57 protein-coding genes and 4 pseudogenes (1 of these 61 cut by a window edge) are annotated in these 54,481 nt (G+C 71.4%); 27 read left to right on the top strand and 34 right to left on the bottom strand.

Going from position 1 to position 54,481, the window contains the following annotated elements:
- The 4 genes in view from IE252_RS36825 to IE252_RS36810 are tightly spaced (each overlapping or abutting the next) and all read right to left on the bottom strand, a layout consistent with a single transcriptional unit that may run on beyond the window.
- Positions 1-238 carry the 5' end (the start) of an ABC transporter ATP-binding protein gene (locus IE252_RS36825; RefSeq protein ID WP_190093836.1) on the bottom strand. It extends 716 nt beyond the left edge of the window, so the window shows 238 of its 954 coding nt (coding positions 1-238); it begins with the start codon at positions 236-238; its stop codon lies off the left edge, out of view.
- Positions 235-1,299 (bottom strand): nucleotidyltransferase family protein, encoded by a 1,065-nt coding sequence (locus IE252_RS36820; RefSeq protein WP_190093835.1) that lies wholly within the window; start codon positions 1,297-1,299, stop codon positions 235-237. The genes IE252_RS36825 and IE252_RS36820 overlap by 4 nt, the downstream gene beginning before the upstream one ends.
- On the bottom strand, positions 1,296-2,117 hold the full coding sequence (locus IE252_RS36815; RefSeq protein WP_190093834.1) for a hypothetical protein: 822 nt from the start codon (positions 2,115-2,117) through the stop codon (positions 1,296-1,298). The genes IE252_RS36820 and IE252_RS36815 overlap by 4 nt, the downstream gene beginning before the upstream one ends.
- Positions 2,114-3,319: a M16 family metallopeptidase gene (locus IE252_RS36810; protein ID WP_190093833.1), complete on the bottom strand. Its 1,206-nt coding sequence runs from the start codon at positions 3,317-3,319 to the stop codon at positions 2,114-2,116. Before IE252_RS36810 ends, IE252_RS36815 begins: the two co-directional genes overlap by 4 nt.
- Positions 3,320-3,698: 379 nt before the next feature.
- Here IE252_RS36810 and IE252_RS36805 point away from each other — a divergent pair, with 379 nt between their 5' ends.
- The 6 genes from IE252_RS36805 to IE252_RS36780 all read left to right on the top strand — a co-directional run bounded on the left by IE252_RS36805 (position 3,699) and on the right by IE252_RS36780 (position 11,890).
- Complete coding sequence (locus tag IE252_RS36805; protein WP_190093832.1) at positions 3,699-4,508, top strand: glucose 1-dehydrogenase; 810 nt, start codon at positions 3,699-3,701, stop codon at positions 4,506-4,508.
- Positions 4,505-6,418 (top strand): hypothetical protein, encoded by a 1,914-nt coding sequence (locus tag IE252_RS36800; RefSeq protein WP_190093831.1) that lies wholly within the window; start codon positions 4,505-4,507, stop codon positions 6,416-6,418. The genes IE252_RS36805 and IE252_RS36800 overlap by 4 nt, the downstream gene beginning before the upstream one ends.
- A 40-nt stretch (positions 6,419-6,458) precedes the next feature.
- Positions 6,459-7,223, top strand: coding sequence for a dTMP kinase (locus IE252_RS36795; protein WP_190093830.1), 765 nt, complete (start codon positions 6,459-6,461; stop codon positions 7,221-7,223).
- A complete protein-coding gene (locus IE252_RS36790) occupies positions 7,220-8,443 on the top strand; it encodes a hypothetical protein (protein WP_190093829.1) in 1,224 nt (407 codons plus the stop codon). Before IE252_RS36795 ends, IE252_RS36790 begins: the two co-directional genes overlap by 4 nt.
- Complete coding sequence (locus tag IE252_RS36785) at positions 8,440-8,835, top strand: NUDIX domain-containing protein (RefSeq protein WP_190093828.1); 396 nt, start codon at positions 8,440-8,442, stop codon at positions 8,833-8,835. The genes IE252_RS36790 and IE252_RS36785 overlap by 4 nt, the downstream gene beginning before the upstream one ends.
- A gap of 94 nt (positions 8,836-8,929) precedes the next feature.
- A complete protein-coding gene (locus IE252_RS36780; RefSeq protein ID WP_229849033.1) occupies positions 8,930-11,890 on the top strand; it encodes an AfsR/SARP family transcriptional regulator in 2,961 nt (986 codons plus the stop codon).
- Positions 11,891-11,939: 49 nt separating this feature from the next.
- Here IE252_RS36780 and IE252_RS36775 read toward each other — a convergent pair whose 3' ends face one another.
- Positions 11,940-12,131: a hypothetical protein gene (locus IE252_RS36775; protein WP_190093827.1), complete on the bottom strand. Its 192-nt coding sequence runs from the start codon at positions 12,129-12,131 to the stop codon at positions 11,940-11,942.
- A 177-nt stretch (positions 12,132-12,308) separates the two neighbouring features.
- Here IE252_RS36775 and IE252_RS36770 point away from each other — a divergent pair, with 177 nt between their 5' ends.
- The 4 genes from IE252_RS36770 (at position 12,309) to IE252_RS36755 (ending at position 16,350) form a co-directional block, all read left to right on the top strand.
- Positions 12,309-12,932 (top strand): TetR/AcrR family transcriptional regulator, encoded by a 624-nt coding sequence (locus IE252_RS36770; protein WP_190093826.1) that lies wholly within the window; start codon positions 12,309-12,311, stop codon positions 12,930-12,932.
- Positions 12,933-13,041: 109 nt separating this feature from the next.
- Positions 13,042-13,956 (top strand): alpha/beta hydrolase, encoded by a 915-nt coding sequence (locus IE252_RS36765; RefSeq protein WP_190093825.1) that lies wholly within the window; start codon positions 13,042-13,044, stop codon positions 13,954-13,956.
- 62 nt (positions 13,957-14,018) lie between these two features.
- Positions 14,019-14,594 (top strand): PadR family transcriptional regulator, encoded by a 576-nt coding sequence (locus IE252_RS36760; protein WP_190093824.1) that lies wholly within the window; start codon positions 14,019-14,021, stop codon positions 14,592-14,594.
- 37 nt (positions 14,595-14,631) lie between these two features.
- On the top strand, positions 14,632-16,350 hold the full coding sequence (locus tag IE252_RS36755; RefSeq protein ID WP_190093823.1) for an acyl-CoA dehydrogenase family protein: 1,719 nt from the start codon (positions 14,632-14,634) through the stop codon (positions 16,348-16,350).
- A 78-nt stretch (positions 16,351-16,428) separates the two neighbouring features.
- Here the strand turns inward: IE252_RS36755 and IE252_RS36750 are convergent, their stop codons facing one another.
- Positions 16,429-16,872, bottom strand: coding sequence for a MarR family winged helix-turn-helix transcriptional regulator (locus IE252_RS36750; protein WP_190093822.1), 444 nt, complete (start codon positions 16,870-16,872; stop codon positions 16,429-16,431).
- A 94-nt stretch (positions 16,873-16,966) separates the two neighbouring features.
- On the opposite strand from IE252_RS36750, the gene IE252_RS36745 reads away from it, so the two are divergent.
- Positions 16,967-17,359, top strand: a complete 393-nt coding sequence (locus IE252_RS36745; protein WP_190093821.1) for a nuclear transport factor 2 family protein — start codon at positions 16,967-16,969, stop codon at positions 17,357-17,359.
- A 62-nt stretch (positions 17,360-17,421) separates the two neighbouring features.
- A complete protein-coding gene (gene phzG / locus IE252_RS36740) occupies positions 17,422-18,123 on the top strand; it encodes a phenazine biosynthesis FMN-dependent oxidase PhzG (protein ID WP_190093820.1) in 702 nt (233 codons plus the stop codon).
- Between the two features lie 76 nt (positions 18,124-18,199).
- On the opposite strand, the gene IE252_RS36735 is transcribed toward phzG, so the two are convergent.
- The 4 genes from IE252_RS36735 to IE252_RS36720 all read right to left on the bottom strand — a co-directional run bounded on the left by IE252_RS36735 (position 18,200) and on the right by IE252_RS36720 (position 23,791).
- Positions 18,200-19,297, bottom strand: coding sequence for a methyltransferase (locus tag IE252_RS36735; protein WP_190093819.1), 1,098 nt, complete (start codon positions 19,295-19,297; stop codon positions 18,200-18,202).
- A 136-nt stretch (positions 19,298-19,433) separates the two neighbouring features.
- Positions 19,434-20,399 (bottom strand): phosphotransferase family protein, encoded by a 966-nt coding sequence (locus IE252_RS36730; protein WP_190093818.1) that lies wholly within the window; start codon positions 20,397-20,399, stop codon positions 19,434-19,436.
- A gap of 115 nt (positions 20,400-20,514) precedes the next feature.
- Positions 20,515-22,695 (bottom strand): RNA polymerase recycling motor ATPase HelR, encoded by a 2,181-nt coding sequence (gene helR / locus IE252_RS36725; protein WP_190093817.1) that lies wholly within the window; start codon positions 22,693-22,695, stop codon positions 20,515-20,517.
- A gap of 211 nt (positions 22,696-22,906) precedes the next feature.
- Positions 22,907-23,791 carry a hypothetical protein gene (locus IE252_RS36720; RefSeq protein ID WP_190093816.1) on the bottom strand — a complete coding sequence of 295 codons (885 nt, stop codon included), beginning with the start codon at positions 23,789-23,791 and terminating at the stop codon, positions 22,907-22,909.
- Between the two features lie 333 nt (positions 23,792-24,124).
- Between IE252_RS36720 and IE252_RS36715 the strand changes: the two genes are divergently transcribed.
- Entirely contained in the window at positions 24,125-24,568 is a 444-nt protein-coding gene (locus IE252_RS36715) for a GNAT family N-acetyltransferase (protein ID WP_190093815.1), read from the top strand.
- A gap of 19 nt (positions 24,569-24,587) precedes the next feature.
- Here IE252_RS36715 and IE252_RS36710 read toward each other — a convergent pair whose 3' ends face one another.
- Positions 24,588-25,391, bottom strand: a complete 804-nt coding sequence (locus tag IE252_RS36710; protein WP_190093814.1) for a class I SAM-dependent methyltransferase — start codon at positions 25,389-25,391, stop codon at positions 24,588-24,590.
- A 111-nt stretch (positions 25,392-25,502) separates the two neighbouring features.
- Here IE252_RS36710 and IE252_RS36705 point away from each other — a divergent pair, with 111 nt between their 5' ends.
- The gene (locus IE252_RS36705; RefSeq protein ID WP_190093813.1) at positions 25,503-25,997 is read left to right on the top strand and encodes a MarR family winged helix-turn-helix transcriptional regulator; all 495 of its coding nucleotides are present in this window, start codon (positions 25,503-25,505) and stop codon (positions 25,995-25,997) included.
- On the top strand, positions 25,994-26,449 hold the full coding sequence (locus IE252_RS36700; RefSeq protein WP_190093812.1) for a winged helix DNA-binding protein: 456 nt from the start codon (positions 25,994-25,996) through the stop codon (positions 26,447-26,449). The genes IE252_RS36705 and IE252_RS36700 overlap by 4 nt, the downstream gene beginning before the upstream one ends.
- A gap of 47 nt (positions 26,450-26,496) precedes the next feature.
- Here IE252_RS36700 and IE252_RS36695 read toward each other — a convergent pair whose 3' ends face one another.
- Positions 26,497-27,414: a LysR family transcriptional regulator gene (locus IE252_RS36695; protein ID WP_190093811.1), complete on the bottom strand. Its 918-nt coding sequence runs from the start codon at positions 27,412-27,414 to the stop codon at positions 26,497-26,499.
- 106 nt (positions 27,415-27,520) lie between these two features.
- Between IE252_RS36695 and IE252_RS36690 the strand changes: the two genes are divergently transcribed.
- Positions 27,521-28,366, top strand: coding sequence for an oxidoreductase (locus IE252_RS36690; protein WP_190093810.1), 846 nt, complete (start codon positions 27,521-27,523; stop codon positions 28,364-28,366).
- Positions 28,367-28,423: 57 nt separating this feature from the next.
- Here the strand turns inward: IE252_RS36690 and IE252_RS36685 are convergent, their stop codons facing one another.
- The 4 genes and pseudogenes from IE252_RS36685 to IE252_RS44410 all read right to left on the bottom strand — a co-directional run.
- On the bottom strand, positions 28,424-29,593 hold the full coding sequence (locus IE252_RS36685; protein WP_308434596.1) for a serine hydrolase domain-containing protein: 1,170 nt from the start codon (positions 29,591-29,593) through the stop codon (positions 28,424-28,426).
- A gap of 154 nt (positions 29,594-29,747) precedes the next feature.
- Positions 29,748-30,221: a flavin reductase family protein gene (locus tag IE252_RS36680; protein WP_190093809.1), complete on the bottom strand. Its 474-nt coding sequence runs from the start codon at positions 30,219-30,221 to the stop codon at positions 29,748-29,750.
- A gap of 115 nt (positions 30,222-30,336) precedes the next feature.
- Positions 30,337-30,669 (bottom strand): aromatic-ring hydroxylase C-terminal domain-containing protein, encoded by a 333-nt coding sequence (locus tag IE252_RS44415; RefSeq protein ID WP_373298676.1) that lies wholly within the window; start codon positions 30,667-30,669, stop codon positions 30,337-30,339.
- A 219-nt stretch (positions 30,670-30,888) separates the two neighbouring features.
- Positions 30,889-31,832 (bottom strand): annotated as a pseudogene (locus IE252_RS44410) (FAD-dependent monooxygenase); the annotation flags it as partial.
- Here IE252_RS44410 and IE252_RS43585 point away from each other — a divergent pair.
- Together IE252_RS43585 and IE252_RS36665 are read left to right on the top strand one after the other, a co-directional pair.
- A complete protein-coding gene (locus IE252_RS43585) occupies positions 31,741-31,938 on the top strand; it encodes a hypothetical protein (protein ID WP_229849037.1) in 198 nt (65 codons plus the stop codon). The pseudogene IE252_RS44410 and the gene IE252_RS43585 sit on opposite strands and share 92 nt — an antisense overlap.
- A 182-nt stretch (positions 31,939-32,120) precedes the next feature.
- Entirely contained in the window at positions 32,121-32,354 is a 234-nt protein-coding gene (locus IE252_RS36665) for a hypothetical protein (protein ID WP_190093807.1), read from the top strand.
- Positions 32,355-32,385: 31 nt separating this feature from the next.
- On the opposite strand, the gene IE252_RS36660 is transcribed toward IE252_RS36665, so the two are convergent.
- The 4 genes from IE252_RS36660 to IE252_RS36645 form a co-directional block, all read right to left on the bottom strand.
- The gene (locus IE252_RS36660) at positions 32,386-32,979 is read right to left on the bottom strand and encodes a GNAT family N-acetyltransferase (RefSeq protein ID WP_190093806.1); all 594 of its coding nucleotides are present in this window, start codon (positions 32,977-32,979) and stop codon (positions 32,386-32,388) included.
- A 129-nt stretch (positions 32,980-33,108) separates the two neighbouring features.
- A complete protein-coding gene (locus IE252_RS36655; protein ID WP_190093805.1) occupies positions 33,109-33,528 on the bottom strand; it encodes a TOBE domain-containing protein in 420 nt (139 codons plus the stop codon).
- Positions 33,529-33,700: 172 nt separating this feature from the next.
- Positions 33,701-34,276 (bottom strand): hypothetical protein, encoded by a 576-nt coding sequence (locus IE252_RS36650; RefSeq protein WP_190093804.1) that lies wholly within the window; start codon positions 34,274-34,276, stop codon positions 33,701-33,703.
- A 185-nt stretch (positions 34,277-34,461) separates the two neighbouring features.
- Entirely contained in the window at positions 34,462-35,043 is a 582-nt protein-coding gene (locus tag IE252_RS36645) for a TetR/AcrR family transcriptional regulator (protein WP_190093803.1), read from the bottom strand.
- A gap of 115 nt (positions 35,044-35,158) precedes the next feature.
- Between IE252_RS36645 and IE252_RS36640 the strand changes: the two genes are divergently transcribed.
- Entirely contained in the window at positions 35,159-35,389 is a 231-nt protein-coding gene (locus IE252_RS36640) for a putative antibiotic biosynthesis monooxygenase (RefSeq protein WP_190093802.1), read from the top strand.
- A 21-nt stretch (positions 35,390-35,410) separates the two neighbouring features.
- On the opposite strand, the gene IE252_RS36635 is transcribed toward IE252_RS36640, so the two are convergent.
- The 3 genes from IE252_RS36635 to IE252_RS36625 all read right to left on the bottom strand — a co-directional run bounded on the left by IE252_RS36635 (position 35,411) and on the right by IE252_RS36625 (position 37,370).
- Positions 35,411-36,412 (bottom strand): acyl-CoA desaturase, encoded by a 1,002-nt coding sequence (locus IE252_RS36635; protein ID WP_190093801.1) that lies wholly within the window; start codon positions 36,410-36,412, stop codon positions 35,411-35,413.
- Positions 36,413-36,498: 86 nt separating this feature from the next.
- Positions 36,499-36,771, bottom strand: coding sequence for a hypothetical protein (locus tag IE252_RS36630; RefSeq protein ID WP_190093800.1), 273 nt, complete (start codon positions 36,769-36,771; stop codon positions 36,499-36,501).
- A 5-nt stretch (positions 36,772-36,776) separates the two neighbouring features.
- On the bottom strand, positions 36,777-37,370 hold the full coding sequence (locus IE252_RS36625; RefSeq protein WP_190093799.1) for a DUF5994 family protein: 594 nt from the start codon (positions 37,368-37,370) through the stop codon (positions 36,777-36,779).
- Between the two features lie 368 nt (positions 37,371-37,738).
- On the opposite strand from IE252_RS36625, the gene IE252_RS36620 reads away from it, so the two are divergent.
- Together IE252_RS36620 and IE252_RS36615 are read left to right on the top strand one after the other, a co-directional pair.
- Positions 37,739-38,206, top strand: coding sequence for a DUF5994 family protein (locus tag IE252_RS36620; RefSeq protein ID WP_190093798.1), 468 nt, complete (start codon positions 37,739-37,741; stop codon positions 38,204-38,206).
- Positions 38,207-38,393: 187 nt separating this feature from the next.
- On the top strand, positions 38,394-38,888 hold the full coding sequence (locus IE252_RS36615; protein WP_190093797.1) for an STAS domain-containing protein: 495 nt from the start codon (positions 38,394-38,396) through the stop codon (positions 38,886-38,888).
- A 72-nt stretch (positions 38,889-38,960) separates the two neighbouring features.
- Here the strand turns inward: IE252_RS36615 and IE252_RS36610 are convergent, their stop codons facing one another.
- A complete protein-coding gene (locus IE252_RS36610) occupies positions 38,961-39,362 on the bottom strand; it encodes an STAS domain-containing protein (RefSeq protein WP_190093796.1) in 402 nt (133 codons plus the stop codon).
- A 353-nt stretch (positions 39,363-39,715) separates the two neighbouring features.
- Complete coding sequence (locus tag IE252_RS36605) at positions 39,716-40,207, bottom strand: RrF2 family transcriptional regulator (RefSeq protein WP_190093795.1); 492 nt, start codon at positions 40,205-40,207, stop codon at positions 39,716-39,718.
- Positions 40,208-40,347: 140 nt separating this feature from the next.
- Between IE252_RS36605 and IE252_RS36600 the strand changes: the two genes are divergently transcribed.
- A complete protein-coding gene (locus tag IE252_RS36600; RefSeq protein WP_190093794.1) occupies positions 40,348-41,088 on the top strand; it encodes an SDR family oxidoreductase in 741 nt (246 codons plus the stop codon).
- Positions 41,089-41,121: 33 nt separating this feature from the next.
- On the opposite strand, the pseudogene IE252_RS36595 reads toward IE252_RS36600, so the two are convergent.
- Positions 41,122-42,211, bottom strand: a pseudogene (locus tag IE252_RS36595) (MFS transporter).
- A gap of 124 nt (positions 42,212-42,335) precedes the next feature.
- Here IE252_RS36595 and IE252_RS36590 point away from each other — a divergent pair.
- Positions 42,336-43,025 carry an alpha/beta fold hydrolase gene (locus IE252_RS36590; protein WP_190093793.1) on the top strand — a complete coding sequence of 230 codons (690 nt, stop codon included), beginning with the start codon at positions 42,336-42,338 and terminating at the stop codon, positions 43,023-43,025.
- On the opposite strand, the gene IE252_RS36585 is transcribed toward IE252_RS36590, so the two are convergent.
- Entirely contained in the window at positions 42,928-43,842 is a 915-nt protein-coding gene (locus IE252_RS36585; RefSeq protein ID WP_190093792.1) for a helix-turn-helix transcriptional regulator, read from the bottom strand. The genes IE252_RS36590 and IE252_RS36585 overlap by 98 nt on opposite strands.
- Positions 43,843-43,987: 145 nt before the next feature.
- On the opposite strand from IE252_RS36585, the gene IE252_RS36580 reads away from it, so the two are divergent.
- The 4 genes and pseudogenes from IE252_RS36580 (at position 43,988) to IE252_RS36570 (ending at position 50,797) form a co-directional block, all read left to right on the top strand.
- The gene (locus tag IE252_RS36580) at positions 43,988-44,722 is read left to right on the top strand and encodes an SDR family oxidoreductase (protein ID WP_190093791.1); all 735 of its coding nucleotides are present in this window, start codon (positions 43,988-43,990) and stop codon (positions 44,720-44,722) included.
- A 314-nt stretch (positions 44,723-45,036) separates the two neighbouring features.
- Positions 45,037-47,142: pseudogene (locus IE252_RS44405) on the top strand (WD40 repeat domain-containing protein); the annotation flags it as partial.
- Positions 47,143-47,528: 386 nt separating this feature from the next.
- Positions 47,529-48,857, top strand: a complete 1,329-nt coding sequence (locus tag IE252_RS36575; protein ID WP_506417302.1) for a WD40 repeat domain-containing protein — start codon at positions 47,529-47,531, stop codon at positions 48,855-48,857.
- A 113-nt stretch (positions 48,858-48,970) separates the two neighbouring features.
- On the top strand, positions 48,971-50,797 hold the full coding sequence (locus IE252_RS36570; protein WP_190093790.1) for an ABC transporter ATP-binding protein: 1,827 nt from the start codon (positions 48,971-48,973) through the stop codon (positions 50,795-50,797).
- Between the two features lie 6 nt (positions 50,798-50,803).
- On the opposite strand, the gene IE252_RS36565 is transcribed toward IE252_RS36570, so the two are convergent.
- From IE252_RS36565 to IE252_RS36535, 7 genes and pseudogenes are all read right to left on the bottom strand, one after another.
- Positions 50,804-50,959 carry a hypothetical protein gene (locus IE252_RS36565; RefSeq protein ID WP_190093789.1) on the bottom strand — a complete coding sequence of 52 codons (156 nt, stop codon included), beginning with the start codon at positions 50,957-50,959 and terminating at the stop codon, positions 50,804-50,806.
- Positions 50,956-51,663, bottom strand: coding sequence for a hemerythrin domain-containing protein (locus IE252_RS36560; protein ID WP_229849029.1), 708 nt, complete (start codon positions 51,661-51,663; stop codon positions 50,956-50,958). Before IE252_RS36560 ends, IE252_RS36565 begins: the two co-directional genes overlap by 4 nt.
- A 197-nt stretch (positions 51,664-51,860) precedes the next feature.
- The gene (locus IE252_RS36555) at positions 51,861-52,235 is read right to left on the bottom strand and encodes a hypothetical protein (protein WP_190093787.1); all 375 of its coding nucleotides are present in this window, start codon (positions 52,233-52,235) and stop codon (positions 51,861-51,863) included.
- Between the two features lie 74 nt (positions 52,236-52,309).
- Positions 52,310-52,699: a roadblock/LC7 domain-containing protein gene (locus IE252_RS36550; RefSeq protein ID WP_190093786.1), complete on the bottom strand. Its 390-nt coding sequence runs from the start codon at positions 52,697-52,699 to the stop codon at positions 52,310-52,312.
- 38 nt (positions 52,700-52,737) lie between these two features.
- The gene (locus tag IE252_RS36545) at positions 52,738-53,532 is read right to left on the bottom strand and encodes a transcriptional regulator (protein WP_190093785.1); all 795 of its coding nucleotides are present in this window, start codon (positions 53,530-53,532) and stop codon (positions 52,738-52,740) included.
- Positions 53,529-53,921, bottom strand: coding sequence for a hypothetical protein (locus IE252_RS36540; RefSeq protein WP_190093784.1), 393 nt, complete (start codon positions 53,919-53,921; stop codon positions 53,529-53,531). Before IE252_RS36540 ends, IE252_RS36545 begins: the two co-directional genes overlap by 4 nt.
- 472 nt (positions 53,922-54,393) lie before the next feature.
- Positions 54,394-54,481, bottom strand: a pseudogene (locus tag IE252_RS36535) (IS5/IS1182 family transposase); the annotation flags it as partial.

Raw genomic sequence — 54,481 nt, 5'->3', positions numbered from 1 at the left:
TCGCCGCGTCGGTGGCGGCGTCGTGGCCCAGCACCTGGGCGCTGCCGGAGGTGGCTTCGAGTACGGTCGAAAGGATCTTGCACAGGGTGGTCTTGCCCGCGCCGTTGGGGCCGACCAGGCCGCGCACCTCGCCGAGTTCGACGGTCAGGTCCACGTCGCTGAGGGCCTGGGTGCGTTTGTCGCCGGCCCGGCCCACGCCGTAGTCGCGGCACAGCGCGCGTATCTCGATGGCACTCATCGGGGTCCTTCGGGCAGGTGGGGGAGGGCGGCGAGCGCCGCCTCGTAGCGGTCCGGTGCGACCAGCTCTGACTCGACCAGCAGATAGTCGCCGACCGGGGTCAGCATCAGGGTGTCGCCGCCCGCGTGGTGCTCCACCGCGCGCCGCCAGTCGGGGCGTTGGGCCCGGCGCAGCTCCATGCCGTAGCGGACTCGTGTGGCCGGCGCGGTCTCCCGGGCGGTGGCGGCGGAGCGCAGCTCGCGCTCCTGCTCGGCGGCCGGTTCCAGCCGTCGGCGCAGCTCTTCGAACGGGCCGAGGGGTGCACAGCGTCCGGCGTGGGCGAGCAGTTCCGTGACCTCCGGGGCCAGCCGGAACTCGCGGACCGTCGCCTCGGCGTCCGCGACCGAGTCCGGGCCGACCTGGGACAGGACGATCACGTCGATCGCGTCGACGGCGTGGAAGGCGCGCTGGAACTTCTCCTCGGCGATCGCCAGCAGGCTGGTGAGTACCTCGTCCGCCGGGGGCCGCGAGCGTACGGTCAGCACCTCGCCGTCCCCGAAGTAGGCGGCGGTGCCCACGTCGATCTTGGCGTCGCGGTCGAGCAGCGGGTCCAGCGGCGCCCAGGACAGGGTGGCCATCATGTGCCGGTGCTCACCGTCGACCACGGAGTAGTCGATCGTGTCGACGGCCTGGTGGTCGAGCACCACCCGGACGACGCTCCAGAGTTCCCGCTCGCCGGAGACCACCAGATCGAGGTCGCCGGTCGGCCGCAGGACGCCTTCGGGGTAGTGCTGGGCGATCGCGGGTCCCTTGAGTACGTGTACGGGATGGGCGGCCGAGACGGCGGTGTGCAGGCGGCGGTAGCCGTCGGCGCGGGTCCGGGCGCGGCGCAGTTCGTCGGCGGATCCGGTGCCGAGCCTGTGCCCGGCCCGCTCGGCGACCGAGAAGACCAGCTGGACGAGGGCTTCCCGGGTGGCCCTGGCCCGGCGGACCAGGAAGCGCAGGTCGTCGTCGGGGGAGAGGTCGAACAGCCGGTACAGCAGCGGCAGATCGATCGAGTCGGCGCGGGCGCGGGTGCTCATACGGAGGTCTCCTTGTCGGGGCGGGGGCGGCGCCAGAACCGGTGGTCGAGGCACCAGCCGCGCTCCAGCAGGGACGCCACGACCCGGGCGCCGCTGTCGGGGCCGGAGCCGTCGTGCACGACGTTGCCGAACAGCGGACGTTCCCGCTCGGCGGCGAAGGCGGCGCACGCGGCGACCAGCGCCGCGGTGCCGGGCCGTACGACGTCGCCCTCCTCGACCAGCAGGTCGAACAGGTCGATGAACCCGGTGCCGGTGACCTCGTCCTGGGCCTCGGTCAGGACGGAGGCGTGGCCGACCGGGCGGCCGTCGCGGGTCAGCAGGAAGGAGACCCGATCGGGGGCGTCGACTACGTCCGTGGCGGCGGCGTCGATCAGCTCCGCGCTCCGCGCGTTCTCGGGCCCGTAGCCGTCGGCGATCGCACGGGCCAGCCAGCCCAGGACCAGCGCGTCGTGCTCCGGTCCGGCCGGTGCGACGGCGAGGCCGTCCGACGGACGTGGGTCTTGCGGTACGGCGCCGGTGTAGCGCACATAGCTGACGGACGGCCGCCAGGGCGCGGGCAGTCGGGTGTCGCCGGGTGCGCGCAGCAGCAACGCCGTGGCCCCGGGGTGGGCGGTGGCCAACTGCTGTTCGAGCTCGGCCAGAACGGTGGGCGCGGCCAGCAGTTCCGGTGCGGCGTACTCCACCAGGCAGTTCTGTTCCTGGGTGACGGGGTCGGTCTGCGCTCCCGCCACATAGACGTGCTGGGCGATCTCGGCCCGCATCCGCTGCTCGTCGGCCCAGGCCAGGTAGGCGGGGGAGACGGTGGTGGGGGTGCTCATGACGCCTCCGGTCGTACGACGACGGTCAGCTCGCCCAGTACCTCGGCCGCCGCGGCGCGGACCTGTTCCGCGTCGACGGCGTCCAGGGCCGCCAACTCCCCGGCCAGCGACCATTCGGCGGTTCCGGCGCGGGTGCGCTGGGCGACCATACGCAGCTGGTCGAGGGGTGACTCGCTGTCCAGGATCAGCCGCATCCCGGCCTGTCGGCGGGCGGCCGCCAGGTCGTCCGGGTCGGGTCCGGCGGATGCCAGCTCGGCCAGGATCTCCCGCACGATCGCCACGACCGTCTCGCCGTTGCCGGGTTCGACGCCGACCAGGACCCGCCATGCGCCCGCTTCCTGGTAACCGCGGTCCCAGCACGCGAACGAGTAGGCGAGCCCGGCCTCGTTGCGCAGTCTGCGGTAGAGCGGGGACGAGGGGCTGTCGCCGAGGAGTTGGGCCAGGATCGCGAAGCGGCGGCGCCCGGCGTCGTCGGCCGCGCTGGAGCGGGCGCCGACGCAGACCCAGCCGTACTCGTCGGGCCACGTCACGGTGCCCGTGGGCCCGGCAAGAGGAGGCAGGGCCTGGGCGGGCGGCGGGACTGCGGCCGGCACGGTCCGTCCGAGGCCGTCGAGGCGCGGCAGCCGGGGCCCGATCACGACCAGCGTCATGGCACTGGTGAGGAACCTGGTGCGGTGTCCGACCAGGACGTCGAGGAGGCTGATCCGGCGGATCTGCTCGACGTCGCCGCCGACCGGCCGGCCCAGCGGGTGACCGGGGAAAAGCCGGGCCAGGAAGGCGTCCTGCACGACGTCGCCCGGGTCGGCCTGCGCGGCGGCGAGCTCCTGCAGCACCGCGTCGCGCTCGGTGTCGAGCACCGCGTCGGTCAACTCGGGCCGCAGGACGGCCTGGTGCAGCAGTCGCGCCACCGTATCGGCGTCGTCGGCGTGCACCTGGGCGTAGAAGAGCATGATGTCGAGGCCGGTCTCGGCGTTGGCGTGGCCGCCGAGCCGTTCCACCTGCTCGCAGAACGAGGGGTTCCCGTCCAGCGGGGCCGACATCAGGGTGTGCTCAAGCAGGTGGGCGAGGCCGCCGTGCTCCGCCGGGTCGTCGCGGGAGCCGTAGCGGACGGCGAGGCAGATGCTGGTCGTGCGCAACCGCTCGTCCAGTAGTGCGATCGTCGGCAGCGCGGAGGGTTCGACGACGGTGGGCGAGCTTGGCATCTCGGCCTTTCCCTGGATTCTCGGACGTTCTGTGCGGAGAGACAAAGCAGGGCGGAGCAAGTGCTCCGCCCTGCTTTTATGAGCGGAAATTACCGCTGCTTCGTCGACGTCTTGTCCAGACGCGGACGGAGCGACACCTTGTGAGCTCGCATTGTGGTTTCCTCCCTTCGTTTCTCGGTCCGTCGGGGGTGCCCCAGAAACATATGAGCATCAGAAACGCGACGTCAAGCCCGGATCGAAGGCATCATTCGTTTTTTCTCGCCCATAGATAATTCGTTGATGAGCCGTATATGTGCGACCGCTCCGACGTAGATCAGAGATATATGGGCGCTTGCCAGGATCGGCTGCTCACCAGCAGATGAGAGGGGTTCGGCCAGCCATGACCGACCAGTTGCCGATGGCAGGCAAAAGCGCCCTGATAACCGGTGCGGGTTCCGGGATCGGCCGATCCATAGCCTGGGGTCTGGCCCGGTCCGGCGCCCGTGTGGTGCTCAACGACCGGGACTGGAGCAGTACGGAAGGGCGCCGCCGGGAAAAGGCGGCCCGGGAATACCTGGACGCCCTGGGAGTCGACTACCAGCTCATCGAGGCGGATGTCTCGTCGGAAGGCGCGGTGAAGGACATGTACCAGCTCGCGCTGAGCGGGACGAACTCGCTCGACTTTCTGGTGAACAACGCCGGTGAACAGCTTCCCTCGGCCACTCACCTCCATTCTCTGGCGGATTTCTCCCGCGTTCTGGACACCAATCTGGTCGGCGCGTTCCTGTGTGCCCGAACGGCACTCGACCACTTCGTGCGCACCGGCGTGCGCGGCGCGGTCCTGAACATCACCAGCGTCCACGAGACCGTCCCCAAGCCCGGGTTCGCCAGCTACGCGGCGAGCAAGGCGGCGCTGCGGATGCTCACCGCCACCCTGGCCCTGGAGTACGCGCGGCACGGGATCCGGGTCAACGCCATCGCCCCGGGCGCCATCGACACGGAGATGAACCAGGACTGGGTGTCCGACCGGGACAAGAAGGCCCGGGGCGAAGCCCGTATACCGCTGGGCCGGATCGGACAGCCCGATGAGGTGGCCGACCTCGCCCTCTTCCTGCTCTCCGACGCCGCGCGCTACATCACCGGCCAGTCGGTGCTCATCGACGGCGGCCTCAGCCTGCACACCGACTTCCAGCACGAGTGGGCCTCGTGAACGTCATCGCCCTCGACGGGGCCGACAACGCGGGCAAGACCACCCAGCTGAGGCTGCTGCGGCGGGCCACCGGCGACGAGGTGCGCATCGGCGGGAGCGTCCACCACTACCAGCCCCGATGGCCCCGACTCTCCGGCACCGAGCTGGCCCACTGGTGGTTCACCGAGTCGCGCAGCGAAGAGCTCGTCACGCTGCTCCTCGACGGCTACCGCAGGCGGCTCGACGCGCTCACCGACCGGCCCGGTTGGGTGGTCCTGGACCGTGGCCTGGCCACGGTCGAGGCGAGCTGTGTCGCCTCCGTCATGATCAAGGACGACTGCTCGGCGTGGGACGCCGAAGCCATGGTCGCCGGGGTACGCGCCGAGGTCCTGGGCGAGTCGGCCCCCGAGCCGTACAGCGTTCTGCTGGGCCTGGGTTCGGCGACGGAGGGGGCCGCGCTGAGTGTCGGACGGGAGCGGGGCGTCGACGAGCGGTACGCCCGGTACCAGTATCTGCTGCACACCGCCCTCGAAACCCGGCGGGACCGCCACAGCGCGGTCATCGAAGCGGACCGGGCCGACATCGTCGCCGTACAGAACGAGTTCCGGTCTCACCTGTCCCAAGTCGGTCTTCACGTACGGCCGTTGCTGGGTGACGTCCGGCGGGTCATCGGGCTCGGTGGGATGTCGGAGAGCGGCAAGAGCAGTGCCGGAGAGTATCTGCGCCGCCGGTTCGCCACCACCCGGCTGAAGCTGGGCTATCTGATCGACCTGGCGGCGGCCCGGCACGGGCTCGCGGACCCCTACGGCGAAGAGCCTCGGCTCCTCGCCGAGCTGGTCGTCGACGAACTGGACCGGTACGCCCACGCCCACTACTACCTGCTCGACTACACCATCGAGAGCCTGCACCGCCCGGACATCACCGCGGAGCTGAAGCGCCTGCTCGGCAGGCGTCTCGACGTGGTCTATCTGGACGCCTCCCCGGAGGTACGAGCTCGGCGCTCGCTCGTCGACCCGGCGGCCCTGGCCCACAACGACGAGGTGAAGCGGGCACGGGGAGCCGACCGGATCGCCGCGACCTGCGACCTGTTCGTCGACAACAGCGGCCCCCGCCCCGATCTGGAGCTCGTGCTGGACCGCCTGATGACCGGCGCCACCGCACGCCCAGCCGCCGTGTCCCTGCGGGTGACCGATCCCCTGGAGCTGGCCGCGCCGACCGCACTGCGGCACGCCGCCGCCACCGCCCTGCACGGGATCCGGACCGCGCTGGGCGATCGGCTGCTGCTGTTCGCCGTGGCCGGCAGCGTGGGATTCGGCACCGCCGACCCCGAACTCAGCGACCTCGACGTCCTGGTGGTCGTCGAGACCGGATGCACCAGTGACCTGGCCGCCGAGCTGGCCAGGTTGCGCGGCGAGCTGGACACCAAACTCGGCATCACCGTGCTGACCCGCCACGAGCTGCTGCTGCAACGCTGCGACTCCCGTACGTACAGTGCGCTGTACTCGCTCGGACAGGGCCGGATCGGCTGTCAGTACGTCAGCGCGGACCTGGAACTGCCGGACTTCACCCGGACACAGCGCCACCAGCGGACCATCGAGTACCTGGCCCGGACCCTGCACGAGATCCGGCGCCCCCTGCTCGGCGTCGAGACCAGCCGCTACCGCCTGTACAAGTCGGTCCTGAACGCCGCCAAGATGCTGCTGCGGCTCGCCGGTGTCGAGGAGACCGACCCGGCCGCCATCTCCGCCGAGTTCGAGCGGATGTTCCCCGCGCAGGGCAGGGCCCGCATCCCGGACCGGGCGGAGTACCGGGAGCTGGGCCTTGACGAGATCGCGGCGGTCGCGTCGTCCGTCCTGCGCTGGTTCGAGGAGTACCTGGCCGGCACCCCCGCGTCGACCGTCGCGGACCTGGCATCCCTGACCACCGTCTGACCCTTTTGGCACACCGCATGATTCGTAGGAGTACCGCACTGTGAAGATCGACGACGACGTTCCCGACCCGGGCGAGGTCATCCGGCCCTACCCCCGCCTGGCACCGGTGCGCAACATCGGCGCCGCGGCCGCCGCGGCCGTGTCGCCGTACCGGCTCATCGCGGTGGAGGGGTCCGACGGCGCGGGCAAGACCACGCAGATCGAGCTGCTGAAGGCGGCGCTGACCGCCGACGGCTGGGACGTGAAGGTGTGCGCGTTCATCAGGAACCCGCTCATCTGGCATTCCAAGGCGCGCGGCAAGTACGACAACTGGGATCCGTACACCATGGCGCTCATGTACGCCTCCTCGCTCGTCGACCTCGTCAACCGGGAGGTGCTTCCGCACCTCGCCTCGGGCGGTGTGGTCATCATGGACCGCTACCTCTACTCCGTCATGGGCCGCTCGGAGGCGCGTGGCTGCGACCGGCAGTGGCTGACCGACCTGCTTGCCCCGGCCACCCTGCCGCACCGCACCCTGCATCTGCGCACTCCCGTCGCGGAGTGCTTCGACCGAAAGGCGGCGCTGTCGACGACCTTCTCGTACTGGGAGTGCGGGGTGGACGTGCACGGCGACGACGGGCTGCGGTTCGCCGGGCCCAAGGAGGCCTACCGCGACAGCTTCATCGCCTACCAGCAGCGCGTCCAGGACATCGTCGAGGACCTCCTGAAGGACACCGACGCGCTCGGCCTGCCGCGAGCGGAGCGGGAGACGACGGCGGCCCGGGCGGCGGACTGGGTGCGCGCCGGTCTGGCCGGTTCCCCGTGACCGCGCCGACCACCGCGGCCTCGGTGCGGCAGCTGCTGGCCGACCGGGCCGACGCGGGGGAGTGGGCCGAGGTGGAGGCGCTCAGCGGTGTCGAGGTGCTCGCTCCCGTGCCGTCGGCCCCCGGCTCACGCGCCACCGTCTGGCGGCACGCGCTGGCGTCCCGGGGCTACCGCATCACCGACGTGAGCGAGCTGAAGAACTCGACCTGCGGTTTCGCCCAGCGGGACGGGCGGCCGTACTTCTTCAAATACGTCCGCGCCCAGAGCGCCGTCGCCGAGCTCGCCGGGTATCTGGAGTTCGGTGGCGCGGGCAACCGGGTGCCGACCCTGCTGTCCTTGCTGCGCACGGACGCGGGGACGGTCATGGTGTACGAGTACCTTCCCTCGATGGGGTTGGGGCGGGGCACCCTGTTCGACCTGTTGTGTCGGGCCGAGCGGGCCGGGACGCTGCTGCCGGAGCGGGAGGTCGAGCCGCTGCTCGACCGCATCCGCGCGAACTGCGGCTACCGTACGGTGAGTTCGGCCTCGCCCATCGACGCCTTCTTCGCCCGCCGGGTCACCGAACGGCTCGTCCCCTGGTATTTCGCGCGCCAACGGCCGTGGCTGGACCAGCGGGTGGTGGTCAACTCGGTGCCGCAGGCCGTGACGATGCGGGACGCGATGGAGGGCACCGCGGCCTTCTTCGAGAGCCTCGGTGCGCGGGAATGCGTGCTGTCCCAGGGTGACTTCAGCGAGACCAACGTGGGCCGGGGGGCGGTCTTCGTCGATCTGAGCAACGCCGGACACAACGATGTGCGCGGGGAGTTGGCGACCGCCTTCTGGTCACTCTTCCTCGGCGGTGGCTACCTGTTCCCCCAATACCATCCGGCCGCCTACCGGTGGCGGGAGGCTCCGTTCGCCGACGCGGCCCCGCTGTGCCGGGCACGCCTGGAGCCCCGTACCGCGACGCTCCACATCGACTTCGCGCACCGGCTCTCGCCCGCCCGGGCCGATCTGCTCGGCCGGCTCCTTGACGTCTTCGCCGACGCCTTCGGTCCCGGGCTCTTCGACCGCCGGCTGGCCCCGTACCTGGTCATGCGGGCGGTCGGGGTGCTCGACCTCGACACCCTCGACCCCGCCGACCGGGCCGCGTGCACCGCTCTGGTGCTGCGTTTCTGGAACGAGCGGGACGACCTCGGTAACGTCCTGCGCACACTTGTCGATCATGGGAGGACCCGATGAAGTCCCGGGCCGTGGCGATCGTCCGCGAGGACGACGCCGTGCTGCTGATCCACCGCCGCAAGGGCGGCGCGGAGTACTACACCCTGCCGGGTGGAGGAGTGGAGGAGGGGGAGACGCCCGAGCAGGCGTGCGTACGCGAACTGGCCGAGGAGACCGGGCTGCGCGCCACCGTCGAGTCCCTGCTGCATACCCTCGACAACGCGGGCCGCACCGAGCACTACTTCGTGATGGGCCCGGCCACGGGCACACCGCGCCTCGGCGGCCCGGAGAGCGAGCGGGAGTCCGGCGACAACCAGTACCGGCTCGTGTGGGTGCCGCTGGCCGACGTGGCGTCCATCGGGCTGAAGCCGGACGCCATCACAGCGCACCTGGCCGGAATCCCCAGACCGTAAGATGATCCTCCGTTTACCGGTCTGCGCCAGACCGCTGGAGACCAGCAGCCGGTGAGAGTCGTGCGCGTGCGCCGGGGGAACTGTGGAATTCTTCGTGCTCGGATCCTTGGGCATCCAGACCGGCGGGACCGTCGTGCCCGGAGGCCCGCCCCAGCAGCAGGCGACCCTCGCCGCGCTGGCGCTGCGCTCCGGCCACGTCGTCCCCCTGCACGAGCTGATCAGCGCCGTCTGGGGCGAGGCCGCACCCGGCTCCGCGGTGATGATCCTGCGCACCTACGTATGGCGGCTCCGCAAGATCCTGGAGAGCGGCGGCTGCGATCCGCAGGCACTGGCCTCCGTCAACGACGGCTACCGGCTGGCCGTGCCGCCCGAGTCGGTGGACGCGTTCCGCGCCGAGCGGCTGGCCGCGGACGCGGCACGCGCCGGTGAGGCCGGACGCCACGACGAGGCGGCCGCACTGCTGGCGGAGGCGGTGGGGCTGTGGCGCGGGGAGCCGCTGGCGGGGGTGCCGGGACCGTTCGCCGAGCAGCAGCGCTCCCGGTTGTCCGAGCTGCGCCGCCAACTGCTGGAGGAACGGTTCGCCCTCGACCTCCTGCTGGGGCGGCACACCCAGGTCATCCCGGAACTGACCGCGTTCATCGCCGAACAGCCGCTGCGCGAGCGGCTCTACGGATTCCTGATGCGGGCGCTGTACGCCGCCGGGCGCCAGGGCGACGCGCTGGCCGTGTTCGGGACGGCCCGCGAGACGCTCGCGGCGGAGCTGGGGCTGGATCCGGGGCCGGAGCTGCGCGCGCTGCACCAGCGGATCCTGGCCGGAGACGCCGAGCTGGTCGCGCCCGCCCAGGCTCCCGCCGCGTCGCCGTCGGCTCGGGAGGAGGCCGCCGAGCCTGCGGGTCAGGCGTCCCTCCCGCGCCCGGCGCAACTCCCCGCCGACATCGCCGACTTCAGCGGCCGGGCCGCCACGCTCGCCGCCCTGTGCGAGGCCCTCGTCGACCAGGACCGCACCGCGCTGGCCGTCGCCACCGTGAGCGGAATGGGCGGCATAGGCAAGAGCGCCCTTGCCCTGCGGGTGGCCCATCGAGTCAAGGACGAGTTCCCCGACGGCCAGCTCTACGCGGACCTGCGCGGCACGGGCGCGGAGCCGGCCGACCCCGGCGCGGTCCTGGCCAGCTTCCTGGCCGCGCTGGGCGTGCCGAGGCAGGAGGTGCCCGGCTCCGTGGAGGACCGCGCCCGGCTGTTCCGTACGGTCCTCGACGGCCGCAGGGTCCTCCTGCTGCTCGACGACGCCCGCGACACCGCGCAGGTCAAGCCGCTGCTGCCGGGCGCCGTCCACTGCGCGGTCGTGGTGACCAGCCGGGCCCACCTCTCCGGTGTGCCGTCCGGCACCCACGTCCAGCTCGCCGAGTTCAGCCCGGCCGAAGCCCTGTCCCTGCTGCGGCACGTCGTCGGCGCGCAGCGGATCGACCAGGAGGAGGCCGCCGCGGTCGCCCTGGTCGGCGCCTGCGCCCATCTGCCGCTGGCGGTGCGCATCGTGGCCGCCAGGCTGGCGGCCCGGCCGGGCTGGACGGTGGCGTACCTGCTGGCCAGGCTCGCCGACGAACGGCGGCGGCTGAGCGAACTGCGGGCCGACGACCTGGCAGTCTCCGCGGTCTTCGAGCTCGGCTACCGCCAGCTGACCGCGAGCCAGGCGATGGTGTTCCGCTCGCTGGCCCCGGTGGCCTGGCCGAGCATCGGTCTGCCCGCCGCGTCGGCGGCGCTGGGCCTCGGCGAGTCGGAGACGGAGTCGCTGCTGGAGGCGCTGGTGGACGCCGCGCTGCTCGAATCGCCGGAAGCGGGGCGGTACCGCTACCACGAGCTCGGCCGGGACTTCGCGCTGCACCTGCCGCGACCCGACAGCGCCACGGCGGGCGAGGCGGACTTCGCGGTGGAGCGCCGACTGCTCCACCATCTGTTGCGGATGGCGGCCGAGGCGTTCCACCGGATGGTGCCGGGCGACCCGGTGCACAGCACGATCTCCGTCGTCACCGCCGAGCCGGGCGAGCAGCGGTTCGCGACCCTGGCGCAGGCGCGGGCCTGGGTGGTGGCGGAGTTCGACTGCGCCGTCCACGCCGTCCAGCTCCTGGTCGCGCGCGGGGAGAGCGCCGAATCGGACCTGCTCACGGTGGCGGCGGACCTGCTGGTGGCCCTCAGCTCGTTCGGCCAGGACATCCCGTACGGGCGGATGACCCTGACGGCGCGGGCACTGGCCCGGGTCTCGGCGCAGCACGGCAACCACCACGCGGCCGGGCGCGCCCACTTCATCTGCGGCAACGCGGCGCTCCAGGCGACCCAGCTGGCGCAGGCCCGGGCCGACTCCCAACTGGCCGCCGAGGCGTGCCGCCGGGCGGGCGACCGCTCGATCCTGCAGCAGGCGTACAACGACCTGGGCGTCATCGCCCAGTTCGAGCAGCGCTACGACGACGCGGCCGAGCACTTCGACCAGGCGCTCGCCCTGGCCCGGGAGCTGGGGCACCGCTCGGGCGGGCTGACCACCACCCTCAACGCCGCGCTGGCCCGGATCCGCGGGGGCAGGGCCGACGAGGCGCTGCCCGCCTGCGACGAGGCGCTGAGCGCCCTGCGCGAGATGGCGGACCCCCACGGCATCGCCCACGCGCTGTGTGTACGGGGCCAGGCGCTGCACGAACTGGACCGTCTGCCGCAGGCGTTGGCGGACTACGAGCGGTGCCTGGAGGTCTGCGAGGCGGAGAGGATTCCGGGCCGGCGGGCGCAGGCGCTGTACCGCTGCGCCGAGACGCTGCGTGTCCTGGGCCGCGTCGATTCGGCACTGGACGCGGCCGCCCGGGCGGTGGCCTACTTCCGGACCGTGCCCGACCGTGACCGCGACCGGGGCTACGCGCTGCTGATCCACGCCCGTGTCTCCGCCGACGCCGGTCGCCGCGAGGAGGCGCTGGCCCACTCCGAAGAGGCGCTGGCGGTCTTCACCCGGGCCGGTCTGCCGGAGGCGGCACAGGCGCGGCTGCTCGTGGAGGAGGCCACCGGGGTCATGGCGGTGTAGGGCAGGGGGGTCCGCCCTACACCGGCATGACCCCGGTGGCTGCCGCCGGTCACGCCTTGGTGTTGAACTCCACGGGGTTGCTCTTGCCGGGCTGGACGGGGCCGTCGGCCAGGGAGGTGCGTGCGGTGTCACCGGAGTGGGCCGAGGACAGGACCGGTCCCGAGACGGCGACGAGGGCGGCGAGGAGGGCCGGGACGAGAACGGTCATGCGGCGGGCGCCGGACTTCAGGTTGTTCTGCACGGGAGTTCCCTGTCTTTCGAGGAGGCCTATGGCTACGACCTGGCCTGCGAGTAGTTCTGAGCCCGAGTCTCACAGCAGGGCATCTATGTTTCATATACGGGAGATCGCAGCCGTGGCCGCCGCTCGGCGAAGCCCGTACGTTCGCCGCGTACGGCCGTGATCGTGGAAGCTGTCCGCATGGACACTTCCGCCGACGAGGGCACACCGAAGCAAGCGGGCTACCGCCGGTCGGCGGGATCGCCGCGCGGCGAGGCCCGACGCCGTGACCTGCTCGACCGCGTCACCGACGACCTCGCCGTCAACGGCCTCGTCGACTTCTCGCTGCGGCGTGCGGCGCGGGCGGCGGGCACGACGCACAAGGTGCTGCTGTACCACTTCGACGGAGCCGACGACCTGCTCAAGCAGGCGATCTTCCAACTGCGCGAGCAACGCATAGTACGGGCGTGGGCCGCCGCCACCGAAGGGCCGGCCCGCCGCACCCTGGCGGACTGGGTGCGCGCGGTGTGGCCCGACCTCGTGGGGCCACAGGCACGCGTCCTGGAACAGGCCATCGGCCTGGCGATGTACGACCCCGAGCGCTACGCGGAACTCGGCCGGGGCGCGTCGGAGCAGTATCTGCCCGTGCTGCTGTCCGTATGTCCGGAGCACTGGACCGCACAGCGCAAGCACGAGGTCGCCGAGATGGTGCTCGCGACGTTGCGCGGATTCCTGGTGGACGCGCGGACCAGCGGAGACACGGCGGGGATCGCGGCGGGCTTCGAGGCGTTGGCACGTGCGCTGGAGCGGGAGGAGGCCGTGTGACCGGTCCGAAATCCCCTCCGGGGACGGCCCGTTGATCGTCATGGACAGTATGTGAACCACGTGGTTCACTTCGTTCGTGGGGTGGAGGCCCAACCACTCGGAGGTCGACATGAGCGTGTCCGTATTACGCGAGAAGGTCCGATTCATCAGTGGAGGCGCGGAGTGCGTCGCCTGGCACTACCCGGGCACCAACCAGGCGTGCGTGATCATGGCGGCCGGTGGTGCGGTGACCAAGGAGCCCGGCACCGACCCGTTCGCCAGGCGGTTCCACGAAGCCGGGTTCTCGGTCCTCGCCTTCGACTACCGGCACTTGGGGGAGAGCGGCGGCCACCCGCGCCAGGTGGTGCCCATCGGTGAGCAACTGGACGACTGGCAGGCCGCGATCGCCCATGCCGCGACCCTGCCGGAAGTCGACCCGGCCAGACTCGCCATCTGGGGTTTCTCCCTCTCGGGCGGCCATGTCTTCCCCGTCGCGGCGCGCAACCCGCGGCTCGCGGCGGCCATCGCCCAGACGCCATTGGCCGACGGTCCGGCGGCCACGCGCGCCGCGGCTCGCCACCAGAAGCCGCTCGCGGCACTGCGCATGACCGGCCGCGCCCTGCTCGACACCGTCGGCCAACTGATCGGCCTGCGGCCCCTGTTGGTCCCGCTCGCGGGCGAACCCGGCACCGTCGCGCTCCTCACCACACCGGACAGCATCGACGGCGACAGGGCGCTGAACCCGGACAACGCCTACCCGGAGTGGCAGCAGACGGTCGCCGCCCGCACCGCCCTGAGCCTGACGTTCTACCGGCCCGGCCGCCACGCCTCCCGTATCGCGTGCCCCCTACTGGTCCTCGTCTGCGACCAGGACCAGTCAGCACTCCCCGAGCCCGCCGCCGACGCCGCCGGGCGAGCGCCGCGCGGGGAACTCGTCCGCATGCCGGGCGGCCACTACGAACCCTTCCTCGACGGCCACGAACGAGCCGCCGACGCCGAGCTCGCGTTCTTGTACCGGCACCTGCCCACCGGCCACGCCGGGTGATCCCGGTCTCACTCGGGCGGTGCGGCTTGGCTATGCAACGAGTTGCATAGAAGGATCACGGTATGGCGCTCGAACACGCGATCCTCGTCTCCCTGCTGGAGAAGCCGGGCTCAGGCTATGAGCTGGCCCGGCGGTTCGAGCGGTCCATCGGCTACTTCTGGACAGCGACGCACCAGCAGATCTACCGCGTCCTCAAGCGCATGGAGGGCGACGGCCTGCTCGCCGTCCGGGAGGTGGCCCAGGAGGGCCGGCCGGACAAGAAGGAGTACTCCGTCGCAGGCCCCGGCCGCGCCGCACTCTCCCAGTGGCTGCACGAGCCGATCGAACCCGAGAGCCTGCGGCACGACCTCGCCGTGAAGATCCGCGGTGCGGCCTTCGACGACCCGGCCGCGGTGCTCCGCGAGGTCGAGCGGCACCGCCGGGTGCACAGCGACCGGCTCGCCCACTACCTCGCCGGGGAGCTGCGCGACTTCACCGGACCCGCCGCCCCCGCCCCGCTCGACACCGGTCAGGAACTCCAGCACGTCGTGCTGCGGGGCGGCATAGCGTACGAGCGGATGACGATCGCCTGGCTCGACGACGTCCTCGCCACCATCCACCGGCTGTCCACCGGCTCACCGACCACCGATGACCACTGACCGACGACTGCGACCCCTTCTCGAAAGGCGACCCTTCATGGCCGACGCCCTGCTGTTCAACCCGCGTACCTACGACCCGGCGCACTTCGACCCCGAGACCCGCAGGCTGCTGCGCGCCACCGTCGACTGGTTCGAGGCGCGCGGCAAGCGCCAGCTGATCGAGGACTACCGCTCCCGTGCCTGGCTCGCGGACTTCCTCGCCTTCTCCGCCAAGGAAGGCCTGTTCGCCACCTTCCTCACCCCGGCCTCGGACGCCGGGAACGAGGACCAGCGTTGGGACACGGCCCGCATCGCGGCCCTCAACGAGATCTTCGGGTTCTACGGCCTCGACTACTGGTACGCCTGGCAGGTCACCATCCTCGGCCTCGGCCCGGTCTGGCAGAGCGACAACGCCGCCGCCCGCGCCCGCGCGGCCGAACTCCTCGCCCAGGGCGAGGTGTTCGCCTTCGGCCTGTCGGAGAAGACGCACGGCGCCGATATCTACTCCACCGACATGCTGCTCGAGCCCGACGGCAACGGCGGCTTCCGGGCCACCGGTTCCAAGTACTACATCGGCAACGGCAACGCCGCCGGCCTCGTGTCGGTCTTCGGTCGGCGCACCGACGTCGAGGGCCCCGACGGCTACGTCTTCTTCGCGGCCGACAGCCGCCACACCTCGTACCACCTCGTCAAGAACGTCGTGGACTCCTCCAAGTACGTCAGCGAGTTCCGGCTGGAGAACTACCCGGTCGGTCCCGACGACGTCCTGCACACCGGCCGCGCCGCGTTCGACGCCGCCCTCAACACGGTCAACGTCGGCAAGTTCAACCTGTGCACCGCCTCGATCGGCATCTGCGAGCACGCGATGTACGAGGCCGTCACGCACGCGCACAACCGCATCCTCTACGGCCGCCCCGTCACCGCCTTCCCGCACGTGCGCCGCGAGCTGGCCGACGCGTACGTCCGTCTCGTCGGGATGAAGCTGTTCAGCGACCGCGCCGTCGACTACTTCCGCTCGGCCGGGCCCGACGACCGCCGCTACCTCCTCTTCAACCCGATGACGAAGATGAAGGTGACCACGGAGGGCGAGAAGGTCATCGACCTGATGTGGGACGTCATCGCCGCCAAGGGCTTCGAGAAGGACAACTACTTCGCCCAGGCCGCCGTCGAGATCCGCGGACTGCCCAAGCTGGAGGGCACGGTCCACGTCAACCTCGCGCTGATCCTCAAGTTCATGCGCAACCACCTGCTGGACCCGGTGCAGTACCCGGCCGTCCCGACCCGCCTGGACGCGGCCGACGACGACTTCCTCTTCCGGCAGGGCCCGGCCCGGGGCCTGGGCTCCGTGCGCTTCCACGACTGGCGACCCGCCTTCGACGCGTACGCGACCGTGCCCAACGTGGCCCGCTTCCGCGAGCAGGCCGACGCGCTGTGCGAGTTCGTCACCACGGCCGCGCCCGACGAGGCGCAGAGCCGCGACCTCGACCTCCTGCTCGCCGTCGGCCAGCTCTTCGCGCTCGTCGTCCACGGCCAGCTGATCCTGGAGCAGGCCCGGCTGACGGGTCTGGACGAGGACGTGCTGGACGAGCTGTTCGCCGTGCTCGTACGGGACTTCTCCGCGCACGCCGTGGAGCTGCACGGCAAGGACTCGGCCACCGAGCAGCAGCAGACCTGGGCGCTCGGCGCGGTCCGGCGCCCGGTCGTGGACGAGGCCCGCTCGGCGCGGGTCTGGGAGCGCGTCGAGGCGCTGTCCGGCGCGTACGAGATGGCGCAGTGACGCGCTGACCCCACCTGTCCATGCCATGGCCCACCGGCGCGATCGCCGCCGGTGGGCCATGCGCGTTCATGGCGCCCGCTAGGCGAACGGGCCCTCGGCCGTGAAGCGCCGCAGCCGGCGGGCGAACGCCTCCGCCTCGCCCGGCGGCCAGGAGGAGAGACTGGCCGTGATGTGGGCGGCCAGACGCGTACGCAGCTCCGTCACCGCGAGTTGACCCCGCTCGGTGAGGACGAGCAGGTGGGCCCGGCGGTCGTGGGGATCCGCCTCGCGCCGGATGAGCCCGGCGGCCTCCAGCCGCGTGGCACGGCGGGTGACGCCGGAGCGGTCGATTCCGACGTCGGGGGCCAGATCGGCCGCGCTGCGCGGCCCGGTCCGCGCCAGTGCGCTGAGCACCGGATACGTCACCTCGTCCACCCCCTCGCCCATGCCGGCGGTGAGCTGCTGGTGCAGCTGCGCGCGCGTGGTGCGGCGCAGCAGGATTCCCAGCGCGTCCGCGATCTCTTGCCCTACTTCGTTGTCCACCCCTGAAGAATAGCGTGCGCCGCGCACGCTTACCTGTTATGTTGTGACAGAAGCGTGCGCCGCGCACGCACTATGGCCCTGAAGGGAAACCACCATGAACCGCACCGGAATCAGCGCCGCCCTCAACGACCTGCTGTTCAACACCGACATCACCGTGGCGGAGGCGGTCGAACGCCACTTCACCGCGCAGTACCGCCAGCGCACCGACGGGGAGTGGGCCGACCGCGCCCAGTTCGTCGAGCACATCTCCCATCTGCGTACCGTCGTCGCCGACGGCAGTGTCACCGTCCACGAGGAGCTGTGGGACGGCGGCAGGTACGCCGACCGGCACACCGTCGACGTCACCAAGAAGGACGGCTCGACGGTGAGCATGGAGGTGTACGTCTTCGCCGACCTCGCCCCCGACGGACGCTTCCACCGCATCGAGGAGACCACCCTGATGCTTCGGGGCTCCGACGCCGACCGGAATCTGGGCAGCGCCCGCTGACGCACCGTCGACGCCGTGGAGGTCGCGGGACATGATGTTTCGACGATCGAAAGGATTTCTTCATGCCTGACCTGTCCCAGTCGAACGGATCTCTCGTCAGCCCCTCGAACGGCCGTGCGCGCGCCCCCCGTTCCGAGACGCTCACCGGCAGCATCGACGTGGAATTCCCCGAGTTCCGCACCCCGCCCCCCGAACCGATGGCGCTGCTGGCCTCGTGGCTGGAGAGCAGCATCGCGCAGGGGGTGCGGGAGCCGCGCGCGCTGGCCCTGGCCACCGCCGACACCCGGGGCCGTACGTCCTCCCGCATCGTGGTGCTCACCTCGATGACGGACGCCGGGATCGTCTTCCTCACCCACTCCAGCAGCCAGAAGGGCCGGGAACTGGAGGAGAACCCCTGGGCGTCCGGCGTCCTCTACTGGAGGGAGACGAGCCAGCAGATCACGCTGGCGGGCCCGGTGGGCCGGTTGCCCGACGCCGAGGCGGACGACATGTGGTTCGCGCGGCCCGTCTTCACCCACGCCATGAGCACCGCCTCCCGGCAGAGTCAGCCGATGGACGACTTCGGCCAGGTGGCCGAACTGCGCGACAGGGCGCGGGAGCTGGGGGAGCCGCAGCGGCCGTTACCCCGCCCCGCGACGTTCACCGCCTACCGACTCGCGCCCGACAGCGTGGAGTTCTGGGCCAACGGCACCGACCGCCTGCACGAGAGGCTGCGCTACGACCGCACCGGCGACGACTGGAGGATCAGCAGGCTCCAGCCGTGACGGCGGGCCGGGTCGGCGCGCCCGACCACCGGGCATGCGCCGACCCGGCCCCCGCTCCCTCACGTCGTGCGGAGCCTCACTCGGCCACGACCGCTTCCATGATCGAAGCGTGCGGCGAGGGGTCCAGAACACGTACGACCGAGAATCCCGCAGTGGCGAGCAGCGCCTCGTACTCCGCGCGGGTGCGGCCCTTTCCGTTCAGGACCGTCATCATCAGGACATCGATGGTCTTCCCCGGGTGCGGGTCGTTGCCCGCCGGGATCATCGCGTTGATGACCAGGAGGCGTCCGTGCGCGGGCATGGCCTCGCGGCACGTGCGCAGGATGCGTACGCACTCCTCGTCCGGCCAGCTGGCCAGCACGTGCTTGAGGAGGTAGACATCGGCGCCGGACGGCACGGAGGCGAAGAAGTCCCCGGCCTGGGCGCTCCAGCGCCCGGTCAGCTCCGGGGTGTCGAGCACATGCCCGGCCACCACCGGCTCCAGGTCGACCAGCGTGCCCGTCATCTGCGGGTTGCGGCGCAGGATCGCACGCAGCAGACCGCCGCGCCCGCCACCCACGTCTACGGCGGTCGTGGTTCCGGAGAAGTCGACGGCTTCGACGACGTCGTTGCTCAGCGTCTCGGAGAACGCCGCCATGCTGGAGTTGAAGGCCTTGCCGACTGCCGGGTCGGCGGCGAGGTGGTCGTAGAAGGGGAGGCCGTACACGTTCTCGAAGGCGGTGCTTCCCGTACGGACGGCCTCGTGGAGCTGGGCCGCCGACTGCCAGAAGACCGGCTCGCCGCGCACCATGATGTAGTCGCGCAGCGAGCGCTCGGTGTCCGAGCGCAGAGGCTGCGCGAGCGGGGTGAGGTGGAAGCGGCCCTCCTCGTCCTCGCGGAAGACACCCTTGGTGGCGAGGAACCGCAGGAGCCGGTAGAGGTGGGGGCCGTCGACTTCCGCGGCCTTGGCCAGCTCGTCGGCGCTGCGCGGTCCGCCCGCCAGGTGGTCGGCTATGCCGAAGCGCGCGGCGGTGTGCAGGGCCGCCGAGTAGAGGTATCCCAGGGAGAGTTCGAGTAACTCGCCGGTCACCTCGTCCGGGGCGGCGGGTGAGCCGAGGGGCTGTGCGGCCTCCGAGCCGTGCGGGGTGCCGGACGTGTGCGAAGATCCTGCGGCTTCCGGGTGAGCGCCTGCCATCGGTGAGGTCCCCTCTCTCAACTCTTGTATGAACAAGAGTGCATGGTACGTATGACTTAGCAGCGGCGCTCCAGCCTACGTCCCGCACTTGGCATTTGGCTTGAGCTGCCGCGTCAGTCTCCGGTCGGCGTGGCCGCTACGGGAGTCGCGCGCCCAGCCGGGTCCGGAGCCACTCGATCGCGGCGGCGCCCTGCGCGGCCTGGAAGGCGCGCACGGTCGGCAGCCCGGGCGGCGCGCTCCGCAGCGACTGGCGTACGAAGTACCCGGCCAGCGCGGCTAGCGTGGCGGTCACCCCTTCGGGCTCGGCGTCCCGGCCCACCGGGTGTGCGGTGAACACCTCGTCGGGGTCGGGCCCGCCCTGCGCGCGCACGCAGGGCAGCATCAGGAGCAGGTCGAACCAGGCCGCGGCCCGTACGGCGTGCGGCCAGTCGACGAAGACGACGCGGCCGTCGGCGGTCAGCAGGATGTTGTCGGCGCGCAGGTCGCCGTGGGCGAGGGTGTCACCCGAGGCGAACTCGCCCCAGGGCGCGGCGAGGTCCGCGAGCGCGGCCAGATTCCGCCGTACCCAGGGATCGAGGCGGTCCAGTGCGCTGCCGTCACCGTCGAGGAGCTCCTCCCACCCCCGGAACGACTCGGCCTCGCTTTCCACGACGGTCGGTACGTCGAGGGGTGCGGGGGTGAGGGTGTGCGCGAGCTGGCCCACGGCGTGCAGCACCCGTGCCAACTCGTCCGGCCGCCACGGCACATGGGGCTGCCGTCCGTCGACGTCCTCGAAAGCCAGAGCCACCCACGTCGCGTCGTCGTGGCCGGCCAGCAACCGCGGTGCGGGGACGCTGAGCGGCAGGGCGGCGGAGATACGGGCCTCGGCGCGGTGGAGTGCCGGGCTGACGGGGTTGGTCTCGGCGCTCACCGCCTTCACGAACGCCCGCCGCCCGTCCGCCAACCGCACGCGCGTGGCCACCCCGGGCGAGAATCCACCGTGCTGGGTCACGGCCTCGGTGACCGGTGCGCCCAGTCGCGCCTCCAACCCGCACCGGACGTGCTCGGGAACCCGGTCCCAGTCGGTGCGGACTCCGGTGGCGGACGGTGCGGTGATGGTCATGCCGTCATGGTCGACGACGTGGCACGGGGGAAGCGACAGGTTTTCGTGTGGGTGCGCTCACACCACGGCTCGGCCCTCCGTCACACCTCTCAGGTGTGACGGAGGGCCGTCGCCGTCAGGCGCTGGTGAGGATGACCAGTCGCTGGGTCGCGCGGGTCATCGCGACATACCGGTCGACGGCTCCTGCGATGCCGTCGCCGTACGTATCCGGGTCGACGAGGACGACCAGGTCGAACTCGAGCCCCTTCGACAGCGTCGGCGTGAGCGACCGCACACGGGGCCGCTCCCGGAACCTCGGATCACCGATGACACAGGCAACCCCCTCGTCATGCGCCGCGAGCCAGTCGTCCAGGATCACGTCCAGATCGGCGACCGATCCGTGGACGACGGGGATGCCGCTGCTGCGGATCGAGGTCGGCACGTTGGCGTCCGGGAGCGCGGCCCGGATGACCGGCGCGGCCTCCGCCATGACCTCCTCCGGCGTGCGGTAGTTGACGCTCAGGGAAGCCACCTCGATGCGGTCGAGCCCGATCCGCTCCAGCCGCTCCCGCCACGACTCGGTGAACCCGTGCCGGGCCTGGGCGCGGTCGCCCACGATGGTGAAGCTCCGCGACGGGCAGCGCAGCAGCAGCATCTGCCACTCGGCGTCGGTCAGCTCCTGCGCCTCGTCCACGATGATGTGGGCGAACGGGCCGGCGAGCAGGTCCGGTTCGGCGGAGGGCAGCGCGCTCTCGTCGATCAGGGTGTCCTGCAGGTCCCGCCCGTGCAGCATGCCAAGGGCGCCTTCGCTCTCGTCGAGCTCGACGTTCTGCAGCAGGCTGTCCATGACCTCGGCCCGCCGCGCGCGCTCGGCCTCGGCTGCGGCCTCCTGGCGACGCTTGCGCACGGACGCCTCCGCGTCGCCGAGCCGCTGCCGTGCCGCGTCCAGGAGCGGCAGGTCGGACACCGTCCAGGCGTGCGCTTCTTCGCGCTGGAGCGTGCGTACGTCATCGGCGCTCAGCCAGGGAGCGCACTTGCGCAGATAGGCGGGCACCGTCCACAGATCGCCTACGAGGTCGGTCGCCTCCAGCATCGGCCACGCGCGGTTCAGGGTCCCGATCAGCTCCCGGTTCTGCAGCAGCGACCTCCGCAGCAGCTGGGGCGAGACCTCGTCGTCGTCCTCGTACTCGTCCGCGTGCTTGTCCATCAGGATCGTGAGCAGCTCCTCGCGGATCTGGTCGCGCGCCTCGTTGTGCGGGGTGCCGGGCTCGACGGCCGCGAACGCCGCGGCCCAGTCGTCGGCGCTCAGCCAGACGTCGGACCAGTGGGTCGACACCGTCATGCCCTTGGTGGGCGGCTCCTCGTAGAGGGCCACGGCCGGTTCGATGGCCTTCACCATCTCCGGGGACGACTTCAGCCGGGCCACCTCCGGGTCCTTCTCGGCCACCGCCGTGGCTCCCTCGGTGACCATGTCCCGTACGAGACAGGTCTGCACGCCCTCCTCGCCGAGGCTGGGCAGGACGTCGGCGACGTAGTCCAGATAGGGCCGGTGCGGGCCGACGAACAGCACACCGCCCCGGCGGTGACCCAAACGCGGGTCGGAGTAGAGCAGATGGGCGGCGCGGTGCAGGGCGACGACGGTCTTGCCCGTGCCCGGACCGCCGTCGACGACGAGCGCGCCCCGGGAGCCCGCGCGGATGATGGCGTCCTGGTCGGACTGGATGGTGGACAGGACGTCGCGCATCCGGGCCGACCGGTTGCCGCCGAGGCTGGCGATGAACGCGGACTGGTCGTCGAGTGCGGCGCGCCCCTCCAGCCCCTCGGCGGTGAACACCTCGTCCCAGTAGTCGTTGATCCGGCCCTGCGTCCAGCGGTACCTGCGGCGGCTCGTCAACCCCATCGGGTTGGCGTGGGTGGCCGCGAAGAACGGCTCGGCCGCGGGGGAGCGCCAGTCGACGAGCAGTCGGCGGCCCGTGCTGTCGGTGAGGCCGAGGCGGCCGATGTACAGGGGCTCGGCGCCGTCCGCGGGGACGAAGTGGCCGAGGCAGAGGTCCAGGCCGAAGCGGCGCAGGGTGCGCAGCCGCCCGGTGAGCCGGTGGATCTCGGTGTCCCGGTCCATCGCCTCCCGGCCGATGCCGCCGGGCGCCCTGCGCGCGGCCTCCAGACGGTCGGACAGTTCGGCGATCGACTGCTCCAGGCTCTCCGCGATCGCCGCGAAGTGCCGCTCGTCACCGTCGATCAGCGCCGGGTCGGCCTTGTGGGAGAGGCGCTCGGGAAGGTCGAACGCAGACCTGTGAACCGATTGAACCGACGACACAACACGCACTTCGTGAATCCCCCTTGTACTGCAGGTTCTGACCTAGGTCGGCGATTCTGCCCCACCCCCGGGGCCTTGCGGCAAGCCCCCCGGTGCGCTATAAGTTGAGAGTGGCAAGGAGTGGATATACCTCCTTGCCTTTTTCGTTTCCTCCGGACAGACAGCCCCTGCCGCAGCACCCTGCGGCAGGGTTGGGGGACTCAGACCGTCGTCACACACCGCCCGCGATGAGGGACCAGCCCGAGGAGACCTCGGGGAGCGCGCCGACGTTCCGGTAGTTGCCGCCGGAGAGCGTCGAGATCCAGGCGGTCCCGTCGGTCTTGTAGAAGAACAGGCTGTCCGGGGTCCGGCCGACCTGGTCCCAGATGCCCGAGGTGCCGATCTCACGGAAGTTGATGCCACTGCCGTTGGTCGCGTTGCTCACCCGGAACTGGAGCTCGCCGCCGCTCCTCGACAAGGCCAGCATCGAGTCCTTGGTCGCGGTCAGCTCACCCAGGAAGTCATCCCTCGGGATGGCGCCCTTGTCCGAGTAGACGCCGTTCTTGAGGGTCCCGTAGCCGAGGTTGCTCCAGGGGAAGTCGCCCGACCCGTGCCGGGCCGCGGCGACCAGGGTGTCGCACGAACTGGCCATGGTGCTCCAGCCCGTACTGAAGTTGTCGTACGTGCGCACCTCCTGGTACCTGCCGTTCTTGAGGGTGCCGGTGACACCGGCGCCGGTGTCGCCGTTGTAGAACAGCACGGAGTCGCCGGACGCCTCCACGGAGGTCCAGCCCGTCGAGAAGTCGTCGTAGGTCTGGGTGCGGGAGTACGTACCGTTCTTGAAGGTGCCGACCTCACCGGCCCCGGTGTCGGCGTTGTACAGCACCAGCGAGTCGCGGCTCGCCGCCGCGTGGGTGTAGCCGGTCGGCAGGGTGAAGCCGCCTTTGTACCGCCAGTGGCCGGCGGAGAGGGTGCCGGTGCCGGTCTCGCCGTTGTCGGCCCGGTAGAACAGGATCGAGCTGCTCGGTGTGGTGCTGTTGCAGTACGTCGAAGCGGCGTTCGCGGGGGATGGCGGGCCCGGCCAGCAGGGCGGCCGTCGCGGACGTGACCGTGGCAAGCGCGGCCACCAGGGACTTCCTCATGATTCTCCCCATTTCCTCGCACCTGGACGCGTGCGGCCGGCCCTCGGGGCGCGCCGGAATTCCCGCGCCGCAGCCGTTCACGATCTGAAGGAGGACGTCCGCGTGCACGCTCGAACAGTCGGCCCCGCCCCCGCCCGACGCCCTGTCGGGCTGCCCTGTCGAGCTTGTTCCACGCTCGTGGTCAGACGTCCTCCTCATCGTGCGCCGCCTGCGGCCGCAGCGCATCTCCGCCTTCACGGGCTCGTCGGCCTGCCCCGGCGAGGAGGGCGCTGACCAGGGCGTAACCCCTTGGCGGTAGCGTGGCGATCATGGCGGACTGGAAGATACGGGCGGCCTCGACGGCGGACGTCGAGGCGGCGGTCGAGCTGCGCGCGGTCGTGATGCGGCCGGACCTGGAGCGGCTCGGACGCTACGACGAGCACCGGGTGCGGCAGCGGCTGCGCGAGCGCTTCGACCCGGACCACACCTGGGTGATCGAGGTGGCGGATGCCTTCGCCGGATGTGTGGCCCTGCGACCGGCCGAGGACGCCCACTGGCTGGAGCACTTCTACCTGGCCCCGCACCTCCAGGGCACCGGCATCGGCTCGGGCGTGCTGCGCGAACTGCTGGAGCGGTGTGACCGCGGTGGGTTCCCCGTGCGTTTGAACGTGCTGCAGGGCAGCGCGGCCCGGCGGTTGTACGAGCGGCACGGGTTCGAGGTCGAGGGCGAGGATCCGGTGGACGTGTTCATGGTGCGCCGCGTGCCCGCGTAAGCACTTTTCCGGATCGCGGCTACGGGCGGCGTCCCCACGCGGAGATCATCGGGGCCGTGGCCAGGTCGAGGCGTCCGGCGGCGACGTTGGCCAGGTGCCGCTCGATCTCCTCGCCGGTGGCCAGCCCCCGCTCGATCAGATGGTGGCGGATCTGCCGCACCGTCGCGTCTTCCAGTACGGCACACGCGGGCGAGGTGATGGGGAAGTACGCGTCGGCCTGCACCTCCTCCAGACCTGCCTCGCGCAGCACTCTGGGCAGGGTCCGCCCGTACGCGAGGTCCGCGCCGCGCGCCGCCATCAGGGTGCGGAAGCCGGACCGTAGGCGGTTGGCGAGCCGCTGTTCGGGCCCCGACTCGTCCGGGCACAGCAGGGGTTGCAAGGTGGGGTCGGCGTCCTCCAGAAGCAGCCATCCGCCGGGACGCAGCGCCCGGACCATCCGGCGCAGGGCCTCGGTGCGGTCGCTGACGTGTGTCAGGACCAGCCGGGCGTGTACGAGGTCGAAGGGACCGGGTGGCGGTGGGTCGGCCGCCACGTCGTGGGAGATCACCTCGATCACACCGTCGGTGACACCCTCGATCCAGGACACGTCGATGTCGGTGGCGACCACCGAACCGGTCGGTGCGACCCGCTCGGCCAGCCCCAGGGGCACGGAGGGACCACCGGCGCCGACCTCCCAACACCGCATGCCGGGACCGATTCCGAGCCGGTCCACGTGTCGGAGCGTCACCGGGTCGAACAGCTCGGCGAGGGCGCCGAAGCGGACGCCCGCCTCCGACTGCTGGTTGTCCAGCAGGTAGCCGCGGTCCGTGTCGTACTCAGCCATCCGGCGATTGTGGCAGAGGGGCGACGGCGTGAGCCGATCGAGGCGCAAAGCCGGCCGTGTTCCGTCGGAAAATAGTAGCCATGGACATAGTTGCTATGTACTCTATTTGTCATGAGCAACGGTTCGCCGGGCCCCACGCCCGGTTTCCTCGTATGGCGGCTCGCCAACAAGTGGCGCGTCGCGGTCGATCGCGCGGTGGCTCCGCTGGGGCTCACCCACGCGCAGTACTCGGTGGTCGCGTCGCTGCACGGCATGCAGCGGGCTGGTGAGCGTCCCAGTCAGCGCCAGCTCGCCGACCACACCGGTCTGGAAGCGCTGTACGTCTCGAAGCTGGCGCGCGCCCTGGAGTCGGCGGGCCTGATCGAGCGCACCCGCGATCCCCGCGACCCGCGCGCCGTACAGCTCGCCCTCACCGAGCAGGGCCGGGCCGTCACACGGCAGGCCATCGAGGTGGTCCAAGAACTGCACCAGCAGTGGCTGGAGCCGCTCGGCGGCCTGGACGGCACGCGAACGCGTGCGTTCACCGACGAGTTGAGGACCCTGCTCGACGCACCGCTCGGCCCGTCCGTATCGAACGACCAGAGCACCCAGGAGACAACGCCATGACCGCCACCGCATCCACCACCGCACCAGTCGCCGACCCCCGTGTCCTCGCTCTGGCCCACTACGCCGCCCGCGGCGTCCTGGAGCGCGTCCTGGCCCGGCACGGCATCACGTTCCAGCAGCAGATCGCGCTGCGCGCCGCGGTCACCGCCGACACTCCGCCGACGCCGGACGATCTCGTCGTCCAGGTCCAGGGCTCCCTCAAGGCCGATCCGGCCGACATCCGCACCACGCTCGACGAACTGCTGGCCAAGCGCCTGCTCGTCGCCGACGGTGCGCACCTTCGCGCCACGGATGCGGGGCGCGAGCTGATCTCCGTAGCCGCTGCGGAGGCAGCCCCCTTCACCGCCCGCATCTGGGCCGGGGTGGACCCCGAGGACCTGGCCGCCACGGGGCGGGTCCTCACGCTGGTCGCCGAGCGGGCCAACGCGGAGCTTGCGGCTCTGAGCGCCTGACCAACCGTCAGCGGGCGCTGAAACAGAGGTTGGCAGGTCGTGCCGGTTCACGAGGTGGCTGCGGCCCCCACCTCCCGTGCGGCGGCCGGGTAGGCGAGAACCAGTGGCCGTACGTCGTCCTTGCGGGCGGCCACTGCCAGTCGGGGTGGGGAGACGCCCCGGACCGGCACGGCGACCACCTCGTCCCGGGCGACCAGCGGGGCGTTGCCGGCGGCCAGCAGCGCCACTCCTTGACCGCTGGTGACCGCCTCGTGGGTCTCCTCGGCGCTGGCCACCACCGCGCCGATCCGTGGCTCGCGGCCGTCTCGGGCGTCAAGGGCGAGCCAGTAGTCCCGCAGCGGGCCGGCCTGCGGGGGGAGGGCGAGGAAGGGTTCGTCCAGCAGGTCGCTGAAGTCCACTTTCCCCTCCGGGTCGGCGGCTGCGCGCGCCGCCAGGGGGTGTCCGTCGGGCAGGGCGACCAGTCGGGGCTCCCGGGCCACCACCGCATGCTGGTAACGGTCCCCGTCCGGCAGCGGCAGCCAGACGAAGGCGACGTCGCTGGACCCGTCCGCCAATCCGGCACTCGGATCGGCCCAGTTGACCTGTCGCAGTACGGGGCGTACGTCCGGATGCCGGGAGAGGAGACGGGCCCGAAGAGCGGGCAGCAGCCCGCGGCCCGGGCTGGTGGACATCCCGATCACCAGGTCGCACCGCCCGGCGCTCTTCGCCTCCTCCACCGCAGTCTGCGCGGTGCGCCAGACGGCCAGCACTTCGCGGGCGTGCGGCAGCAGGGCCTGCCCCACCGCGGTCAACCGCACGGTGCGTCTGTCGCGTTGGAACAGTTCCGCGCCGAGCTGTTTCTCCAGCATACGTATCTGCTTGCTCAGGGCGGGCTGGGAGACGAAGAGTTTCTCGGCGGCCCGGGTGAAGCTCAGTTCCTCGGCGACGGCGGTGAAGTAGCGCAGATCGCGTCCATGGACATCCATAACTCATGGCTATCACAACGGGTCTTGGACGCGTCCACTGTTCCTGGCGAGGGATGGAGCCCGTCGACGGGGAAGCCCCGCACGGCAGTTGACGAGGGAGTGGAAGATGAGCAACAGCGCCAAGGTCTGGCTGGTCACCGGTGCGAGCAGCGGCTTCGGGCGGGCCATCACCGAGGCCGCGGTCGCCGCCGGTGACACGGTGATCGGCACCGCCCGGCGGACGCAGGCGCTGGACGACCTGGTCGCCGCGCACCCCGACCGCGTCGAGGCGATCAGCCTGGACGTCACCGACGGCGAACAGATCGACGCGGTGGCCGCCGACGTCCTGGCCCGTTACGGCAGGGTGGACGTGCTGGTGAACAATGCCGGCCGCACCCAGGTGGGGGCGTTCGAGGAGACCACCGACCAGGAGCTGCGCGACCTGTTTGAGCTGCACGTGTTCGGCCCGGCCCGGCTGACCCGGGCGCTGCTGCCGCAGATGAGGGAGCGCGGCAGCGGCTCGATCGTGAACATCAGCAGCTTCGGCGGCCAGCTGTCCTTCGCCGGGTTCTCCGCCTACAGCGCGACCGAGGCGGCGCTGGAGCAGCTGTCGGAGGCCCTGGCCGACGAGGTGACGCCGTTCGGCATCAAGGTGCTGATCGTGGAGCCCGGCGCGTTCCGCACCAACCTGTTCGGCAAGGACGCGGCGTACTTCTCCGAGGGGAACCCGGCGTACGCGGAGAAGGTCGGCGCGACCCGCCAGATGGTCCAGGGCAGCAACGGCGACCAGCCCGGCGACCCGGCGAAAGCCGCAGCGGCCATCCGCCTGGCCCTGGCCGCCGAGAACCCCCCACTCCGCCTCGCCCTCGGCGGCGACGCGGTCGACTTCCTGACCGCCCACCTGGACTCCGTACGGGCCGAACTGGCGGAGTGGGAGAAGGTTTCGCGGGGGACGGACTTCGACACGGAGTGACGGCGGAGCCGCCGCTGGGGACCGGGGGCTGTGCCGCAAGCCCCCGGCCACGGTGGTTCAGCGGCACAGAGCCGTGTCCACGACACTCTCCACGTGCTTCATCGGTGTCTTGTCCGTCTGCTGGACGGTCACCGCGACGTTGGCGGCGCGGCCCTTGTCGGTGGCTCCGCCGCGGGTCTCGTAGCCCGGGAAGCTGCCGCCGTGGCCCCAGTAGAGACCGCCGCACGACAGCGGTGTGCTCACGAGGCCCAGTCCATAGCGGGCGCCGTCGGCGAAGGGGGCTCCGGCGGGGACGGTGGTGCGCATCTGGGCCAGCTGGGCCGGTCGGAGGAGGGTGCCGTCGAGGACCGCGGTGAAGAACCGGGTCAGGTCGGAGTTGGTGGAGATGAGCTGGCCCGCCGCCCAGGCCCAGGAGGGATCCATCTCCGTGACGTCGGTCAGCGGCTGGTCCGACGCATCCCGGTAGTAGCCGTGGGGGTGGGGTTCGCGGATGGTCGCGTCACGGGGGGTGGGGAAGTAGGTGTGGCGCAGCCCGAGGTGCTGGATGACGCGCCGGTCCACCTCCTCGGCGAGGGGGTGGCGGGTGACCTTCTCGACGAGCAGGCCCGCCAGCACGTAGTTGGTGTTGCTGTACTCCCACTTCTTCCCGGGGTCGAAGTGGGCCTTCTCCTGGAGTGCGAGGCCGAGGAGCTCGCGGGGTTGGTAGTAGCGGACGTCCTCGTCGAGGTGCTTCAGGTAGTCGGGAAGTCCGCTGGTCTGCTGCAGGATCTGACGGACGGTGATGCGGCGCCCGTCGATCCCCTCCCCGCGTACGAGGCCCGGCAGATACCTCTCGATCGGGGTGTCGAGGCGGATCTTCCCTTCGCCGACCAGTTGCAGCACGACCACCGCGGTGAACGTCTTGGTGTTGCTGCCGATCCGCACCTGACCGTCCCGAGGCACCGCCGATCCGGTGGCCACGTCGCCGACTCCCGCGGTGTACGTACGGGTGTGGCCGTCCCGGTCCTTGACGCTCGCCAGCGCCGCGGGCAGGCCGTCGGACTGCACCAGGGCGTCGAGGCCCTGCTGGACGGCGTCCGGCCGGGTGGCAGCGGACGCCGGGAGCGGCGCCAGTGCCCCCATCGTCATGACACCCACGGCCATCGCGACCGCCACCGGCACGGCTATGGGCCGACCGCCTTGCTGCCGCCCGGAAAAGCGGAACCTCTGCCATGCCTGCTCGCGCACGAGTGAACTCCTGGAGAATGGTGGGGAATCGGCGGTGTGTGCCTGGTCCCACCTTCTCCGGAAGCGGCCGCCCCGGACGATCCGGCTACCGCCCGACGCCAGGTAGGGGTAACCCCCGTAGCCCGCGCATCGTGTGCCACCAGGGGTTTGTCCACTAGGCGGGATGCCCCGCGGTGATGTCGAGCGTCTGGTGCAGGGACAGCGGCCTGTCGTCGTGCGCCTTGACGGCGGTCAGCGGTTCCAGGAGGAAGCCGACGTGGTCGCCTCCGTCGAAACGCTCCAGGATCCGCCCGGTGAACCAGGCCACGGCATCGCTCAACAGCGGGGTTCCGTCCGGGCCTTCGGTCCACTCCAACCCGTCGAACTTGTCCACCTCGGCCCCGCACAGGGCGCCGAACCGCACGGCCAGGTCGTGGTCCTGCGGCAGCAGATGCACGGCCAGGACCGTGGCCCGCTCGGCCACCAGGTAGGTGTGGTTGGCCTTGGAGAGCCACGCGATGAACCGCTCGGGCTGCAAGGAGCACTGCCCGGCGAAACCGACCAGGCACCCGGCCCGTTGCCCGCCCGCCGACGCGGTCACCACGTACACGGGGGAGTCCACCAGCGCGGTGAAGTCGTCGAAACTCACCTGAAGCCTCCTCGCATCCGGCTGTCGCACGAGGATACGGGCGCGGAGCCGACCTCTGGTGGTGACGGGACCGGGCGCCGAGCCGGACAGTCGGGCCACCTTGCTGGTCCCGCGATCACCGGTGGGCGAGGATGCTCCGCAGGACGGCCGGAAGTTCTGCGGCAGGCCCGTCGGCGCGCCAGGCGATGTGGCCGTCGGGGCGAAGGAGGAGGGCGGCGTCCGGGGCCGTACCGCCGATCAGTCGCTCCCACTGTCCCGGGTCCGCTTCGCGCTGTGTGCCGGTGTTGAGGGCGCGGACGGCAACGGGGACCCCGGTCTGCGAGCCACTGGCGGCCTGCTGCCGCCAAGCCGGGCTCTCGGTCCGGGTGAGGAGGGTGAAACCGGGGCCGACCAGGTCGAGGGTGGAGGTGACACCCCGAGGCCCGCCGACGAGGGGGAGATGGGGCATGCGCCCGCCTGGGTGGCAGCCTCCGGTGAGGTCCAACGCGGTGGCGAGAGGGGTTTGGCCGGTGGCCGGGACGACAGCGGTGGATCGGTACACGGCGTTCAGCAGGAGCTCGTCGTCGATGCGGTAACCGGCGCGGTTGCGTGCGTTGTCGGTGGAGATGTCGATGACCTGCCGAGCGATGGGGCGGCGTTCGGCCTCGTACGTGTCCAGCAGGGCGTCCGTGGCGTATCCGCCGGTGACGGCCGCTAGTTTCCACGCGAGGTTGTCCGCGTCGCCGATCCCGGTGTTCATACCGTGCCCACCGGTCGGCGGAATCACATGGGCCGCGTCGCCCGCGAGCAGGAACCGTGAACTGCGGTAGGCGGCGGCCAATTGTGCGTCCATCCGCCACGTCATCGTGTCGTGCACGGTCACGTCGAGGCCGGGGACACCGGCGGCCGTCCGGACGAGGTCGGCCAGGTACCCGTGATCGGAGAGAGCTGGCGAGGGAGGCATATCGGCAGGCAGCGGGTACTGGTAGATCCACTGACGGTCGTTGTCGACCGCCAGGAAACCACCCCGTCCCGGGGCGGTGAGGAAGTACGAGGCGCTGGCCCGGTCGGCCACCACCTCGCCCAGTCGCGCCTCGAAGCGGATGCTCAGATACCTGCCCAGGCCGGTGGGCCCCTCCATGGTGATACCCGCCCCGGCGCGTACGGTACTGCCCGCCCCGTCACACCCCACGACCCAGTCCGCACGCACGGTGTGACGGGAGCCGGTGGAGGTCTCCTCCAGGATCGCTTCCACGCCGCCCCGGCCGTCCTCCGCCCCGCACACCAACCGCGTCCCGAACCGCACCCGTGAGGCGTCGCGGCCGGTGGCGTGGCGCAGCAGGACGGGCTTCAGCGCGTCCTGGGAGCAGATGACTCCCGGCGAGGGAGTGCGCTCCGCCCCGCCGTCGGCTCGTGGGGCCACACCTGTGCGGACGAAGTCGGGGTCGACCAGGTCCCGGCCGCGGTAGAAGAACACCTGCGAGGCCGGAAGCGCGGCGCTCCGTACGGAGTCCTCCACGCCCTCCGCCGGAAGATCTCCATGGAACGGGCCGAGACCCCACGGGCCTTGGGGTGGCGCGAGGTGGTGAGCCGCTTCTCGACCAGCAGATGGTCCACGCCGTACCCGGACAGCAGGGCCGACAGGGTCAGCCCGACCGGCCCGCCCCCGACGACCAGCACGGATGTCTTCGACGGGAACAAGACGACCTCCATCGGCAGAGCCAAGAAGCGTGAGTAACGCAAGAACGAGAGTGTGACGTTACCGTGGTGGAGGAGAGGCAGCAGGCGCTGATGACTTCGAGATCAACGCCCTGCTCGACCGGTACCCCTGAAGCCCGTGAGCGGGCACAGCGGCGCGCCCTGCTGCGGGCGGCTCGCCCCAGCAAGCAGAATGGCGGCACATCAAACGTGGAGGTTGTCATGCCGGGATTCCTCGACCGGGCCAAGGAACAGGCCCAGTCCGCCCTGAACCAGGGAAAGCAGAAGGTCGACGAGGTCCAACAGCAACGAGCCGGAAACGACCTGTTGAAGCAGCTCGGGGCGGCCTACTACGCGGAGCGGCGCGGCTCGGGCACCCCCGATGCGACGCAGAAGGCGCTCAGCGCGCTGGAGGCGCACATCGCCGCCCACGGAGACGGCTTCCTGCGCGGCTAGCCGTGAGGTGCGGGTACCGGGAGGCCTCGCCTCAATCGGCCCGCACATCCCCCGAAGTGCCGTGCTCCGGCGCGGTCTTGATGTGCAGATGCCCGTCGAGCGGGTACGTGGGCGGCCACGCGGGAAGAGTCCGGTCGTAGGCGTACCCGCACTTCTCCGCGATGCGGCACGATGCCGGATTGTCGACCTGGTGCAGGAGTTGGAGGCGTTCCAGGCCATCGGCTCCGAAGGTGTCGAACGCCCAGGAGGTGAGAACCTCCAGGGCGCGCGGAGCCACACCGCGCCCACGCGCCGCCGCTGCCGTCCAGTACCCGACCTCGGCGCAGGGCTCCCCGGCGGCGACGTCCTTGAGCACCACGTTGCCCACCAGCTGCCGCGCCGTGTCCGGAGCCGCTTCGAGGACGGCGAAGCCGAACCGGTCGCCCGTCTCCCACCCCTCCTCCTGCATCCGCATCCACCGCCGCACATCGTCCTCGCTCTCCAGCGGGGAGCGTGCCCCACGGCGCAGAGCGGGATCCTTGTACGCCTCGATCAGCTCGGGAATGTCGTCCGAGCACCAGGGGCGAAGGACGAGAGCGGGAGCGGTCGGCGTCGCGGCGGCGGTGAGTATGACGGAGACGTTCACCGGCCGATCATCGGGCAGGATCGAGCGGCCGGAGAGAGAGATCGGGAGGGTGACACGCGGCTGCGTGTGGTGTGCCCGCGCCGGAGGGCCGCGCCACTAGGGTGCGCGGCCCTCCGGCGGTGGGGGTGATCAGGCGGCGGCGAGGGAGATCTCGGTCGACTTGATCAGCGCGACGACGGACGTACCGGTGGCCAGGCCGAGTGCTTCGACGGCGTCCTTGGTGATGGCGGCGGTCAACTCGCCGCCGTCGACGGTTACCTTGACCGCGCCCATGGCGCCGCCGGTCGCGACGTCGGTGACCGTACCGGCGATCTGGTTGCGGATGGAGATGCCTTCGACCGGGCCGGTCGCGAGGGACACCTCGGTGGACTTCACCAGGGCCTTGACGGCGGCGCCCGCGGAAAGGCCGAGGTCCTTCACGGCCTCGGTGGTGATCGCCGCGGTGATCTCCTGGCCCCCGATCAGCCGTACCTTCACCGACGCCATGGCCTCGCCGGTGGTGACCGCCGTGACGGTGCCGGGGATCTGGTTGCGGATGGACAGGCTCATGGGAAAACGCCTCACACGATCGGATGCGATTCAGCAGGCACTTCTGTGACCTGCCTTCACGGCCGACGGTAGCGGAAGGAATTCGCGCCGAAAGTGCCGACATCGTAGGTGCCAGCCGAATGGGGGTGAATTCCTGGCGTATTCCAGGAGGGGCTTCGACGGGCCGTGGGAATCAGATGGTGCAGTCCACCGACAAGCCGTCGATCCGTACCGTCCGGGTCGTTCCGTCGTACGAACTGATGACGGCCTCGACGAACACACCGGTGTTGCCCTGGGGCGACCACTGCGGGGTCGTGACGGACTGGTAGTAGGTGCTGGGGTAGAGCCGGGGGACCGTCTCGCCGAGTTTGGTGCCCTTCGAGTCCCACACCCGCAGGGCGAAGCCCACGGTGTCCTGCGGGTGTACCCATATCCTGGCCGTGCAGGTCGAGTTCCTCGTGATGCCGTCGATTCCGGCCCACGTTCCTTCGCGGGCCCAGCCCTGGCGGGCGCTGAGCCATCCGTTGTTCTGACCGGTGTCGGCCGTGCCGGTGTTGATCTCGAAACCGGCCTGGGCGTCGTCACCGGTGACGTGGTCCCACGAGTTGAGCTGGTTGCCTTCGAAGCCGTTCGTGTACAGCAGGGTTTGCGCCCCGGCGTGTGCGGGAGTCGACAGCGCCAGGACGGCCATCGGTACCGCGGCGGCGGCAAGCGTTCTGATCAGGCGCTGAGTACGGGTACGAGAACCGCGTCCAAGACGGAACTTCACTGGGTGCTCCTTGAGGTTGGCTCGGCGACTCCACTACGGAGGTGCCCCCGACAGCTTGTGCGGGCGCGTGGCGGGGAGACGACTGTGGTTCCATTCAGCGGACCGTGTCCCATGGAGGACGCGCCAAGGCGCTCGGACCGGCTCGGCAGCCGGCAGCGCGAACAGCTCCCGTCCGCGCCTCCGGATCAGGAGGTCAGCCGGCGGACCACGGTGACCAGGGCCGCGCGCTGGTGCTCGGGGCCGCTCCGGGCCGCGGGGGACATCAGCATGCGGGTGAGCTGGGGCAGGGTGAACCAGGACGCGGTCAGCGCGATCACCGCGTGCATGAGCTCGCCCGCGCCGACCGCGTCGGTCAGCGTTCCGTTCCGCTGGGCGGCGGTCACCGTGGCGATCTTCTCGGCGTAGTGGTCGGTGCGTTCGCACTCCGCTGCCACCCGGTCCTGGCAGAGCAGGCCCTCCCAGGCCAGCAGCCGTACGAAGTGGGGGTGCGTGTGGTGGTAGTCGAAGACCCGGCCCGCGTAGTCGCCCAGGTCGGCGGCCTGTTCATCGGTAAGCGGGACGGCTGCGGCGAGCTTTTGCAGCTCGGACTCCAGTACCGCGACGAACAGCTTCTCCTTGCTGCCGAAGTACTGGTAGATCCGCTCCTTGTTGATGCCCGCACGGGTCGCGACGCGGGCGACGCGGGCCCCCTCGGGGCCGTGCTCGGCGAACTCCTCGACCGCTGCGTCGAGCAGGAGCTGCCGCGTGCGTGCTGTGTCCCAGGCCATGCCATGACTTTAACTCATTCCCAACCAATGGGTTGGACATGGAGATGAGGGGATGTCAGAATCCAACCCGACGGTTGGGGATCGAGCCTCCAGCCACCCTGACCGGGAGATTTCCATGTCCACGAACACGTCTGCCGCCGCCCCGTCCATCCACCGCCGCGCTGTGATCACCTGGCTGGCGGTCTACCCGACCATCACCGCCGTCCTCGGCCTGCTCGGCCCGACGACCGCCCACTTGCCGCTGCTGCTGCGGACCTTGATCCTCACGGTGATAGTCGTCCCCATCGCCGCCTACGTCCTCATCCCGCTGCTGATGAAGGCCAACGCCGCGGTGGCCCGCCGCTGACCGAGCCGCCCCGGCGACACCTTAGGCCCGGCGGGCCGCGATGCGGTCCGGGGTCGGCCAGCGCACCTCGCGTACCCAGCCGAGGCGTTCGAGCAGGCGGATGACGGCGGCCGAGGGGTCGATCTGGCCGCGGTCGACGCCGTGCCGGGCGCTGGTCGGGTCGGCGTGGTGGAGGTTGTGCCAGCTCTCGCCGAACGAGAGCAGGGCCAGCGGCCAGAAGTTGGTGGCCCGGTCGTGGCGCCGGGTACGGAACGGCCGCTCGCCGATCACATGGCACAGCGAGTTGACGCTCCAGGTCACGTGCTGGAGCAGGGCGATCCGGGCGAATCCGGCCCACAGCAGCGCGGTCACCGCGTACCGCCAGGTGCCCCCGATCGCCCAGCCCGCACCGAACGGCAGCGCCAGCGTGAGCACGCAGAGCGCCGGGAACAGCCGGGAGACCGCGCGGATGTCGCTGTCCGCCAGCATGTCCGGTGCGTACCGCGCGGCCGGTGTCTGCTCGTCGCGGAACAGCCAGCCGATGTGGGCGTGGACGAGGCCTCGCAGCTGCCCGCGCAGATGCGTTCCGTAGCGGTACGGGGAGTGCGGATCGCCCGGGCGGTCGGTGAAGGCGTGATGGCGCCGGTGGGTGGCGACCCAGCCGATGGGATCGCCCTGGAAGCTCATCGAACCCGCCACGGCGAGCGCGATGCGCACGGGGCGGACGGCGGTGTAACCGCCGTGGGTGAGACCGCGGTGGAAGCCGACGGTCACCCCCAGCCCCGTCACCGTGTAGAGGCCGAGGGCCAGCAGGACGTCCGCGGGATGGACGAGGCTGCCCCAGAGCAGCCAGCCGCCGAGGCCGAGAGCCAGGAACGGGATGACCACGATCGCGCCGGTCACCGCCGCGTACAGCCGTCGGCCGCCGGTGCGACGGGGCTGCGCGTCGTCGACGGGGAAAGGGGCGTTTCCGTCGTACTCCTGCGACGACGGGCTCGCCATCGGCGGACCGGCGGGCGGCGGGGAGGTGGAACTGATGGACATACGGGGCTCCTTGACCTCGGTGGGGTGTGCGGCCGGGGTCTGGGGCTCTGGGGGTGCGGCGGGGCTGGTGGATCGGTGCCGGTAGATCAGTGCCCGGCCGTGTGCCGGATCCTGCGCCGGGGGCGCAGGCGTCCTCGGCCGCCGTCCCGTTGGTCGCGGCGGGCGGGGACGGCGAGCGGCTCGGGTTTTCCGGGGACCGGCTGGGCGATGTCGGCGCGGTCGTCCCGGCGGCCGGGGGCGAACCGGCTGTAGCGGTGCAGGATGATCCGCTCGGCGTGCTGGGCGTTGAGCCGGTGGATCAGGCCTGCCGCGCAGATGATCAGGAAGACCATGACGAGGATGGTCAGTGCTGTGGTCACGGCGGTCACATCCCCACCAGGAGGCGGCTGGTCCGGGCCGGGACGCCGAGGCGGATCGTCGGCGCGCCGCCCTCGTACTCCCATGCCTCCTCCGACTCGTCGGTGTCCGTCGACCGTTCGGTGGTCGGGATTGCGCCGGGGCCGTACTCGGCCGAGATGAGCGCGCTCGCGGTCAGCGGCGGCCCGGTGGCGTTGGTCGCGGCGGCCATCAGCCGTGCGGCGGTGGCCTCGTCGGTCTGCGGAGGGATCACCAGCAGATCCCAGCGGCCGACGCCGTACGACAGCAGCAGCATCTTGTGCGGATCCACCTCGGGCGTGAACCAGCCGGCCTTCACCACATGCCCGTGTACGGGGATCTTGCGCGGGATGACGGGCCAGTGCCGAGGGTTGACGGCGATACGGGTGATCCGGGCCCATGTGGGGTCCAGCACGTCGAGCAGTGCGGGGAGTTCGCTCAGCAGGTCACGGGAGCGGGGCCACCAGGCTCCGTCCAGAAGTCCACGGGCAGCGTCGGCGGGTTTGAGCGCGAGGCGTGCCGTCGGTGCCGGGTCTGCGGGGCTCTCGCGCCGCGGCCGGGGAAGATCAGTGGTCGCGGACATCACGCGAACCCGTCTCCAGGTCGCCGTCCGTGGACAGCGGCCCGGTGTCTTTGCTCGCCAAGAACGACGCCGACGCGGAGGCTGGCGTACGAAGTGCTCTCGGTAACTCCAGCGTACTCCTCGGTAGGGCCGATGAGGGGAGTACGGGGGAGGGAGATTCGGCTGTCGGCGTCGCGGCGTCGCCCCGACGAAAGGGCTCACCCGGCACGTGTGAGCGGGGCGGATTCCGATGCCGGTCGGCTGGGACGACCACCGCGCCGCAGTCACCCGGAGTACCGTGAAACAGCGGCGTCACCTCGCCACTCCACCACCACAGGGGTGTCCGTACCGGCGCAGGTGTCGGCACACCCGCAGGCAGGCGAACCACCATGGCGGAATCCGACACCCCCACCCCGCCGGGACTCCTTCCGGACGCCATTCACCGAGCGGTGAAGCCCGGAACGGCGCTCCTGCGACTGGAGACGACCCGGTCCCGTGAAGGGGTTCTCGACGGCGCGTGGTGGCCGCGGTCCCGTGACATCGCGGAGGAACTGCCCGCGCTGATCACCGCGCTGACCGAGCACCTCGGCCCCATCACGCGGGTCGGGCTCGACGCCACCGCCTGGCGGGGAATCCCGACGCGTCTGGTGGTCGACGACCGTGTCGTGCACCTCGACTCCTTCCCGGTCGGCGACGACACCGTCCTCGTCACCCGCGGCGACAGCGACCACTTCTCGCTGCTCGTGGTCCCTCCGGGCACGACCGCCGACGCCGCGCGCACCGCGATGGCCCGAGCCGTCCGCGCCGACAACATCACCCAGGCCGCACAGATCCTCATAGCGACCACCCCCGACTGAGGCCGTTCGGACGGCCGGATGAGGTGAGATGGCACGGCGGCCCCGCTCCGGCCGGGCGGCTGACGAGCCGCGCCAGGGTGCCCCATCCCGCGCATCCGGTGGCCTGTTCGTGGCAGGGGGCAGGACTAGGGTGAGGGCAACGCCCCAGCCCCCGGCAGCGTGCCGATCAGCCCCGAGGAGGCCCAGGGTGTCGACCAGTTCCCGAACCACTTCTCTGCCCGCCGCCGCACCGCGCCTGCGTCCTGGCGGGCAAGGCGCCCGTACGTCCGCGCAGGGGCGCCGGTCGCTGCCCGCGCCCACCGTCCCGGGCAGTCGGCCGCCGCCCAGCCACGGCGCCGAAGGATGCGTGGTCATCGCCGTCAGTGGACGTCTGGGTCTCGCCACTGTTCCCCGGCTGCGCGAGCGCCTTGTGCGGGTGTCCCACGGTCCCGGAAACCTCTTGGTCCTCGACCTGTCGGGCGTGACGTCCTGCGACGCCCTCGGCCTGGGGCTGCTCATCGCCACCGCACGCCGGGCCCGCTCCTTCGGCGACGGGCTGTGCCTCCTCGCACCGAGCCCCAGCGTCGCCGCGGCGCTGGGCGCCGCCGGGCTGACCCGGCTCCTCCACGTCCATTCCGACCTCGGCACAACGGCCGGGGCCGTGTTCGCCGTGCCTGCCCCGGAGTTGGGGGCGGCGGCGTAGACGACGCTTCGCCGCGCAGGGGATGCGAGTCAGGGGGACTCCTCCTCGGGCGCTCGCGCCCGGACCGGGCCGTCATCGCGCTCCGCCCGCGCTCGCGCCCGTAACGGGCTGATGCGACACCGCGCCGGGGCCGGAGAGCGCCGGACCCGGCTGGCTGGCGAGCGTGTGAAGCAGGAAGGTGGAGCCCGTGAGTTCGAGGAGCCGGTGCAGGGCGGACGACGGGTAGTGCAGGCGCAGGGTCCCGCCCGCGGCCGTCGTGAGTTCCGCCGCGTCGAGGAAGGTGTTGAGGCCGCTGCAGTCGCAGAAGGTGACGGGGGTCAGATCGACGTCGACGGTCCGGATCCCGTCGTGCAGGCACCGCGCCAGCGTCTCCCGCAGCAGCGGTGCGGTCGCGAGGTCGATCTCACCGGCCAGGGTGATGAGCGCCCGGGCCTCGCGGTCGTGACGGTAGACGTTGAGCTGGGGGAGGGGCATGGTGCCTCGGTTCATGTGGCCCGCCGCGCCATGCGGTACGGCGGTGCCGGAGTCGGCGCCTCGGCCCGCATGTCGCGGTGCGGGTTCCGGTGCGCACGGAGGCGGACGAGCGGCTTCGGCGCCGGGCACGGGTCCCGGCCCGGCGTTCCGGGGTCACTCCTCGAAGGGTGCGCCTGCCGAGCGGACCGGGGTCCGTTCCGACGGGCATCGCGGTCATTCGACACGTGCCGCCGGGGGCTTGGGCGTCTGTGTAGCAGCATAGCCCGCAGACCGACGGGGTGACTCCGGTCGCCCGGCAGGCAAATCCCGTCGTCCCGGGCAGGCCGTCCGGGCGCCGGCCGCACCAGGAACTTTCAACCGTCGGAGGCCTGCGCCGAGTTGAGCCACGCGCCGATGCCCGGCAGGGCCCCGGGCCCGCTGTCCCGCTCCACCGAGCCGACCAGGTCCGCCACCGAGACGCCCCGCAGGGACGCCCGCCAGGCGGCGTCGGCGGCCGACATCGCGCGGGCGATGGGGCACGGCTTCGTGCACTCCTCGGGCGGCGTCCCCAGGGGGCCCCGCTGCCGGATCTCGGTGCACACGAACGCCGGATTCGCGCCATCGACAGCCTGCACCACGTCCAGGGCGGTGATGTCGGCGGCCGCCCTGGTCAGTACGTATCCGCCGGTCTTTCCCTGTACGGACTTCACCAGGCCCGCCCGGGACAGGGCCTGCATCTGCTTGGCCAGGTAGCTGGGGGAGACGTCGTGCAGCTGCGCCAGCCGGGCGGCCGGGACCGGCTCGGTCGCCGCCGTCAGGACCACACAGCAGTGCAGCGCCCATTCCACGCCACCGGACAGTTTCATGCGTCGCCCTCCATTTGACTCGGACATAGACTATCCGAGTATTATCTCGGACATCAGGTATCCGAGTTTGCGTCGAGTCGGTGGCGCTTGGTTCGCTGAAGGTCACAGGCAGTCGCAGACCGACACGGAAGGGCACGGTCATGAAGATCACGGTCATCGGAGGCACCGGACTGATCGGTTCCCAGCTCGTCTCCCGACTCCGCGAGGCCGGACACGAGGTGGTCGCCGCATCCCTGTCGACCGGAGTCGACCTGCTCACCGGCGAGGGGCTCGACCAGGCGCTGGCGGGCGCGGACACGGTCGTCAACGTGACGAACTCCCCGACCTTCGACGAAGCCTCCCCGGACTTCTTCCGCACCACCATGGGTCGGCTGCTGGCCGCGGGCGAGCGCGCGGGCGTACGCCACCAGGTGATCCTCTCCATCGTCGGCGTCGACCGGGTGCCGCAGCTGGACTACTACCGTGCGAAGACGCTCCAGGAGGAGCTGCTGCGGCAGGGCCCCACCGCGTACTCGATCGTGCGCGCCACCCAGTTCTTCGAGTTCATGGACGCGGTCATGTCGTGGAGCACCGAGGACCACACCGTCCGCCTGCCCTCCACCCCTGTTCAGCCCATCGCGACGGCCGATGTCGTCGCCGCCCTCGCCGACGTCGCCACCGCGCCCCCGCGCAACGGCATCCTGGACGTCGCCGGCCCCGATGTCTTCTCGCTGGACGAGCTCGGCCGCCTCACGGTGTCGGCCCGCCAGGACCAGCTCACCGTCGTCACCGACGAGAAGGCGGGCATGTTCGCCGCGGTCGAGGGCGATGTGCTGGTGGCCGGACCGGACGCGCGCGTGGCCCCCACCCGGTACGAGGACTGGCTCAGCACCTCCCGCTGACCGGCCGCGGAGTCCGCCTCAAGCCTCAAACCGTCAGGCTGTAGTGGAGGGTGAGGGCGAGGGGGTGAGGTGGTCGGCGGTGCGCGCCTGCCGGGTGCCGGAGAAGGCGAGTACGAGCGCCTGGACGACCGCTCCGGACAGCCCGATCCACAGCGAGAAGCGGAAGCTGATCCGGTCGGCGAGCACTCCGCCCAGCTGCGCGCCCACCGCCACCATCCCCCAGTTGAACGAGCGGATGGTCGCGTTCATCCGCCCCCGCAGCCCGTCGGGCGTCACCGCTTGGCGGTAGCTGAGTTCGACGGGGCTGCCGATGCCGATGGCCAGGGACACGACGAAGAAGGCCAGCGACGTGGCGGCGAGGGCCCACGGTCCGGGGCGAGCGAGGACCAGGGGCAGCCAGCCGATGGCCGCCACCAGCCGGAAGACGATGAGGGTGGCGCCGACGTCGAGCCTCCTGGTCACCGGCCCCGAGAGCGCGCCGCCGAGTACCGCACCGACGCCCCCGCACGCGTAGGTGGCGCCCAGCCCGAAGTCCCCCGGGTACGGGGTCGTGCGCCTTCACCGAGGCGATCAGCAGGCCGGACACCAGATAGCTGAGGGCGTCCACGAGCACGGCGAGCGGTGCGCCCACGACCTTGATCAGCACCCCGGCGATCAACGGACCGGTCGAGCCGGCGACCGCGTTGGCCTGCTCCACCCGGGCGTACCCCGCGTTGAGCTGTTCCTGGGGGACCAGCCGTGGCACGTACGACTGGTTGGCCGCGTCGAAGAGCAGGCACAACACCCCGAAGGCGAAGACGAACAGGCACAGTGCGGGGATGGTCAGCCGGTCCAGCGCGTAGAGCGGGGGGATCGCACCGAGCAGGACCGCGCGTCCGACATCCGTGGCGACCAGGACCGGCTTGCGCCGGCAGCGGTCCACCACCACTCCGGCCACCAGCCCGAAGAGCAGGTACGGAACCCAGCGGGCGGCGTTGACGAGTCCCACCTGCGTGGCGGACGCGCTCAGCGTCACCGCGGTGAGGATCTGGAGGGCGAGCCCGGTCACCTGCGAACCGAAGGCCGATATGGCCGAAGCGGTCCAGAAACGTATGTAACCAGGGACGTCTACCAGGCGCGGCATGATCGCACGGTACCAGCCGCCGTCGCGCCGTCGGCCACGCCGGATGGGGCCCGATGAGTTCGGCGAGGACCAACAGTCACAAGGGGGAGAAGCAGACGTCCCCGCGCGGAAGGTGCATGCACCCATGACCACGTACGTGTTGATTCCCGGAGCCGGCGGCTCCTCCTGGTACTGGCACGGCGTCACGGACGAACTGGGCCGCCGGGGGCGGGACGTGGTGGCCGTGGACCTGCCGGGAGCGGATGCCGGGGCCGGGCTGCCGGAGTACGTGGACACCGTCGTCGAAGCGGTCGGTGAGCGCGGGGAGTTGGTGGTGGTCGCACAGTCCCTCGGCGCGTTCACCGCGCCCCTGGTGTGCGCGCGACTGCCCGTGTCGCTCCTCGTGCTGGTCAACGGCATGATCCCGCGCCCCGGCGAGACACCGGGGGAGTGGTGGGCCAACACCGGCCAGGAGGCGGCACGCCGCGCGCACGACGTGAGCGAGGGCCGTGACCCGGACGCGCCCTTCGACGTGGCGACGTACTTCCTGCACGACCTGCCGCAGACGGAGATCGACGCCTCGGGGGAGCACGCGGAGGAGGAGTCCGACGCGGTCTTCGCGACACCGTTCACCCTCGATGCGTGGCCGAAGGTGCCGACCCGAGTGGTGACCGCCCGCGACGACCGCCTCTTCCCCGCTGCCTTCCAACGCCAAGTGGCCGAGGACCGCCTCGGTATCACCCCCGACGAGGTGCCCGGCGGTCACTTGGCGGCGCTGAGCCACCCGCAGGAGCTGGCTGACTTGCTGGAGGCTTATGTCCGGGCGGGGGTGTGAGAGGCGTGGCGGCCAGTGTGCCCAGCAAGGTGAGCGCGTCCGCGCTCGGGCTTCCCGGCTCCGCGTGGTAGATCAGGAGTTGCTGGCCGGGTGCGCCGCGTACGTCGAAGCTCTGGTACGTCAGGGACAGCGGGCCCACCTCGGGGTGGAGGAGTTCCTTCGCGCTGTGTGTCTTGCCGTGGACCGTCTGGGCGCGCCACAGCGAGGTGAACTCCTCGCTGGTGGCGGTCAGGTCGGCGACGAGCGCGCGTAGGCGCGGGTAGTGCGGGGTGAGGCCGGTGGCCTGGCGCAAGGCGGCGACGGTCGCCTCGGCCGCCCGTTGCCAGTGGACGAAGAACTGGCGTGCGGCGGGGTCGCGGAAGGTCATACGGGCGAGGTTGTCGGCCCGTTGGAAGGGGGAGAACAGCTCGTCGGCGAGGGGGTTGGCGGCCAGGAGGTCCATGGCCGGGTCGATCACGAACGCCGGAGTGTCGGGGAAGGCGCCAAGGAGCTGCCGCAGTGCGGGGCTCGCGCTCTCGTGCGGCTGTGGGCCGCCGCCGTCCGGCACGCTGCCCGCGAGCCGGTAGAGGTGGTCGCGGGCGTCGTCGTCCAGGTGGAGCGCCCGGCAGAGCGAGTCGAGGATCTGCGGGGAGGGGCGGCGTTCGCGGCCCTGTTCCAGGCGGGCGTAGTAGTCGGCGTTCATGCCGGCGAGCACGGCCACCTCCTCCCGACGCAACCCGGCCACCCGGCGCCGCCCGTAGGAAACCAGGCTCACGTCGTCGGGGTGCAGTCGGGCTCGGTGGGCCCGTAGGAAACTACCCAGTTCACTGCTCGTCACCGCGCCCAGCCTACGGCTGCCGCCGTCCCGTTGACTGGGTGTGTCGTACCCAGGCAGAAGCCGTCCTGGCCGGGGTGTGCCGCGTCGCCGACCGTTGTCCCATCCACTCGTGCAGCAGGCCGAGTCGACGGAGAAGGAGCGCATCATGACGAGGATCGCCAAGGCGGTACTGATCACCGGGGCCAGTAGCGGCATCGGCGCGGCGGCCGCGCGTCGGCTCGCGGCGGACGGCCACCGGGTCTACCTCGGGGCCCGCCGCACCGATCGCCTGGAGGCGCTGGCCGGTGAGATCACCGCGGCGGGCGGCAGTGCGGCGTTCCGCCGCCTGGACGTGACGGACGCTGCCGACGTCCACGCCTTCGCCGAGGCCGCTCGGGCCGAACTCGGCCGCATCGACGTCCTGGTGAACAACGCGGGGGTCATGCCGCTGTCCCGTCTTGACGCGGCGCGGACGGACGAGTGGGACCGCATGATCGACGTGAACGTGCGCGGTGTGCTGCACGGCATCGCCGCGACACTGCCCGTGATGCGGGCGCAGGGCGGCGGCCACATCGTGAACATCGCCTCCGTCGGTGCGTACGAGGTGTCGCCCACCGCGGTCGTGTACTGCGCCACGAAGTACGCGGTGCGGGCGATCTCCGAGGGGTTGCGGCAGGAGTCGGACGGGAGCATCCGCGTCACCGTCGTCTCGCCGGGCGTCACCGAGTCCGAGCTGGTCGACCATCTCGCGGACGCAGAGGCGCGCCGGATCATGAAGGCCTATCGTGCCGTCGCCCTGCCCGCCGAGACGATCGCCGGGGCCATCGCGTACGCGGTCGCCCAGCCGCCGGAGGCCGATGTGAACGAGATCGTGGTACGCCCGGCCGCCAGCGCGCAGTGATGTGCCTGAGGCGACCTACAGCTGGCCGGGCAGCCGACCGAGCATCCGCATGAGGGCCTGCCAGTACTCGCCCATGAGCCTGATGCGGAGCTTGCGCACGGTGTCACCCCTGAGTGTCGTTGGTTGCGGCAACTATACATGGAGTGCATAGCCGTCTGTGGGTGCCCTCAAGGGTATGGTGTTGGTGGGTTGTTGGCGGCTGTCGCCATGAACTGCCGCACCTGGCCGGTGGAGGGCTTGCCCGGCGCGGCCCGTGGTTTCTCACGTGGGTTTCTTGATCGCTCGCGGGAGCCGGTCGGCAACGGGGGAATGCGGTGGCGCGGCCTGAGAAGCCTTTGGATACGGATTCCGGGCCTGCGGCGCTGTTCGCCGACGGGCTGCGCCGGTTGCGCTCGGAGGCGCGCCTGTCCTACCGGGCCTTGGCCGAGAAGACCGGCTACTCCCCGTCGGCGCTGTCCCAGGCGGCCTCCGGGGTGAAGTTGCCGTCGCTGTCCGTCGCGCTCGCCTATGTGGCGGCGTGCGGCGGGGACGGCGCGGAGTGGGAGCGGCGGTGGCGCGCCGCGGTGCGGGAGGTGGTCTCCGCGCCCGCGGACGAGCCGGATTCGGATGTTCCGCCGTACTGCGGGCTGACCCGCTTCGAGCCCGCCGACGCCGGACGGTTCCACGGCCGCACCGAGTTGACCGAGGACCTGCTGCGACTCGTACGCGCACACCGCCTCACCGTCGTCGTCGGCCCGTCCGGCAGCGGCAAGTCCTCGCTGCTGCGCGCCGGACTGATCCCCCGGCTGCGCGACACCGGCGACCCGCTGCCGCGCCCGGCGGTCATACGGATCCTGACCCCCGGGCCCCAGCCGGCCGCCGAGCACCGCAAGCAGCTCATGCCCCACGAGGCGCCGGGGGACACCTGGGTGATCGTGGATCAGTTCGAGGAGGCCTTCACCCTGTGCACCGACCCGGGGCAGCGGGCGGAGTTCCTGGAGATGCTGCTACGCGCCGGGGAGCCCGAGAGCCGACTGCGGGTGGTGCTGGGAGTGCGGGCGGACTTCTACGGCCGTTGCCTTGAGCATCCGGGCCTGGCCGCGGTGGTCCGGGAGGCGAGCTTGCCGGTCGGCCCGATGACGCCCGCCGAGCTGCGCGAGGCGATCGTCAAACCCGCCGCCGGTGCCGGACTGATCGTGGAGCGGGCCCTCACCGCCCGGCTCGTCGACGCGACCAGCGGCCGGGCGGGCGGCCTGCCCCTGCTGTCGCACGCACTGGTGGAGACATGGCGGCGGCGCCGGGGGCGCACCCTGACGCTGGAGGCGTACGAGGCGGCGGGCGGCGTCCACGGGGCGATCGCCCGTACCGCCGAAGACCTCTACGCCGGCCTCGACGAGGAACAGGCCGCGCAGGTGCGGTGGGTCCTGCTGCGGTTGATCACCCCGGGCGAGGGCACCCCGGACACCGGCCATCCCGCCGTGCGCGCCGAACTCGACGACCACCCGGACTCCGGAACGGACCGGGCGCTGGTCCTGGAGCGGCTGGCCCGGCCCGCCTGATCACGGTGGACGACACCGGCGTCCACCTCGCGCACGAAGCGCTGATCACCGCCTGGCCCCGGCTCCAGAAGTGGATCAACGAGGACCGCGAGCGGCTGCGGCTGCACCGCCGCCTGACCGAGGCCGCCCGCGCCTGGCAGGAGCAGAACCGCGACCGCGGGGCGCTGCTGCGGGGGAGCCGACTGGAGGCGGCCCGCGACGCGTTCGGTACACCCGAGGTGGCCGAGGCGGAACTGACAGGCCTGGAAGGGGAGTTCCTCACCGCCAGCACGGCGGCCGCCACCCGCGAACGCAGGCTGCGGCGGGGCCTGTTGGTGTCACTGGCGGTGCTGGCCGTGCTGGCGCTGCTGGCGGCCGGGCTCGCCTGGGGGCAGCGCCAGGACGCCCTCGCCGCCAACCACCGGGCCCAGTCCCGCCAACTCGCGCTCCGGTCCGGGGCCCTGCTGGCGACCAACCCCGACGCGGCCGCGCTGCTGGCCGTGGCGGCCTACCGGCTGAGCCCCACCGACGAGGCGGCGGTGAGCCTGCACGCGGCGGCCGCTCTCCCCCTCGAACGCCGCCTGGTGCTCGGCGGCGCGCTCAACAGGGCGGTGGCGATGGCCTTTTCCCCGGACGGGCGGACCCTGGCCGTGGGCGGCCTGGACGGGAAGACAGGACTGTGGGACACCGCGACGGGCCGGCTGCACCCCTTGACCGGGACGGGCAAGGACCTCAAGGAGGCGGGTGCCATGGCGTTCAGCCCCGACGGCCGCACCCTGGCCGTCGCGTACGCCGACGACACGTTGCGGTTGTGGGACACGGCTGCGGGCCGGATCCGCAGCGAGGTCAGGACGGATGTCTCGGCCGCCCGCGAGCTGGCATTCGCCGCCGACGGACGCTCGCTGATCCTCGCGGGCGCCAACGGTGCCGTGCGGCGATGGGATCCGGAAACCGGCCGGGTGCACCTCCTGCTCGCCGCGGCTTCGGACCAGGTCGCCGTAGCACTGAGCCGGGACGGGCGCACCCTTGCCCTGGGCAGCCCATCCGGCACCGTACGGCTGCGGGACACCGCTACGGGCCGGACCGCGCAGACCCTGGCGGGTTCGGGCGGAGCGGCGCAGACGCTGGTGTTCGGCCCCGACGGCCGCACGGTCGCCGTCGGGCACGCCAACGGGAGCGTACGGCTGTGGGAGCCGGCCGACGGCCGTGTCCGCACCCTCACCGGTCCGGCTGCCACGCTCCGGCATCTGGCCTTCAGCGCGGACGGCCGCACACTGGCCGGCAGCACCATGGGAGGCACGCTCGTCATGGCCGAGGGCCAGCCGGCCATGGACCGCATCGGCCGTGACGCGCCCATCGTGTGGGACGTCGCCTCGGGCCGTACGGTGGCCACCCTCACCGGACACACCGGCATTCCGGAAGCGCTGGCGATCAGCCCCGACGGCCACACCGTCGCCACCGCCAGCACCGACGGCACGGTCCGTCTCTCGGACATCACGCAGAACCAGCACACCTACAAGCTGCTCACCACCGACCTCGAATCCGCGTACACCCTCGCCCTGAGCCCGGACGGCGGCACCCTGGCCACCGGCGACACCGTGGTGCGGCTGTGGGACACCGCCACCGGTCGGCTGCGCGCAACCCTGCGTACTCCAGAGAGGGTGCGCACGGTGGCCTTCAGCGCGGACGGCCGCACCCTGGTCGTGCCCAGCGGTGCGGGCGTACAGCTGTGGGACGTGCCCTCCGGCACCCTGCGAACCACCGTGACGGAACCCGGCGGCGACCCGGTCATGGCGCAACTCGGTCCCGACGGCGGGATTCTGGCCACCATCGGCCTCAACGGGCGGCGACTGCACCTGTGGGACGCGGCGACAGGACGCCGGATCTCGGAGGTGAAGAGGGAGATCACGGGGATGCCGTCCATGGCGTTCAGCCCGGACGGCCGCACCCTCGCCACCGCGGGCACGAAGGAGGTGGAGCTGTGGGACACCGCGACCGGAAACCGGCTCAGCCGTTTCCCGGGCGGCCCGGGCAAGACGGACGACCTGGTGTTCAGCCCCGACGGCCGCACTCTCGCCACCAGGAACCTCGGATCCGTGCGCCTGCGGGACGTGCCGTCCGGCCACGTCCGCGCCGCGCTGCCGCCGTTCAAGGACGTGGCCCGCGCCCTGGTGTTCAGCCCCGACAGCCACACCCTGGCCACCCGCTACGACGAAGCCGTACGTCTGTGGGACACCGCCACCGGCCGCGGCACCGGATTCCTGACCGGCCACAGCGCCCAGCTGGAGCAGGTGGCCTTCAGCCCCGACAACCGCTCCCTGGCCACCGCCGGCGAGGACGGCACCGTGCGTCTGTGGGACGTGCCCACCGGACTCGCCTATGCCACCTTGAGCGGGCACACCAGCGCGGTGACCCTGGTCCTCTACGGCAAGGACGGGCACACCCTGTTCACCAGCGGCAAGGACCGCGCGGTACGGGAGTGGGGCGTACGGGCGTTCAACCCGCGAGCCGCCATCCGCAAGATCTGCACAGCCGTCGGCCGCGACCTCACGACGGCCGAGCAGACCGCGTACACCGCCGGTCAGGCCATCCGGTCGCACTGCTCCCCGGCGGACTGAGATGCGGCTGAGCGTATGTGCGAGGGCCGGTCGGACGAAAACCCGTGGACCCTGCCGGGGCCGACGCGGGACACTCGTGTGTTCACCCGCCGGTCCGAGAGCACAGGGTTGGGATGGGATCACCTGAGTCGAGTGAATCGCGCGAGGGCTTACCGAGCAGGGGCTCGGTGCTCCTCGCACTTCGTTACTACGGGCGCGAACTGGCCCGGCTGCGGCGGCTGACCGCGCCGGCGATGCTGTTGCCGGCGGTCGGCAACATCGGCATCCAGTACGTCGCGCCGCTGGTCGTCGCCAAGCTCGTCGCCCGAATCGCCGGGGACGGCGGCAGCGTCGGCAGGGGCCCGATGCTGCCCTACGTCCTCGGCTTCGCCGGGGTGCTGCTGCTGTCGGAGGGGCTGTGGCGTATCGGGCTGCACTGCCTGAACCGCCTCGACGCCCGCGGTGTCGAGCACCTGTATGTGATCGGCATGGACGAGCTGTTCGCCAAGGACGCCGCCTTCTTCCACGACAACTTCGCCGGGTCGCTGACCAAGAGGGTGCTGAGCTTCGCCACCCGTTTCGAGGACTGCGTCGACACGCTGACGTTCAACGTAGTGGGCAGCTTCGTGCCGCTGGTGTTCGCGTCGGTGGTGCTGTGGCAGTACGACCCGCTGCTCGTGGTGGGGCTGCTGGTGCTGATCGGGCTCACGGCGCTGTGCGTGACACCCCTGATCCGGCGCCGGCAGGCGCTGGTCGCCGAGCGCGAGCAGGCGATCGCCCGGGTGTCGGGCCATGTCGCCGACAGCCTGATGAACATGGACACGGTCCGCTCGTTCGCCGCCGAGGAGCGCGAGGCCGCCGAACACCGCTCCCGCGTCGCGGAGTCGCGGCGGCTCACCCTGCGCTCCTGGGACTACGGCAACCTGCGCATCGACACACTGGTCGCCCCCATGTCCGTACTGACCAATGTGCTGGGCCTGCTGCTCGCCATCGGGCTCGGTGGGGGAGAGCACGGCGTCGAAGCGGTCATCGTGGCTTTCACCTATTACGCCAACGCCACGCGGATCATGTTCGAGTTCAACCAGATCTACCGACGTCTGGAAAGCTCGATGACGGAGGCCTCGCAGTTCACCGAGCTGCTGCTCGAACCGCCGACCGTGCTCGACCCGGCGTCCCCGGAGCCGCTGCCGGACCGGGCGGGCGAGGTGCGCTTCGAAGGGGTGACCTTCGCCCACGCGGGTGGGCGGCCCCTCTTCGAAGGACTCGACCTGGCGGTGCCCAACGGGACGAGGATCGGCCTCGTCGGCCGGTCGGGCGGCGGCAAGACCACGCTGACCCGGCTCCTGCTGCGGATGACGGACATCGACGGCGGGCGGATCCTGATCGGCGGACGGGACATCAGCAGGCTGCGGCAGGGCGAACTGCGCAGCCTGATCGCGTACGTACCGCAGGACCCGGCGATGTTCCACCGGACGCTGCGGGAGAACATCGCCTTCGCCCGCCCGGCCGCCACCGACGAGGAGATCCGCCGCGCGGCCGAGGCGGCGCACGTCACCGAGTTCGCCGACGCGCTTCCCGACGGCTTCGACACCATGGTGGGCGAGCGCGGCGTGAAGCTGTCCGGCGGCCAGCGCCAGCGGGTGGCCCTCGCCCGGGCCATCCTGCGCGACGCCCCGATCCTGCTGCTCGACGAGGCGACCAGCGCGCTGGACTCCGAGAGCGAGATCCTCGTCCAGGACGCGCTGTGGCGGTTGATGGACGGGCGTACGGCGCTCGTGGTGGCGCACCGGCTGAGCACGGTGGCCACCATGGACCAGCTGGTCGTCCTCGACCGCGGCCGGATCGTCGAACAGGGCACGCACCACAAGCTGCTGGCCTCGGGCGGCGCCTACGCGAAGCTGTGGCAGCACCAGTCGGGCGGTTTCCTCGACGACACCCCCGAGCGGGTGGACCGGCGTTGAACGTGGTCAGTCCGACGCCCGCGCCGACCCGAGGGAGAACGTGCCGGTGGCCACGGCCACCAGGGCGAGCCAGCGTTCCAGAGATACGGTTGCCGTCGGTTCGGCATCCGTATCGGGCGTGACGCGGGAGCCGGTTTCCTCGACGGGCTCGGCGGTCGTCATGACAACTCCTTGAGTGGTTGCGGGCCCACGGGCATGGACGCGGGCGTGGGCAGCAGGTAGCGGGAGGAGGGAACCTGGATCCTCCACCGGTCGAGCACGGCGTATGCGGGTTGCCACTGATACGTGTACGCGCGGCGTACGTGTGTCGGCAGCTGAGCCAGTACGACGGTGGTCGTGTGCTCGTCGGCGCCTTCCAGGAGCCAGGGCAGGAGCTGCGCCGCGTGGGGAGCGATCCGCTGGGCATGGGCGCGTCCGAAGTGCTCCCACTGCTCCTCGTCCACGACGGCCTGGACCAGCGGGAATACCGCGTCCTCCTCGTGGGCGAGATGCCCGGCGAGGCCGGTGACCAGCGAGTTGGCGAGCTCACTGAGGAGGACCGGGTCGATGCCGGGGTCGGCCAGGGCCTCGTCGACGGTCCCCACGAGACGGGCGAGCACGGCGTGCTCGACCTCTATCGCCTCCAACCGGGTGAGGTCGTACGGCCGGCCGTCCAGGGCCTCGCGCAGCGCGGGCCACAGGGCGTCGTCCTCGGCGCCGTGGTGGGCGCGCAGGGCCCGTCGGAACATCTCCCAGCCGGCCGCGCCCCGCAGGATGTGCCGAGGGTCGGGGTCGTACCGTGCGGTGATACGGGCGATGTGCCGCAGCTCCCGGCGCAGCGCGCTGTGCATCGCGTGCATCACGGTCATGTCGAGTCTGTCGTTCACGTAGGTGTGCCTCCACGGGAGGGCCATGGGATCACCGCTGGTAGCGGTGTGTTTCCCGGTGCCTCCAGCTTCCGGCGGCGCCGCCTTCGGATCAACGTGGTTTTCGCGCGGTGATCGATAACCCTGCGGTTATCGAGTGCGTGGACGTGCCGGGTCCGGCCTCGGCCCCGGCACGTCCTGCCCGTACGGAAGGGGCCTCACACTTCCAGCATGTCCTCCACCCGCCGCAGTTGATGGCGGGCCATCGCCAGGTTGGCCCGGCTCTTGTCGAGGGCCAGGTAGAGGAACAGGCCGGTGTGGCCGCGGCTCTTGAGTAGCCGGATCAGGTGGTACTGGCCGCCGAGGGTGATGAGGATGTCCTCGATCTCGTCCTTGAGGCCGAGCAGTTCCATGGTCCGCACCTTCGCGCGGACCACGTCGGTGTTTCCGGCGGCGGCCACCGACAGGTCCAGGTCCTTGCCGCCGCCCAGGGTGCCGAGGGCCATGCCGCTGCTGTAGTCGACGAGTGCCACGCCGATCGTGCCCTCGATGGAGGTCATCGCGTCCTTGAGCGCGGTTTCGGTGTTGCCCATGGGGTTCGCACTTCCTTTCCGGTGGGTGCTGTGTGTCGTGTTCCGGGGCCGAGCGGCCCGGGGTCCGGTGCTGGTCATGAGGTCTCCAGCCGTTCGAGCGCGCCGTCGACCAGCTCGCCGATCCGGGCTCCGGCCCGGCGGGCTTCCAGGTGCAGCCGGCCGACGTTGGTGCGCGGCAGGGCGAGCAGGGTGAGTACTGCGGCGGAGCCCGCCGCGTAGGTGGCGGCGTAGCCGTCCTCGCCTTGGACGAGGAGCTCGCGGAAGGCGCCGCGGCCGGTGGTGTGGGTGAGCCGCTGGGCGACGCCGAGGGCGGCGGCGGTCAGCGCGGCGACGGACTCGGCGTCGTCGATGGCGTCCTGGGCGAGGACGAGGCCGTCGACGCTGGCGGTCAGGGCGCCGGTGACCTGCGGCAGGCGCGTGCGCAGTCGGCGTAGTTCGGTGAGGATCTCGGCCTCGGCCGTCATCAGCTGTCTCCTTTCGGCGCGTTGGCGCAGGGCGCGGATCACGGCATGGCCTCCAGGGCGTCCCGCAGCCTGCGGAGCAGGGCTTCGTCCGAGGGTTGGGCCGCCTCCGCGCAGGCGCGCGCGACCCAGTCGGGCACGGTCTCGACCGGGGCGGCCGCGAGGGGCGTCTCGACCGCGCCGACCGCCGCGAGCCTGCGCACGTCGACCATGGTGTGAAAGGCGGGGCGGCCCAGCAGCCGGGCGATGGCGCCCGGGGTGCGGACGCCGTCCACGGCCGCGAGCAGGGCGCGTTGGCGGACGGTGACCGGCAGGCCCGGGCGGTCCGGCACCGGCACGACGGGCGCGGTGTCGACCTCGGGGTGGGGCCAGATCCGGTCGAGCAGTTCCCGGCGGCGCGAGGCCTCCCGGGCCAGCGCGTGGGCGGTGACGGGTCGCACCGGCCCGATCCAGTGCATGGCCCCGTACCGGAACCGGGTGGGCCCCTTGCCGGGTGCGAGCGCGAAGAACGCGGCGTCGTGGAGTGCGCCGAGATGGCACAACTCCAGCTCGCCGCGGGCGACTTGGCCGCTCTCGACGAGGAAGCGGCCGACCGTCCCGCGCCCGCCCGCCTGGTCCACGGCCCGCCGCCAGCCCTCCGGGCGCACCCGGCCGCTCGCGGTGAGCAGCACCTCAAGGCCGGGTGCGGCGGGGCTCTCGGCGTGGACGACCTGCCCGTCGACGAGATAGAGCGTGCCCGTGTCGCGCAGCAGGGCGCCGGTGGCCCGCTCGGCCACGAGGCGTACCAGCATGGGCGAGACGAGCACCGCGTCGCACGGGTCTTCGGTGAGGGTCATCCGAGGACCAGCCGTTGCGCCAGGTCGCGCAGGCGCAGCCGGGCCATGGCGAGGTTGCCCTGCTCGCGGTCGAGCCACAGGTAGAGGAAGAGGCTGCTGTCGAAGGTCGTCTCGACGAAGCGCAGGAGGTGGTAGCCGGTGCGGGCGGTGACGAGTACGTCCTCGACCGGGAGGAGCCCCGCCGGGTCCACCTCGCCCGCCACGAAGGCGGGGTGTTCGGCCGCCGTCCGGGCGAATTCGGCGGCCTCGGCGGCCGTCGCCTCGTGGTCGCCGCAGGGTGAGTCGCCGATGGTTCCCAGGGCCAGCCCGCTGGTCCAGTCGACCACCGCTGCGCCGCGCACACCGGGCAACCCCATGCTCTCCAGCAGGCACTCATCGATTCCAAGCACGCGCGACTTCCTCCCTGGCGCCGCTGCGGACGGGCTCCGCGCGTGGTGCTCGAACGCGGCTGAGGTGACGAGAGGTTACGCAGCGTGTTGCCCATGAGGGGAATTTCTGGCATTTTCCAGCGGAACATGCGCGGGGTTGGCTAGGGTGCGCCGGTTTGGACTTTCGCGGGGGCGGGACGACCTCGTACGCGCGGTATGGCGGCGTCGGACGGTGGCTGTTGTCCGGTTGCTGGGGATACCCGCACCATCCGGACAACAGTGAAACCGGTCAGGCGACATACTCTCGCCTGACCGGTTCACCGAGCCCTGGCCTTCGTTCACGCAGGTGTGGCCGAAGACCGGGCCGGACCCGTCAGGTCACGCCGCCCTGCACACTCGCGGCGCGCTCTCCTTGAGATCGAGCAGCCGGTAGTAGTTCTCCCCGAGGGCGATGTCGCGGAAGGCCCGGTCGTTGAATGAGCCTTTTCCAACCTCACGCTGACGCGTGATGAAGGACCAGAACTGCCTGGACGATCGCGGTGATGCGGTTGGTGCTGCAGCGGAGCTTCCGCAGGAGGCGC

It is taken from the genome of Streptomyces melanogenes, assembly GCF_014649795.1.
Lineage (GTDB): Bacteria > Actinomycetota > Actinomycetes > Streptomycetales > Streptomycetaceae > Streptomyces > Streptomyces noboritoensis.
This window is presented reverse-complemented; position numbering and strand designations above follow the sequence as displayed.

Bases quoted from the DNA above. Each gene is read 5' to 3' on its own strand.
- IE252_RS36705 (WP_190093813.1), top strand. From the start codon at position 25,503: ATGAGCAACGGTTCGCCGGGCCCCACGCCCGGTTTCCTCGTATGGCGG.
- IE252_RS36820 (WP_190093835.1), bottom strand. From the start codon at position 1,299: ATGAGCACCCGCGCCCGCGCCGACTCGATCGATCTGCCGCTGCTGTAC.
- IE252_RS36735 (WP_190093819.1), bottom strand. From the start codon at position 19,297: ATGGCAGGCGCTCACCCGGAAGCCGCAGGATCTTCGCACACGTCCGGC.
- IE252_RS36730 (WP_190093818.1), bottom strand. From the start codon at position 20,399: ATGACCATCACCGCACCGTCCGCCACCGGAGTCCGCACCGACTGGGAC.
- IE252_RS36545 (WP_190093785.1), bottom strand. From the start codon at position 53,532: ATGACCCTCACCGAAGACCCGTGCGACGCGGTGCTCGTCTCGCCCATG.
- IE252_RS36690 (WP_190093810.1), top strand. From the start codon at position 27,521: ATGAGCAACAGCGCCAAGGTCTGGCTGGTCACCGGTGCGAGCAGCGGC.
- IE252_RS36575 (WP_506417302.1), top strand. From the start codon at position 47,529: ATGGGAGGCACGCTCGTCATGGCCGAGGGCCAGCCGGCCATGGACCGC.
- IE252_RS36755 (WP_190093823.1), top strand. From the start codon at position 14,632: ATGGCCGACGCCCTGCTGTTCAACCCGCGTACCTACGACCCGGCGCAC.
- IE252_RS36590 (WP_190093793.1), top strand. From the start codon at position 42,336: ATGACCACGTACGTGTTGATTCCCGGAGCCGGCGGCTCCTCCTGGTAC.
- IE252_RS36555 (WP_190093787.1), bottom strand. From the start codon at position 52,235: ATGGGCAACACCGAAACCGCGCTCAAGGACGCGATGACCTCCATCGAG.
- IE252_RS36765 (WP_190093825.1), top strand. From the start codon at position 13,042: ATGAGCGTGTCCGTATTACGCGAGAAGGTCCGATTCATCAGTGGAGGC.
- IE252_RS36580 (WP_190093791.1), top strand. From the start codon at position 43,988: ATGACGAGGATCGCCAAGGCGGTACTGATCACCGGGGCCAGTAGCGGC.
- IE252_RS36635 (WP_190093801.1), bottom strand. From the start codon at position 36,412: ATGTCCATCAGTTCCACCTCCCCGCCGCCCGCCGGTCCGCCGATGGCG.
- IE252_RS36605 (WP_190093795.1), bottom strand. From the start codon at position 40,207: ATGAAACTGTCCGGTGGCGTGGAATGGGCGCTGCACTGCTGTGTGGTC.
- IE252_RS36700 (WP_190093812.1), top strand. From the start codon at position 25,994: ATGACCGCCACCGCATCCACCACCGCACCAGTCGCCGACCCCCGTGTC.
- IE252_RS36570 (WP_190093790.1), top strand. From the start codon at position 48,971: ATGGGATCACCTGAGTCGAGTGAATCGCGCGAGGGCTTACCGAGCAGG.
- IE252_RS36745 (WP_190093821.1), top strand. From the start codon at position 16,967: ATGAACCGCACCGGAATCAGCGCCGCCCTCAACGACCTGCTGTTCAAC.
- IE252_RS36785 (WP_190093828.1), top strand. From the start codon at position 8,440: ATGAAGTCCCGGGCCGTGGCGATCGTCCGCGAGGACGACGCCGTGCTG.
- IE252_RS36645 (WP_190093803.1), bottom strand. From the start codon at position 35,043: ATGGCCTGGGACACAGCACGCACGCGGCAGCTCCTGCTCGACGCAGCG.
- IE252_RS36760 (WP_190093824.1), top strand. From the start codon at position 14,019: ATGGCGCTCGAACACGCGATCCTCGTCTCCCTGCTGGAGAAGCCGGGC.
- IE252_RS36810 (WP_190093833.1), bottom strand. From the start codon at position 3,319: ATGCCAAGCTCGCCCACCGTCGTCGAACCCTCCGCGCTGCCGACGATC.
- IE252_RS36625 (WP_190093799.1), bottom strand. From the start codon at position 37,370: ATGTCCGCGACCACTGATCTTCCCCGGCCGCGGCGCGAGAGCCCCGCA.
- phzG (WP_190093820.1), top strand. From the start codon at position 17,422: ATGCCTGACCTGTCCCAGTCGAACGGATCTCTCGTCAGCCCCTCGAAC.
- IE252_RS36710 (WP_190093814.1), bottom strand. From the start codon at position 25,391: ATGGCTGAGTACGACACGGACCGCGGCTACCTGCTGGACAACCAGCAG.
- IE252_RS36565 (WP_190093789.1), bottom strand. From the start codon at position 50,959: ATGACGACCGCCGAGCCCGTCGAGGAAACCGGCTCCCGCGTCACGCCC.
- IE252_RS44415 (WP_373298676.1), bottom strand. From the start codon at position 30,669: ATGCCCCATCTCCCCCTCGTCGGCGGGCCTCGGGGTGTCACCTCCACC.
- IE252_RS36805 (WP_190093832.1), top strand. From the start codon at position 3,699: ATGACCGACCAGTTGCCGATGGCAGGCAAAAGCGCCCTGATAACCGGT.
- IE252_RS36815 (WP_190093834.1), bottom strand. From the start codon at position 2,117: ATGAGCACCCCCACCACCGTCTCCCCCGCCTACCTGGCCTGGGCCGAC.
- IE252_RS36620 (WP_190093798.1), top strand. From the start codon at position 37,739: ATGGCGGAATCCGACACCCCCACCCCGCCGGGACTCCTTCCGGACGCC.
- IE252_RS36770 (WP_190093826.1), top strand. From the start codon at position 12,309: ATGGACACTTCCGCCGACGAGGGCACACCGAAGCAAGCGGGCTACCGC.
- IE252_RS36715 (WP_190093815.1), top strand. From the start codon at position 24,125: ATGGCGGACTGGAAGATACGGGCGGCCTCGACGGCGGACGTCGAGGCG.
- IE252_RS36665 (WP_190093807.1), top strand. From the start codon at position 32,121: ATGCCGGGATTCCTCGACCGGGCCAAGGAACAGGCCCAGTCCGCCCTG.
- IE252_RS36695 (WP_190093811.1), bottom strand. From the start codon at position 27,414: ATGGATGTCCATGGACGCGATCTGCGCTACTTCACCGCCGTCGCCGAG.
- IE252_RS43585 (WP_229849037.1), top strand. From the start codon at position 31,741: ATGGAACGGGCCGAGACCCCACGGGCCTTGGGGTGGCGCGAGGTGGTG.
- IE252_RS36640 (WP_190093802.1), top strand. From the start codon at position 35,159: ATGTCCACGAACACGTCTGCCGCCGCCCCGTCCATCCACCGCCGCGCT.
- IE252_RS36610 (WP_190093796.1), bottom strand. From the start codon at position 39,362: ATGCCCCTCCCCCAGCTCAACGTCTACCGTCACGACCGCGAGGCCCGG.
- IE252_RS36655 (WP_190093805.1), bottom strand. From the start codon at position 33,528: ATGAGCCTGTCCATCCGCAACCAGATCCCCGGCACCGTCACGGCGGTC.
- IE252_RS36550 (WP_190093786.1), bottom strand. From the start codon at position 52,699: ATGACGGCCGAGGCCGAGATCCTCACCGAACTACGCCGACTGCGCACG.
- IE252_RS36600 (WP_190093794.1), top strand. From the start codon at position 40,348: ATGAAGATCACGGTCATCGGAGGCACCGGACTGATCGGTTCCCAGCTC.